Here is a 57,671-nt window from a genome sequence, read left to right on the forward strand (position 1 = left end):
GTTTCCTAAGGGGCTATTGAGCTCGTATGAACGTTCAAAATTAAATTCTGCTCTGCCTTTTACAGATGGATCGTGGTATTGATATTGAGATACGATCTTAGATTCGTTTGTTGGAGAATATTCAGTTACTTGTTCTAATTGCACATAATCATAGACACCACTTGCCATAGCTGTTGCACTGTAGTGGATGCGTTTTAACAACTCACTTTTGGTACTGTCAGCATATACTTCTACATCAGAGATGCTGCTATAGGGACCATTTTTCTTTAATAAAATGAACCGCCCTACTGTATCGGTAATTTCAATATCGGCAGTGGACCTATTCGGGATAAAATACGTAATTCGATCCCCTTGTGGGTTTGTTTTGGTGATGGTTGTTCCGTCATCTGAAGCGCGACTATACCTGTATTGATAGGTAATTCCGTTCTTTGTCAGTTTTGCACTTGAGCCGTCGTAAGCGTATTGAAAATGAATTCCTCTATAGGCGTAGTTTTTCCAATTATCCAATGAGTGATATTGTGTCTCGAGAGAACTACCATCGTCTAATTTGACAAACCATTTGTATTGGCCGCTATTTAAGTCATCTCCTTCCTTTGAGTATCTTTCCATGCTAGGAAAGCTTTCTAGTTTGGTTGTCAGATCATAGTTCGAATACGTAAAGCTCGGGATATTAAATTCCCATCCCGCAGCAAATGGAATATCATCGTTTGAAAAAATATCTTCATACACGACGTTATTACTTTCTCCATACCCTGGAAAAGAAACCTTACTATTCATAGAGGAGTATGTTCTCACTAATACCAGGTCCATCCCGTGTTTACCCGGCAGTACAAGATCTTGTTCCACAACATTGGATGATTGATACAAATCATCTACCGGATTGCTTACATTTCGATTTTCATAGTTCCACTTTTGATCCTTCTGCGTGTATTTGACACCATCTGGCAAACTTGCTGCTGGATTCGCAGAGTTGGTACTTTTCAGGCTCTTTTCTTCCCTGAATTGGTTATATATCGATCCGATAGTCGGTGTATAGGTGAAAAGAAAGGTCATTTGATCCTGCGGAAGCTTACTGATCTTGTTGATGACGTCCTCATCATCCCAATCGTAGGTTTCTCTCACTTCTTCATAAGACAATAGTCTTTCTAGGTTACTGTAAAAATAGGCAGCTATTTGCAGCGTTTCGCGGTCATATAGATAATGTATATTTTTCACATCTTCGAGGGATAGCTGGTCCCATGTCATCTCAGAGATTTTGCGTTCAGTGAGATTCGGAATGTCACTTGGATCGAATTTCTTCGATCGTTTCCCCTCCAATTCATCTGCAATCCACTCGATCGTTGATTCAGCTTTTTTATTCCTCTTCTTTTCGGATTTCGCAGGAACTTCATCTGAATCTTCCAGATACTCTTCTGCGAAAGCTACTTGATTAGGAATGAAATTCCCTAACAAAAGTGAAAATAGAATGAAAACGATCATACTTTTCTTTAACATATTTTTCCTCCAACCATTATCATTCGTACCCGTTATCTTTTTGTTCTGCTTATTAGATTACCATTCGCGTCATACGTAAATTCGTAGAGTGTCGAACTCCCCTTTTTTATCTTAACCAGACGATTTAAATCATCGTATTCGTAAGTATAAGCACCGCCTGCGTCGTTAAAATCAAATTTTATTGGACCCGAGGTTACGTCTGCTGTTGCACCTTCTATTTTGTTCTGAAGGATTTTTACCGCAGCATTCGTCACGTCATCTTGATTCGTATGGTTAGTAGCCCTTCCTGTGAAACTGATGGTTAGTTGCGTGTCACTATTTCTCAAAATCGTCGTTGATAAACCAGACGGCAAATTTGTAATCGTTACGCCTGATGAAAGATCAGCGACAAATTTACCATTCTGTAATGTCACGTTTAATACATCCGTGATAGAACCATCATTTCTAGCTGATTCACGTAACACCTCTGGAGTAACCGTTAAAGTAGGTGTTAGATCCATAAAATCAAATGTAAACGACCCAGATGTTACAGGCGAAGTTGCTCCACTTATTTTGGCGGCAGCAATACTGACGGACGCATTGGTAACGTCATGTTGATTTGCATGATTGGTCGCCTTGCCTGTAAATGAAATCGTAATCTGTGTGCTATTATCCCTTGTCACTGAAATAGACAGTCCAGGAGGCAGGTTATTTACAGTTACTCCACTAGACATATCCGTTGCAAATGTGGAGCCGGATAAGATCACTATTTGTTTTTCTATAAAAGAACCATTGTTTTCTGGGGCTTCCGTTATTTTTGACTTACCTAGCGTTAAGGAAAGCAGTGGTTGATTGGTTGTAATAGTAACCGTATTACTGCCTGTTGAATTTCCTGCAGCATCTTTTGACCTTACCTGAAAACTGTACGAGGTGCCAGGCAACAAGTTTTGCACATTAAAAGCAGTATTCGTTGTTGTAGCATTGTAAGCACCGTTTACATACACATCGTAACCCACTACCCCGACGTTATCCGTTGATGCGGTCCAAGATAACGACACAGATTTATCTGTTTTGCTCGGAGCTGATAGAACAGGTGCAGTCGGTGGCTGTGTATCTACTGGTGCTGGATTTGTTTTGACCCCATGATTGCTGCTCTTTCTAGAATTTCCTTCAGCATCATACGCTGTCACCACAAAATAGTAATATCGATCTGAAAGCAAGTTGCGAATGGTATGGGTAGTTTCCGTTGGCGCAGCCCAATATTCATAGACATCACCCGTGGTTGTCATATTAATTTGATACTTAACTACTCCTACATTATCAGTAGCCGAATACGACAGGGTCACGGAGTTATGCGTTTTTGACAGGGTAGTAACGGTAGGTATAGATGGCGGAATAGTATCTCGTCCAGTTGTCTTAACAGTTAATGTATTACTGGTCGATATATTACCAGCCAAGTCAACAGCCTTTACAAATAAGCTGTATTCAGTAGAAGGGGTGAGCATACTATACGTATAAGATGTTGTACTGGTTGGAAAAGTGTAAAGCAGTGTGTTGTTTCGAAATACTTGATACTCCTTTAACCCAACGTTATCCGTTGATGGAGTCCACTTTACGGCAATACTGGTGTCAGTAATACTAGTTGTGGAAAGCACGGGAGCAGTTGGTGGTTGATTGTCTACTGGTGCGATGACTTTAAACGTTTGCCTAGCAGATGGATTATACCCCTCATCATCACCATCATAGTAATATCCAGCAACTTGAGCATACACAGTTGTACCCGGTGACAGGTTAAACGTATTAAAACTGTATTGAGTCGATTTCTTCACTGATTTCTGCAAGATATCCCATTGCTTGGTTCCACTCGTTCCTGTACCCAGCCAAACTTCAAAAAAGGTGTATCTAGAATGGTCATTCCAGTTCAATACAACATCCTTTCCCTTTTCTACAGAAGTAGGAGATAAGGTGAGAATTGGCTTTGGTGGTGCAGAAAAAATAATGATTGAGGATGAAGTCTCATTCCCGAATTGATCCACTGCTCTGGTCGTTATAGTAGATTGCCCATCTTCCTTATCACTATCAAGGAGTAGAATGATTTCACTTGTATATACTCGCCACTCTCCATCATCGATTTTGTACCATCTTTCCACGGCATTATCTGGGTATTCGATTTCAATCATTTTTTCGATGATGTTGCCCCGAATCACTTCCCTGACTTCTCTAAAGGTAGGTTTTTTTAGTTTTAAGCTATTTACAAAAAATTTAAACTGTTCTTTCGAAGAAACCCGATCCTCTTGATCCAATACCCAGACTGTCAGTGTATGTTCTCCCTCTGGAAATTCGCTTACATCAAGCTCATAGTTGCTAAATCTTTGTTTCGATCCATCTGCCTCTATGTTGTCAATTTCAATAGCCTTATCGTCGTTTATCTGAGCGAATATGGACAATTGATCTCCCTCGCTCACTCCAGTCACAGATCCCGAAATGTTTAGGATATTAGATCCTTTTGCATGAGAAAATTGATTTTCCTTCAGCTTTTTTACTTCTATCACTGGAGCTGTCTCAGTAGAGATACTCTCCTCTTCGTCGGGATTATCCGATAAATTCACTTCCAAAATTCGGGAATTCCCCTCCGCCTTCACTTGGTAAAATGGATAACTTGGGATGTTTAACAATAGTAGAAATGTCATTAAGAAACTTAGTAACCACTTACTTTTCTTACTCAATGAAATTCACTCTCCTAGCTTTTTTCTAGAGTCAATCTTTTTTACAGATTCTTATGTAACCGCCTCCTCTAATCGCTATATTTGTAAATTAATTACTTTAACTTGCATATTTTTACACAATACTACATTTTTTTATATTATTGTAGGTTTTTGCAAAATAATCAGTTATATATATTACTATTTTCCTATTTGATGAATAGTAGAACGGAGTAGATTATGATAAAAGCATTAAAATGAAACTGCGGAGAAATCACGAAGAAAAAAGGAGGCATGCTTCATGAGCCAGCTAAACACATTATTCCGCAAAAGAATTAACATACCCGAAGACGAGCCAATCACCTTCGATTCACTGGAAAGCATCCTGGAAAAAACCGCACACAGCATCCCTTTTGAAAATTTATGCATACTCGCGAATAAAACCAAGCCAATCACACAAGAAAACCTCTTCAACAAAATACTCGTGAATCATGAAGGCGGGCTTTGCTATGAACTGAATTCGATCCTCTATCTCTTCCTGATCGAAAATGGTTTTGACGCGGTTTTAGCTCGTGGGGTTGTGTACAACGGCGCGATTCAAGATTATCTGCCGATTGGCAGAACGCATGTCACGATACTGGTCACGCACAACGATCAAACGTATGTCATCGATACAGGCTTTGGTGCGAATCTGCCCTTAAAACCCGTTCCTCTGTCCGGGGAGACGGTCATCTCCAGCAATGGGGAATTTCGGATCAAAAAAGCGGCGAACAGACACGGGGACTATGTGCTTGAGCTGAAGCTGAAGCATAAGGATACGGACTGGAGAATCGGTTATTGCTTTGATTCCACAAAGCCTATTACCGATGTGTCGGAATTGGATGAGGTCCAAACGATTATTGTAGAACACGAGGAGTCCCCCTTTAACAAAAATCGGCTGGTCACGCGACTGACCGCCGATGGAAATGATACGTTAACCGACACGTCCTTCACACAATGGGCGGATGGAAACGTGACAAAAGAGGAGATTGACTTCGAGCGGTACAAGAATCTATTGAAGCAGCATTTCGAGATGTAAATCACGGACAATGTCATTGCTTCAACAGACCAAAAAGCGCGTAGAACAGGCTAATCAAACCTGTCTACGCGCTTATCTGTTTTCACAAGACTAGACGACTATTCCTTGTTTCCCACCAACGCTTCCAGCTCGGAAGGTTGGAAGCCTTTCACCGCTTTATCTCCCAGTACGGTCACGGGAACACCCATAAAGCCAAATCGCTCGACCTCTTCCTGGTAGGCGCGGCTGGTCATGACGTCGCGCACTTCGAAGCTTACACCTTTGGCGGTCAGCCATTGCTTCACCAGGTTGCAATCGATGCAGTTTTTCGTGGAGTAGACGATCACGTCCGCACTGTCTTTGGCATCTGCCAGCATCTTGCTCACGATGGCAAAGGAACGCTGGGAAGCCAGCTTGGTGAATTCTACAAAATTGACGTGCGCGGAGCCGTCTGCCTTGTCGGACATGGAGCGGACGACGACGAACGGAATGCTGTTCATCGCGCAGACCTGTGCGACAGCGGCTCCCTCCATTTCGGTGCAGTGTGCGCCAAACTGTTCGTAGAGTGCGGCCACCTTCTCACGGCTCGCTACGAATTGATCTCCGGACAAAATGCGTCCTGTAACAACCTGGACTCCTGCTTCCAGCTCCTTGCCTGCCTCGACAGCCTTTTCCATGAGCGTTTGGTCCGCTTTCCAGACCCACTGCTCCGTGTAAGGAATCTGTCCAGGCGCAAAACCGAGCGGAGTAACATCCATATCGTGCTGAATACAATCCGTGGAGACGACAATATCACCAATATTCAATTCAGGATGAACGGCACCTGCAACGCCTGTGAAAATGACGCGCTCCACCTGAAATTGATCGATCAGGATCTGCGTAGTGACAGCTGCATTGACCTTGCCAACCCCCGACTTGCAGAGTACCACGTCATTTTCTTCCAGCCTTCCGCTGTAGTACGTGATCCCGGCCTTTACGTTGGTGGTTGTTTGACTCATTGCTTCCATATATAAGGCGATTTCCTCGTCCATCGCCCCGATGATTCCGATCCGCATTCGTACACCCTCCTCTAGCTAGCCCATTCCATGTCGTGTGGTTATGCCTGATCCGGTTTGGTACTTTCCCGATACTCGATTCGATGTGGCAGCAAGACGACATGCTCTTCCACATGCTCGTTGTTCATGTATTTAGTCAGCAGGCGCATCGCCACTGCTCCGATATCATACATCGGCTGCACGACAGAGGTGAGACGGGGACGAACCATTTCCGTCAGACGGATGTTGTCATGTCCGATCACTTCGACATCGTTTGGCACGTGAAGTCCGGAGTCTTGCACGGCATGGATAGCACCAATCGCCATCTCGTCATTGGCTGCAAAAATCGCTGTCGGCGGTTCCTTCAGCTGCAGGAATTCCTTGGTATGAGACAAGCCGGATTCATAGAACAGATTGCCCCCCGCCACCAGAGCTTCATCCAGGCTGATTCCTGCATCCTTTAGTGCCTGCTTGTATCCCTCAAAACGCATCAACCCGCCGAGTGGATCGCTCATCGGTCCGGTAATCATCCCGATCCGCTTGTGACCTCTCTGGATCAATGCCTCGGTAGCATCATAGGCTGCCTGGTAGTGATCGATGGTGACAGAAGGCAATTTGTTATCAGCATCACGTGTCGCGGCAAGCACCGTCGGCACCTGTGTGCTGGTCAACGCCTGCAGGTGGTCTTCCTTGATCTCCGCCCCCATGAACAGAAGCCCGTCCACCTGCTTTTCCAGAAGCGTATTGATGAGCTGCAGCTCTTTTTCCAGACGCTGGTCGGAGTTGCACAAAATGATGTTGTACTTGTACATCGTCGCGATATCTTCAATTCCCCGCGCTAATTCTGAAAAGAACAAACTGGAGATATCCGGGATGATGACACCGACTGTAGTCGTTTTTTTACTGGCTAGTCCGCGTGCAACAGCATTTGGTCGATAGCCCAAGCGCTCGATAGCCCCCAACACCTTTTTACGGGTCATCGGTTTTACGTTCGGGTTCCCGTTCACTACGCGTGAAACTGTAGCCATCGATACTCCCGCTTCTCTTGCCACATCGTAAATGGTAACCGGCATCATACACCCTCGCTTTCCCTATAAAATGGTTTTCATAATTATTTTCAAAAATATATGCACCTATGATACGACAAGCTGTGCCTGGTTGCAATCGTTTTACCCAGCAAACCTGTCGCTTTATTTCATTAATTTGTTCATAGTCTTTAAAAGCTCATCAATCACTTCATTATCCCCTTGCTGGATGCGATCCATGACGCAGCTTTTCATGTGTCCCTCGAGCAAAATCTTGCCTACCGCGTTCAATGCCGACTGTACTGCTGCGATTTGATTGAGAATGTCGTCACAATAGACGTCCTTCTCTACCATTCCACGAATACCGCGAATTTGTCCTTCGACCCGGTTCAGCCGTGAAACCAGATTGGACTTGGTCTTGTCCGTACGCTCCGTCGCCCGGCCCGATGAACAGCAATGGTCTTGCTCACTCATACCTACTCATCCTCCCTCATGCCATTTACGCTATGTACCTCTAGCTTACCTTGGTTTTCCCGGCTTCGTCAAATAAGGAGAGGCCCCTCCTGCACTTCCAGGAAAGGGCCTCCAAGACCAGCCAACACCGTGGCTTCCTTATCCTCTCGCTACCACTACCTCGCCTTTGTACAGGCCAGAAGCGAGCAGTTCATCCACAAAGTTGTTGAAATCCGGGATGTTCAGCTGTTGTTTGGCATCCGACAGCGCTACGTCTGGATCCGGGTGAACCTCTACCATGATTCCATCGGAACCAACGGCAATTCCTGCCTTCGCAGTAGGCAACAGCAGGTCACGACGCCCTGTGGAGTGAGTCACGTCAACGAATACAGGCAAGTGCGTCTCTTGTTTCAGAAGTGGTACAGCCGAGATATCGAGGGTGTTGCGGGTCGCTTTTTCGTAGGTGCGTATACCGCGCTCGCAAAGCATGACTTGCGAGTTGCCTTCTGCCAGGATGTACTCAGCCGCGTAGATGAACTCTTCAATCGTAGCGGAGAGACCGCGTTTCAGCAGAACCGGGTGGTTGAGGCGACCTGCAGCTTTCAGCAGCTCGAAGTTTTGCATGTTGCGCGCACCGATTTGAATCACGTCGATATATTGAGCAGCCAGCTCCAGGTCTGCAGGCGTCACAATTTCACTGATGGTGACGAGATTGTATTCATCCCCGATGCGCTTGAGAATTTTCAGACCTTCTTCACCCAAGCCTTGGAAATCGTATGGAGATGTGCGCGGTTTGTATGCTCCGCCACGCAGGGTGCGCAAGCCGCGTTTTACGTGATTTTCGGCAACAGCTTTTACTTGCTCATAGCTCTCAACCGAGCAAGGTCCAGCGATCAGAATCGGGCTGCTGCCGCCAAATTCTACGCCTTTTACGTTGATGATCGTATCTTCTGCCTTCTTCTTGCGGCTGACGAGGAGCACTTTTTTCTTGTCGTCATTTTGTAGGTCAAGCGACACTTGGAAGATTTGTTTGAACAAATGACGTACTGTGCTGTCATTGAAAGGACCTTTGTTGTGTTCGACCAGCTGGTTGAGCATTTGACGCTCGCGCTCCGGGTCAAAGCGGTTGCTGCCCAGCTTTTCCTTTGCCTTGCCCACTTCCTGAACAAGGGCTGCACGCTGATTAATCAGCTCGAGAATCTGAAGGTTGATCTGGTCGATCTGTTTACGCATGGTTTCGATTTGATCGTGTGCCATGTTTCTCCACTCTCCTCTTTTTCTAAGTAGTTAGGTCTCGTCGATAAATTAGGGTTATTATAATCGATTCAAAGTCCCTTGTCAGCAGTTTAGCGCTAAAAAGCGCGAAAGTAAATTGGTAATCGAAAACATCTCAAAATTCGACAGGATTCTTTTCCCATGTAGTCGAATTATACAATAACGTTTTACTAAGGTTTTATGCTTGTATACGAGGAGTGACCTACCCTTGCTAGAGGTTGAACAAACAGCAAAAGATGATCTGATTTTTGCTTTAGATATCGGAACTCGCAGTGTCGTGGGACTCATCGTTGAGGCGAGCGGTGAGCAATTTCGCGTCATCGATTGTGCGATACGCGAGCATGATGAGCGCTCTATGCTCGATGGACAGATTCACGATGTTATCGCAGTCGCCAAAGTTATTCACCAAATAAAGGAAGAGCTGGAACAAAGAAACGGCCCTCTGACCAAAGTAGCAGTAGCTGCGGCGGGACGATCCCTGCGTACAAAACGGGTCCGGATGGATATGCCGCTCGCCCGGCATGCCTTTATCACCCGAGAGGACGTCCTGACGATGGAATTCGCAGCCGTCCAGGAAGCGCAAACGCAGCTGGCTTTGGAGCTGAATGAGCAGGACGTGACCCGTTATTACTGCGTCGGCTACAGCGTGGTCAACTACCAGCTCGACGGTGAACTGATCGGCAGTCTGATTGACCAGCGCGGGGATGTGGCCAGCGCGGATGTGATCGCTACCTTCCTGCCCCGGGTCGTCGTGGATTCCCTGATCGCAGCCTTGAAGCGTTGCGATCTGGACATGCAAGCCCTGACCCTGGAGCCGATCGCGGCTATTAACGTCCTGATTCCGGTCACCATGCGCCGCTTGAATATCGCACTGGTAGATATTGGTGCGGGTACCTCTGACGTGGCTTTGACAGAAGAAGGAGCGATTACCGCCTACGGGATGGTGCCAGTCGCGGGCGACGAGATTACAGATGCATTGATGAATGCCTTCTTGCTCGATTTTCCGATGGCAGAAGAAGCAAAGCGTGTTCTTTCCCAGCATGACTCGGTATCCTTCACCGATATTCTGGGGCTGGAACACAACCTGACGACGGCTGAGGTAATCGCCGCTATTCAATCCGATATTGAACAGCTCGCCGAAAAAATTGCCTTTAAAATCATTGAGCTAAATGGAAAGGCTCCGCAAGCTGTCATGCTGATTGGCGGTGGAAGCCTGACGCCTGGCCTGACTGAAAAAGTGGCGCAAGTGTTGAAAATTCCTGCGGCACGAGTGGCGGTACGCGGTGCCGATGCAATCAAGCAATTTATTGGTGACGAGAACTCGATCCTGAGCGGGCCGGAGTTCGTGACGCCGGTTGGGATCGCAGTCGCAGCCCGCCGCCACCCGCTTCGTTATGTGACGATTACGGTCAATGAACAGGCTATACGCATTTTTGATCTGCGCAAAATGACGCTGGGTGATTGTCTGATTGCAGCAGGGCTTGATATCCGTCGATTGTACGGTAGACCCGGACTGGCCAAGAGTGTAACCGTTAACGGACGGATGAAAATCATTCCAGGGGGACATGGCACACCACCCATCATCGAACGAAACGGGGAAGCTGTGGGGCTGGATGCTGCAATTGGGGACGGCGATGTGATCAAAGTCGTGGCTGGTACTGACGGCGAGGATGCACAAGTCCAAATCAAAGACTTGCTGGATCGCGTGGAGACACTCGACATCCTCTGCAACGATCGCCCTCTTTCGCTTGGTCCTGTCGCGATCATGAACGGTGAGCCCCAGCCTCTGGATGCCTGGGTGACAGACCGCAGCAATCTGGAGTTTCGACTCGCTCGTACCGTAGAAGAAGCCCTACTGGAAGCTGGGATTGAACTGGACAGCCAGGAGCAGCTACCTCCCCTGCAATTCAGTGTAAATGGCCATAGCTACAGCGTGCCGTCCCGTCAGGAAGTGCTCACGTTAAATGGCAAACCATGCTCTCGCCAAGACTATGTACGCCAAGACGACGAGCTGGTCTATCAGCTGGAGGAGGTTCCGATTCCGATGATCCGGGATGTCATTCCTTTGGAGGAGTGGGTACAGGAATCGATTTCGGTCCACTTCAACGGCGAGCCAGTCACCCTGCCGATCGCGCAAGTCTCGATCATGAAAGACGGCTTTGAGGCACAGGCAGATGATATCGTCACGGACGGAGCTATCATATCTGTCAAATCCACGCCTGCCTCCACCCCCGTGTTCAGCGATGTTTTCCGCTACGTAGACGTGTCGTTTGAAAAACCGGATCGGGAATCCATCTCCGGCTTTGTTATGCTGGTAAACGGCGAGCCCGCCACTTTTCAGACCGAATTGAAAAGCGGAGACAAGCTGGAGCTGTTTTGGGATTAAAAGTAGAAAAAAGGGATGCTCCACACAAGATGTATACGAACCTTGTGGGACATCCCTTTCTATTGTTCTTAAGCCTTTAGCGCTTCCTCAATCGCATCCTTCGTAATTTTCCAATGGGAAGTATGCCATTTGACCTCGCCATTTTCGAACAGGAAAATCTGAGGTGATTCGTGCTTGATTCCAAAGCGCTCTGCTACTTCATTGGATACTGGACGATCCTCGCGAACGAGAATCACGGCAGCTGGCACATCATTTCCCTGCAAATAGGATTGAAATTCCTCATAAGCAGACGTGCTGATCGGGCAGATCGTGCTGTGCTTGAACAACAGACGTTTTCCCGCACCAGCGACGAATTCATTCAGTTCTTCGGTGGAATGAAGCTGTTTTTGTGACATGGTTATGCTCTCCCTTCTGCTCAAACACTGTGGTTTTAGTATACGAAAATCGACACCGGAAAGTCTATGCGCCGGGTGTAAAAGAAAAAAACCACCCTTTCTGGGGTGGCTAATGGACATTTATACCATGATTTTGGTTAAGCGATGGCGCAGCTCCAGCATCCATTTTTCGTCTCCTAAGGATTGGGCCAGCAAGAACAGATCCAGCAGTTCGTTGACGCGTTCTCCCAGCGCTTCACTAACTGTGGAATCCCCTTCATTGGCAATCAATACCAATAAATGGGACAACTCTGACATTTCCTCAAACTCGATGGCCTGACGCGCTGGATCCTGTCCCAGCTCCTCCATCAATGATTTCAGATCTTCTTTGACAACATCCACTACCTGTGAATGGGCGCATTCATCGTCCACGCAGACGTGTACAGGTACATTTAAAATTCGAACCCGTTTCCGATACACGACGTTGCGCAGCACGACTTCCATGTCACTGCCGCAGCGGCTGCATTTCTTCTGCATGTGTTCACCTCTATCCTAATCCACGTATGTATGCATGCTTCTCATAACTATTCGCGAAACCTTCCTTCAATCCTGCTAAACAACAGCTGGTACATGGTGGATAGAGTGGCAGACAAAGCAAAAACGATGTCGTCATCACAACATCGTTTTTCATAAACGGATTCATGGGACAGTCCTGTTTAAGCGTAAATGGCGTTTACTTTCTCGCAGTGCGGACAAACCGCTACCTTGCCGGTGTGTCCCGCTTCATCCTCCACTCGATACCCTGTGATCTGCTCAGAGAAACAAAACAGACATTCCGTATTGAAGTCCATATCGTACTGTGCCTTCCAGACAATGGATTTAAAATCTTCTCCTACATTGATTGTAATCGGTAACAGATCGTGCCCCAGGCTGTTCAATGATCGTTGCATCGCAATGCCATCCTTTCGTACTTGCAAAGTCTTTTCGTATCCTCTAGCTTTTCCTGATTTTCAGAATAATAAACTTCGGTGATCAAAAGATTCTTGGTAAAAATGGGCATTTGCCCGTATCGGCTCTGTGCGAAAACCCATATGTTATGGATGTAAGCACAAGCGACTTAACACAAAAGGAGGATTTGATCGCATGAGCAGCATCTTTAACGGCGGTGGATTTTTCGACGATTTCGTTCTGGTGTTGATTCTGTTTATCCTGTTGGTAATCGTTGGTTGTGGCTGCGACGATTAACATATGACTTTGGATACAGCACGATCCGGCAGGTAGTTGCATATACTTGAACACCGGATCCTGTAAAGCGCGTATCATTCGCTGGCTACCCATCACCACGGGTAGCTTTTTTCTATTTATTTTGTGTACAATACAATCGAATCGATATGATATGGAATGGAAAGTGAGGAATATCCTTCTATGAAAGATCCACGCATTGACAAATTGGCCGATGTCCTGGTCAACTATTCTACCCGTGTTCAGTCAGGTGAAAACGTACTTATTTACGCCATCGGCCAGGTGCATGAGCTGGTGCGCGCCGTGATCGCAAAAGTGTACGAAGCAGGCGGCAATCCTTATGTTCAGTTGATCGACCAAACGATTCAGCGTGAACTGCTCCTCGGCGTCAACGAAACACAGCTTGGCGTGATGCGCGAGGCAGATGTGGAATTCATGAAAAAAATGGATTGCTACATCGGCATCCGTGGTGGCGACAACATCAGTGAACTGGCTGACGTGCCAGGAGACAAGATGCAGCTTTATTCCCGACTCTTCACCCGTCCCGTGCTTGACGTGCGCGTGCCGGACACTCGCTGGGTGGTTCTGCGCTATCCAAACGCCTCGATGGCTCAATTGGCCAATATGAGTACAGCAGGCTTTGAAGATTTCTACTTCAAAGTGTGCACCCTCGATTACGGCAAAATGGATGAAGCCATGGACAGCCTCGTGGAACTGATGGAAAAGACCGACAAAGTGCGCATCACCGGTCCTGGTACGGATTTGACCTTCTCCATCAAAGGAATACCTGCTATCAAATGTGCCGGAGAAGCCAATATTCCAGACGGGGAAGTCTTTACTGCGCCTGTACGTGATTCCGTGAATGGTACGATTTCGTACAATACGCCATCGCCTTACCAGGGCTACACCTACGACAACATCAAGCTGACCTTCAAGGATGGCAAAATTATCGAAGCGACAGCCAATGATACGGAGAAAATCAATGAAGTGTTTGATACGGATGAAGGAGCTCGCTATATCGGGGAGTTCGCCATTGGCGTCAATCCGTACATCCAAAATCCGATGAAGGATATTTTGTTCGATGAAAAAATCGACGGCAGCTTCCACTTCACACCGGGTCAAGCCTACGACGATGCCTTTAATGGAAACAAATCCTCCATTCACTGGGATCTGGTCATGATTCAACGCCCAGAATGGGGCGGCGGTGAAATCTGGTTCGACGATCGCCTGATTCGTAAGGACGGCCGTTTTGTCATACCTGAACTGGAGTGCCTCAATCCGGAAAACCTGAAATAGAACATGATAAAAGCGAAAGGACACATGCTACTGGCTTGGTCCTTTCGCTTCTTCATCTAGCCTATAGGCTATAAGCAGGTTCTTTAATTAAGGAAGGCGCTTTTAGTTCCAAAAACGTGATCGTGGTTTCCAGATGGTGAATCGTATACTCCCAACAGAATTGCTGGTACTCATCGAAGCCGTTTTTCAGCTTCTGGTACGTCACTTTGCTTTGGGCAAGCATCTGCCGTTGCGTGGACAAACAGTTATTCACCAATTCACGTTGTTCCTCGATGGTGCGACCTTTGCCAAAGAAAATCTTAACCAGCATATCGGAGCGCAAGACAGGGGGCAGGATTGGAGTTTGAATTTCCTGTTGGAAAGACTGCTCGCCCGCTTTCGTAATTTTGTACAAAATTTTGTTTGGTTTGCCTGATTGAATAACTTCCTGCTTCGTCACCAGGCCTTCTTCTTCTAATTTGCGAAGCGCTGGATAAATGGCTCCGAAACTTGCGTCATAAAAGAAACCGATGCTGTTGCTAAACGCTTGCTTAATGTCGTACCCGCTCATCTCACCGTAACTAAGAAAGCCAAGAATTATCGTTTTTACGTCCATCTCTTCGCATCCTCCAATTCCATTCCAGTCTTCTCTCTCTGTAGGTCTGAACTCATGCCGTTCAGCCTTTATGTTCAAAATATTCTTTAACTAAACTATATTATAAGTCCATTCGCATAAATATACCAATGCTATTTCTTTATTATATCAATCAAAAATAATGATACAATCAAAACGGTACTCACTGCTTTCACCCGCCACCTTACCCTAACTACTTCTCCATCCGAATCGCATGTATCTCTTTCTCCGGCTCATGAATGATCATTTTTTCTGCTGTACCCGTTGAGTCTGGTACAAATTCCACTTCAACGGAAATCATTCGCGGGCCGGATCCATGTGTACAGCTTTTCGCTTGACAGGACTCTTCGGTATTTCAAAAGGCTCATCAAACATTATTTGCTGCACAGCCTCTAAAATGCGTTGATCAAACTCGTATTCCTGTTCCTTATTGCTCATATAAATCAGGGTTTTACCGGCATCGATAAACCGAATCATAAGGGTTGCATACCCTGGCCATCCCCCACTGTGGCTGACACTCTTGCCTCTTTTCTCACTCTTTTCCAATATCCATCCAAAACCGTAATCAAAGGTTTCACCGTTGTTTAACCGGACAGGCGCAAAGGCTTGCTGCAATGATTGTTCATTCACCAGCTTTTCTGTATATAAAGCCTGATCAAATAAAAGTAAGTCCCCGACTGTCGAGTTCACAGTGCCGTCACCCTGTATGCCGTCCAGATAGACGACATACTCTGTCTCCGCAAGCTCGTCTGGAAGCACGAATTCACCCGACCATACATCGTAAACAACCCCATATGCGTAATCATCGATTTTCTCATTCGAGTATCTTCTGTTGTATACACGCGTTTTTCCCATTCCCAGAGGATGAAAAAGATGCGTTTCCATATATTCAGCAAAGCCCAGCCCTGAAATCCGCTCGACAAGCAATGCGAGCAAGACGTAAATCGGGCAGTCCGGAGGTGTGGGTTAGCAGATGTCGAACCGTTATCCCTGGATAAGGAAAATTCGGCAGCCACCTGTCGATGAAATCGTCATACGCGAGCTGTCCCTGCTCTTCCAGCAGGACGATCGCCGAAGCGGTAAATGGCTTGGATAACGAAGCCAGCTCAAATACGGAGTCCGGCGTCAGTTTTCTTTTGCTCTTCAGATCGCCATATCCAAATACAGCCTGGTACAAAATTTCCCCCTGTTCGGCAACACATACTGCTCCCTTGATTTGTCCTTTCTCATGCAACGCTTGAAAAAGTGCCTCCAATTGCTGTTGTCTCATCTTCATTTCACAATCCTCCCCCAGTTTTTTAAATTAGTTGAATAAATTATTAAGGCATCTAACATATTGTTCAAAAAAAATTAGGTGCGGCTTAATTCCTGTTCGACGATTTTCTTTAATTTCAGTGTCAGTGCACGGAGCTGCTGCACTTCTTCCAACTCCATTTTCGCGTAAAAGCGTGTGATAATATCCCGCTCTACCTCTTCTTGCTTGGTGAAATAGGCGAATCCCTGGGTGCCCATCTGTACAATGATTTCACGCCGATTCTGGAGATTGATTTCCCGCTTCACGTACCCCATTTTCTCAAGCTTGCCCACGATCTGGCTCACTGCGCTGGAGGATACCTCCATCTGCTCAGCAATTTCCTTGACAGTCATCCGCTGATGCTTATGAATCAGCTCCAGAAGCAATGCCTGCTTGGTTGTAATCTCATCATCCAGCAATGCTCGATATTCTCGCAGCAACAGCGTATTGATCAGATACTCCGCTTCATTCATTTCTTTCACACACTCGACAAGCTCTTTATCTGCATGACCCATCTTTACTTGTAAACCACCTTTATTATTAAGGTACCTAAACAATATATTACTGAATGTTATTCGAAATAGCAAGAGCTCTTACCATGCCGCATCCCTGAGCAAAATGGGCGTCCCTTCCCCCTTGACCTGCCATAGGATGATACATACCTATCTGCTGTGGGGGGAGAGATCAGTGAAAAGTAAAAAGTGGTCCCAATATACACGCGTAAAGTACCCTGTGAGCAGCAGCAGTTTACACCCCTTCAACTTCTTCGTTCCCATTGTGGAACGCGTACAGGAGGGCGTAGTCTCAATTGTCACCGAAGATGTGACTCAAGCCAAAGACGTGGATACACTCATTCGCAGCCTGATTTCGGAAGATGAACCTCCGATGCCTTCAGAGCGCAGTTTTGGCTCTGGCTTCCTCTTCCATCCAAAAGGGTACATCCTGACCAGCGAGCATGTCATTGGAAAATCAAAAAATATCTACGTCAAGCTGTTTAATGGGCGAGTCTTTGAAGCCAAACGAATTCTGGCCGATCGTGTACGCGATTATGCCGTCATCAAAATCGACGCAGACTGCAAGCTCTTTCCGCTCCCATTGGGGAATTCCTCGCATACCAAGGTAGGCGAATGGGTGATCAGCATCGGTTCCCCACCTGTCGCCATAGAGCCAAAAGAAAACAAGCCTCACCTGAGTAGCTGCAGCGCAAACTGGACCGGTCTTGCAATCGCCCTTTCATACGTATCCATATCGCCGATCTCACGGAAAACCTCACGTCCGGGCTTGGGATTCACTTCGATCAGCCAGGGGCGCCCATCGACATCTACACCAATATCCAGTCCAAATTCCATCATTCTTCCAAACCTCTCCTCCAGCGTAACCGCCGTCTGATGCGCCAGCTGCACCACTTCGCTGGTGATGGTGCGCGCACGCTCTTTTCCAAAGACAGCCGCCAGAAAGGGCTGAAAAGGTACTGCCTTGCCTCCTCCGTGCAGGTTGGAGGTAGAACTGCCTTTCTCCCCCACACGAACACCGCAGCCGGTCACGCTCCAGTCGCCCTGTTCATCCTTCTGGATCAAGACCCGCACATCCGCGACACGATTGGGCAGTACCCCCAGGTCGACCCCCTGCTGTACAAGAAAATTGCCGTCTCTCAGCTGCTGTTCCTTGACCCAGCGTTTCACCCACTTTTCCACACCTTCTGCTGTCTTCAGCGTTGCCTGATGAAGCGCTGATAGCCTGTCGCGTCCTGATAGTACGTACTGTCTCCCTGCAGCCATTACTTTCAGGATACTGCGCCCGCCTGTACCATTGCCTGGCTTGATGTAAACGATCGGAAACCGCTTCAGCATGGCTTTTACTTTGCCTGGCGCATAGACGCTGGATTCCGGTATCCAATGGCTTACCCGTTCATCCTTGGCCAGCATCAGCGTGACTCTCCACTTTTTACTGAATGGACTGTTGGCAAACGTAAACAGCTTGCTATGCCGTAACCGCATGTACTGTGGGACTCTGCGGCGATAGCGATCGATAACCACATCGGGCCACGCATACCATTTACTTGACCAGCCTCCCGCTTTTGTAGGTGTAAATCCACGAATCTTTCGCTCTGCCACATTCACATCCTGATGCGAAAAAAGGTATACCTTTGCACCCAACTTTTGCCCGGCTACTACCAGACGGCGCAAATAGTCAGGCTCGGAAAATCGTTCCCCCTTTCGCCAGGTCAGGATTCCAACCACGTCTTGATGTGCCATCCCATCACCTCGCAGTATCTCATCATTGCCTAGTCTATGTGCGCTGGCCTAAGTGTGAAACGATCAGGCTACAATCAGGCTTTTCCTAGCAGGACACATTTTTTCATGCATATGCGATCGTGGAAAAAGCCAAAATCATGGAGGAGCACATGCGTTAAACTTCTGTTACTTACTTAATTCCAGCAACTGTGGTAGAATAAAGTTACATTCAAAGAAGATGTATAGAGGTGAAGTCCTCATGAGCCAAGAATCTGCCGGCGAACAAATTTGTCCGAAATACGAATGTGCGATGAATATCTTGGGTAAACGCTGGACGGGATTAATTCTCCACGTCCTGCTGCGCGGTGCGGTCCGCTTCAAAGACATTCGTGAGATGGTTCCACATATGAGCGATAAAATGCTGTCCGAACGATTAAAGGAGCTGGAGGAGCTGGAAATCCTGGAACGCAAGGTATTTCCTGAAATCCCAGTCCGAATCGAGTATGAGCTAACGACAAAAGGAAAAGATTTGCGTCCCGTCATTGAATCTATCCACGAATGGGGCGAAAAGTGGATGTGACGCAAGCTCCCGCCTTCTTTCATAGGTGGGTTTTTTTTGTGTCCAGGCATAACACCTCCCGTCCTGCTGTAGACTCTAGCAACCTGCAATAACGGGAGGATTCGGCATGCGAACAGCTGTTTACATCCGCGTCAGTACCGAGGATCAGGCCCGAGAAGGGTTTTCCATCGCAGCCCAACGCGATCGATTGCTTGCCTATATTCATTCCCAGAACTGGGTGCTGACTGACATGTACGTCGATGAAGGAGTCAGCGCCAAGGATCTCAATCGCCCGGAGCTTGGCAGACTTTTGGCAGATGTCGCACAAAAGAAAATGGACGTGGTCCTTGTCTACAGGCTGGACCGACTCACTCGCTCTGTGCTCGATCTGTACCAGCTCCTTCAGGAATTCGAGATTTACGGTGTTCACTTCAAAAGCAGTACAGAAGTATACGATACGACGACCGCCATCGGCCGTTTGTTCATCACCTTGGTCGCAGCCTTGGCCCAATGGGAACGGGAAAATCTTGCCGAACGCGTCAAAATGGGCATGGGCCAAATGGTACGCGAGCGAAAAAGACCGGGCGGCCCCGCCCCCTATGGCTACGATTTATGCAATGGCCAGCTCCAGCTCCGGCCCAAAGAAGCTGACATCGTCCGCCACATGTTCGAGCGTTATGTAAATGGCAAATCCCCACGACAGATTGCAGACGAAGCTAATGCACAAGGATCGCGAGGCAAAAATGGCGCCTGCTGGAGTTCTAGCGCTGTCCTGCGACTGTTAAAAAACCCGGTCTATTACGGAGCCTTGCGCTGGAATTATACTCACACTCTCCCACGTACCAAACAAACGAATGACTATTTCCTCGAGCCTGCGGTACATCCGGCCATTATCGATGAAGCTACCTTTGTGCGTGCGCAGGAGCGGATGAAGCTGCGCGGCTCCCAGCATCCGCGCGTTTTGGCTTCCTCCTTCCTCTTTTCTGGAATCCTCTACTGCTCCATCTGCCAAGCGGAGATGCGCGGCAAGTACACGCATTCGCAGGGAAAAAACGGAACAGCCTATACTCACACCTACTACACCTGCAGCGGCAAATCATCCGGGAAATGCCGGGCTGCCTCTATTCGCGAAGACCGGTTGGAGCAAGCGGTAGTCAGACTTCTGCAATCGTATCGGGTTCAAGCTTCAGTGGTATTGCAGGAATGTTTCGGCAGCAGCCAGCAAAAGAAGGCAATGCAAATACAGTCGGGCTTAGACACGAAATGGGAAGAACGAAAAAAACGGTGGGAGGATGCCTACGAGGCCGGGGTCCTTTCCTTGACAGATCTTCGGGTTAAGCTCTTGGAGCTGGATCAAAGACAGCGTCAAGCTTCCTTGGCACAATCACTACAGACCAGTACAGCTGACGAACAGAATGTGGAGATCTTATTAGACTGGGAAAAGATCTGGTCGCATGCTACCCGTGAACAGCGAAGGCAGCTTGCGACCAGTCTGATCCAGCGTATGGAAGCCGAGGCCTGCAGGGATTCTCCGGCAGGTATCAAACGCTTCGTTTATGTGAGCCATGTTCTTTTCCACTAGCTCGTATTTTGATTTTTATTTTTTGCCTCTATGCGGGCAAGTGGTTCCCCACTCGGTTTGGAAAATTCCATCACGGCAGGAATCATCAGCGCGAAGAATCGTCGCTTGCAGGTCGCCAAGCGTATGTACGAGGAGATCTTTCAGACAGATGCCGCCATAAATCCCGGTAACAGTGGAGGACCGCTCATCAATTTGAACGGAGAAGTCATCGGTCTCAATGCCTTTATCATCCAGTCCAGCCAGTGCCTCGGCTTTGCCATTGGCATTGACGCCTTGAAGCAGCAGCTGGAGCAATACGTTTTCAAATGAGAAGTAAGCAAGGGAACAGGAAGAGAAAAACCCCGTCTATTGGGACGGGGCTTGCTTCTCAAATGCAATCAGGTAAACGCTTTTGCCATCCTGATTCAATTTTTCTTCGGTTTGTTGGACTTGCTGCAACTGGTCAGTCGTCAGTTGAGCGAGAGGTAATTCGCCAAGGCGCTCTTGATTCACAGGGCACTCCTCCGTTGTAGGATTCGTAAGTACGCGTCTAGTTTGCCCTGCCACTTCTGTATGTATTTAAGCGGTCATGTGAAAAGCTTTGGCAATAGCCGAACAAGAACGTTTGCAGAAAAGAATCGGCAGCTCACGGTCTTTGGCCTGGCTCTTTACGGTTTTGGCCAGGTTGTGATTCACGAAGTCTGTCAAAACCAGAATCATATGGACACCAGTCGGAATTTTAACGCCTGTTTGGGAGCTTTTTCTTCCTGTCACGTGATGAATTTCCTGAAAGCCTTGACCTTGCAACAGTTCAATAATATTACCGAGGCGATCTCCGCCAATGACAAGAATGGATGACATGTTCTTAGAACCTCCTTGAATGTGTGGTGTACATGTATGTTTTCGTGCGACTTTAGCTAAGAAGTGTTGAGTGAAAATGTGAGGTGCGCATTCAATTGATAATGAATATCACTCTTATTGATAAATATTATCATTCCCAATTAGGTTTGACAATACTCTCCATGAGAAGTTTTTTGGAAAAATCGAAAACTAGGGATAACAAGTGAACTGCATACATATTTCTTGCCGGGGTTATTTTCACAAAGGTATAATGAGGAAATAGATTATTTGCGAGGAGGTGGCGTACGTGCAAGAGCTTTCTCAACTACACGCCATTTTTGATCGTACCAAGGGGTATATCCATCGATTCATGGGCCTGATTCAGCCAATCATTGACGCTGCTCAGGATGAACACACACGCTTGTACTACCACCACATCCTAGAAGAGGAAGAACAACGGATGGATCGCCTGCAGGAGCTGATTCCTTACCTCCAGACCCTCTCTGCTGAGAAAGCCGATCAGCTGAGCGACCGCGAGCTGTCCCGTTTGTTATCCGATATTAACCTGGAACGTTTTGGTCTGCACAACTTCCGTGAACATCTGGAGCTGGCTCTCTACGAGTTCCGTGACGACGAGACTCGACTGGACCTGGATGGGATGCGGGCAACCACTCATGAGGACTACCTGAGGGTAAAAGAAATCATGGCTACACTCAGCGAGCGATTTTCAGACGTGTCTCATCCCTCTCTGACTGATCACGACGAGGGACATGACATCCATCAGGTCGATCATCTCAAAGCGTCTGCTACTCTGCCTCAAGGTGTCGCATCTGTCATCAAACATGCCCCAAGCCCAACCCCTGCTAAAAAGGGACTTACAGTGGGCAGTTTGAAAGGCAAATAAAAAAGCCTCTATTGAGGCCGGTTCAAAGAGCAGCGACTGCGTTTAAGCGAAGGTTTTTATGGGTTCCATAAAGTTTAAGCAAAGTTACTCTGACATGGCGAAGCACTTAAACTTTCTTACACGTTAACACAACAGATAGAAAATCCTGTATGACTTGGAGGTAACACTATGGACAAGCTCCGGAAATACCCAGACTCTCCCTTGACTCAAGATGAGTGGAAGCAACTGGACGAAACCGTCATCGACATGGCTCGCCGCCAATTGGTAGGACGCCGTTTTATCGATATTTATGGCCCGCTGGGTGAAGGCATTCAGACGATTACCAATGACGTCTATGAGGAATCGCGTTTTGGCGGGCTCAGCCTGCGCGGCGAATCATTGGAAATGACTCAGCCAAGCAAGCGTGTGAGCATGACCATCCCGATTTTGTACAAGGATTTCATGCTGTACTGGCGCGATGTCGCACAGGCTCGTACATTGGGCATGCCGCTCGACATGAGTGCTGCTGCCAACGCTGCTGCGGGCGGAGCTTTGATGGAAGACGATTTGATTTTCAATGGCGCTGCTGAATTTGACCTGCCTGGCCTGATGAACGTCAAAGGCCGTCTCACCCATCTGAAAAGCGACTGGATGGAATCCGGCAACGCTTTCGCCGACATCGTGGAAGCTCGCAATAAACTGCTGAAAATGGGCCACAGCGGTCCTTATGCGCTGGTCGTCTCTCCTGAGCTGTATGCCCTCTTGCATCGCGTACACAAGGGCACCAACGTGCTGGAGATCGATCACGTGCGCAATCTGGTAACAGACGGTGTGTATCAGTCCCCGACTATCAAAGGCCGTTCTGGTGTACTGGTAGCGACAGGCCGTCACAACCTGGACCTGGCTGTCGCAGAGGATTTCGATACTTCATTCCTCGGTGACGAGCAAATGAACAGCTTGTTCCGCGTCTACGAGTGTGTGGTTCTGCGCATCAAGCGCCCAAGCGCGATTTGCACGCTGGAAGAAACAGAAGCGTAATGATTCAAGGCATACCCCACTGAGTTTCGGCTCATGGGGTATGCTTTTTTTATTTGACGATTTTTAACGTAAAAGGGCTCGATCATGTACGGGACTAGCACTCAATCACATTTCTCCCTTTTTCCGCGAGTCAAAGCGGTTCGGAAGCTGCTCCCACAGCCACATGTGGCGGTTGCATTCGGATTTTGAATCGTAAAACCACCCATCATGCCTGTCTCCTTGTAATCGATCTCGACACCATCGACGTAGGGGTAGCTTTCGGCATTCACGACCAGCTTCACTCCCGCGATCTCCATGATGCTGTCGCCCTCCTGCCCTGAATCGTCAAATCCGAGTCCATAGTTCATGCCGGAGCAACCGCCATTTTGAACTCCAAAACGAATGTAAACGGACAGAATGCGTAGCTATAGGCGGGACGAAATGCGTCTATCCGACAGGCCACTTCTTAATGGATACACCAAACAAGCATATGTTAGCAAAAAAGCAGCCTTATGCAGGCTGCCTCTTTACTTCCGTCCGTATCCTTGTTCTGCTGTTACACTGTAACCTTGCTGTACTTCTCCAATGCTGCTCCGAGTCTCGTAATGGCCAGCTCGGTATCTTCGCGGTTGAGCAAGGTGTAGTTCAAACGCATGGTATTCTTTTTCGTATCTGCCGCATAGAAGGCTTCACCTGGAACGAAAGCTACGCCCTCCTCCACTGCGATCTTCAAAAGATCTGCAGATACAAAATGTTCAGGCAACGTCATCCAAAGGAACATGCCTCCACGAGGCTTTTGCCAGGTGACTCCCTCCCACTGCTGGCGGGTCAGCAGCTCGTTCATCCATTCCATCCGTTCTTTGTAGGAAGCGCGGATTTTATCAATGTGACTTACCAAGTCAAAGTTGGACAACAATTGATGCAGGGCAATCTGGTCAATCGTACTGGATTGCAAATCCACCGCTTGCTTCGCTTTGATCATCATCTGGATCACGCGTTCGTCACCTAGTGCCCAGCCTGTTCGCAAGCCTGGCGCTACGATCTTGGAGAAGGTGCTGGTATAAACGACACTCGAGTTTTTCGGGTGCTCATCCAGTGAGAAGATGGATCGATATGGCGCCTCTCCATCAAACTGAATCTCTCCGTATGGATCGTCCTCAAGAATCAAAATGTTGTTTTCTTTACACTGCTGGAGCAGACCTTGACGGCGTTCCATACTCCACACTTTTCCAGTTGGATTGGCGAATGTAGGAATGACATAGGCCATTTTAGGCTTGTATTGCGCAATTTTTCTGGACAAATCCTCCAGATTCATGCCCTCTTCGTCCGCGTCCACCGGAATGACGCGGATTCCTTTAAATTGGAACAATTGTATAGCTGCCAGGTAAGTCGGATTTTCTACCAGCACGACGTCGCCTTCGTCCAGATAGACACGGCTGAGCAAGTCGACGGCCTGCTGGGAGCCGGTGGTGAGCAACATATTGTCCACGCCAACATTCATGTATTTTGCCTTCATTCGCTCGGCGACCCATTCGCGAAGGGGAAGATAACCATCTGTCAAACCATATTGGAGCGCTGTTGCGCCTAAGTCAAAAGCACGATTGAAAGCTTCTCGCATTTCTTGGATTGGAAATGAATCCGCTGCTGGCAGTCCACCAGCCAAGGACAACACCCGACTTCCTTGGGTCAGCTTCAAGATTTCCCGGACAACCGAAGAAGTCAAAGCTTCAGTAGATTTTGAAAATGAGTACTCCATGTTCCGTTCCCCCTTGATTTTGCTTAATCTTGTTTTATCACTGTCATGTTGTAAAGTCCAATCCTCGCTAGCTATCGGGGGATAGGTTTTAGCTATGTCGAAGGAAATCAACGAGAACGCAAAAAGGCGCCATCCAATAGGACAATGCCTTTTTACGGTACAAGCTAACCTTTTTGCAATCGCTTGATGCGTACATCCTCGTAGCGATCCTGCTCGGCTGTCGAGCAAGAATAAGCAAGCTGATTCGACAGATCGACCAGTGTCAGTCGGACACCGTGTTTCGCTCCGGTATCAATGCCGATCCTGTCAGGCTGGCACCAAATCTCCCCGCGAGCAGCTCCCAGCTTGTAGGTAGGCGTGTGGCCAAAAACGACCGTGGATTCAAACACGTAGTCGCTTCCCCAAAAATCCTCGCGTATCGTGGCCAAATCTGATTTTTCCTGATCCTCCAGACGGATTCCTGGTCGAAGTCCAGCGTGCACAAATACGTATTCTTCGTGCTGTATCATGTACGGCAGCTCATGGATAAAGGCGATGCTTTCCTCAAGCGAACCGGTAATCTCCTGATCGCGAAGCTTCTCGACCAGCCAGAGCTCTGTATTGCCCACCAGCGCGCGAGCTCCCCGGTACATCATCGCGCGTATCGTGTCGAGCGCCCCCCATGTTTCCGGCGTCTTGCTGATAAAATCCCCCAGCAAAAAGAGCTGATCCTTCTCAGGCGCATACTCTGCCAGCATCAGCAGCAATTCCAAGCCCTCGACATGCCCGTGAATATCGGATATGACCAATGTGCGTGACATCACAATCTACCTTTCTTTTTCCAGTTGGAACAAATACGCCGCCTCAGATGGAAGGAATATCCACCCGATTATACCACTTTCCAGTCTCTCTGAATGAAAAAAGGTAAAGCTCTGACTGTCTTTCGTCTCGGCCAAGATGCGCCAGCGTTTGAATTTTTCCAGTATATGTAAATCATCGATGACCTACATGCAATCGGTTCATATAAAAAACCCCCTTTCGCAATGAAAGGGGGAATACAGTCGTTTCATATCACTAGGCGATCCGCACCACACGTGTTTTTTCCTGTTGAGGCAAGAAGGAAAGGTCTACATGAGCACGTGCCACGTCCAGACCAATATCTTGTGCCAGAAGAGTCGCTTCTTCCTGGAAGGTCAGCGTACAGCTTCCTTCGTTTAGCTCGCATAGGCGCTTCAGACGCTTCAAACGCTCAGCCGTCTTTTCTTCTCTCATCGTATCATTGGTCAACTCGCGAACATCCACATGGCGAGCATCTGCGATCATGCTGATATCGTCCACATGGACAATCAGCCTTTTGCCTTCCTCTGTCACAAAGCCGATGGAACAAAAATGCGTACCGGACATTTCCATACGAGTGAGAACCGCATTGGCAAACACTTCGCCGCTACGCAGACGAATCGAGCCAGCTTCAATGGCTCCGCCTATCTTTCGCTCGTTGGCGATCACTGTATACATATCGGTGTAACCGTTTATCTGATAGCGCATGGCACCCTCCAGCTATGTAAGGATTGGCTTTGATACTCATTATCAATTACCTCAAAGACATCGTATAATGAAAATCATTATCTGTCAACGGTGAGAATGATTTTTATTGTCTCCTTTTCCGCCCGTTTTTATAGTAGGGAAATTTATACTCCCCTTTACCCTCAATCCATCAGCCCGGAATTAGCAACGATGCTTGAGGAGGAAGGAAATTGCTATCTGTATGAAAAAATGGGCTTCTCCAAAACTGGAGTTCGCCAAAAATCAAATGATAAAGCAACACTTATCTACTTTAAACAAAAATGCTTACAATTCCGCTCAAGTAGGCCGCTAGTCGCTAGTTCATTCCTAACACCTTTTTTGATAGCGCCTACAAACAGATCCACTCCAGAGTATTCCGAATGGATCTTTGCCCATATATGATTATTCAGAATGCTTCAACAAGGTTCCTTGAAAAATTTCCTGTTCTGCTCACAAAGCATCTCATGCAGCTCGGATACATACTAGAAATAGCCCACAGCAATCTTCACTGTGGGCATTAAAAATCTTACTATGCTTTTGCCAGAATCACAAAGCGATGCTGCTCGCAATCAAAGAACCCTTTGGTCTCGATCATTTGATGAATCCGATAGAAGACTTCGATCTGTTCTTCCATGTTTAAGCCAGGTACCTGCCAAGGAATGGCGCGCAAATAATAGGCGAACGCCCCGACATCGTAAAAACGTTGAACGGGAAACTCCTCTTTGGCTTCTACCACTTGAAATCGATTACTCTCCAATTGCTGGATCGTCTTCTCCAGATTCCATTCCTTGGCGCTCTGTTCGAGAGATACGCCAAAAGCCTCATTGATTTGCATACAATCCAGACCCCCGACCTGCTGGGTAAGGAAAACTCCTCGATCCGAAATAATTCTTCTCACTTCATGGGGTACGAAAGACTCGTGCTTGTTTAGAATCAAATCAAATTGCGCATCCAGAAATGGAAGGCATTCATCATTGTCCACCTCGACCACTTTTACTCCCAAAGGCTCCAGCCGCTCTCTAGCAATTGGCAGATTAGGCGAGTACCCCTCGGTAGCGACTACCGTCCTCGGGAAGGGTCTCAGCTTGGACAAGAGCTCCCCTCCACCCGTCCCCATATCGAGCAATGCTTTTGATTTTTGAATCAAAGGAATAGCCATGCTCCCATATGACCAGGAAAGCAGCTCGCTGCTCATTCGACCCGTACCTGTAATCCAGGAAAAATCCCAGCCTTGAAAGGTTTGATTTGCACCACGCAAAAAGGCAATAAACTTCTCGTCATTCATCAAGGATTCCCAACCTCCGTCATCATCGTTTTCGAAAATTCAAAACAATTTTCACGGATGGCGGTCCTCTGCTCTTTACAAAAGGTTGTTATGTTTCATGCTCTATCGATTGCATAAACCTCTCTCCGTTTCTCTTTTTAGCTCATACAACTGGAGCCATTATTTTGTCCTATTTAAGTAAGACACCCTGTCTGTTCAAGGCCTTGTTCGGAACGATAATGGCTCCGTCCATTTGCCAACACCCTCCCTTCCATTATAAGGGATGGCGAAGGAAAACACACAGAAAAGCACCGAATTCCTCCAGTCCTCCTGCTTCCTTCTCTTCCTTATTTCACTTTGGAAAACAAACCCAAACGCTCAATGCGCTGCACGGCTTCCGCCAGTCGCTTCTCATCCGACAGCAAGGCAGCGCGGACATAGCCTTCACCGGTAGGTCCAAAACCGTTCCCTGGAGCTACGACAACATGTGCTTTTTCGAGCAAAAGATCCGAGAAGCCTTCCGATGTATATCCGCTTGGTACTGGCAGCCAGGCAAAAAACGAGCCTTGCGACGGCTGGGCTTGCCAACCAATACGATGAAGATTGGAGTAGAGGGCATTGCGGCGCCCCTCGTAGACTGCTACCAGATCGCGAACGCATTGCTGAGAGTCCGTCATAGCGCGCGCTGCCGCCATCTGGACGGCTCCAAACAGGCTGACAAAGTAGTGATCCTGGATCAGATTGATCAGACGGACCAGCTCGCGGTTGCCCACCATTGCCCCGACTCGCCAGCCAGCCATATTATAGGTTTTGGACAGCGTGTAGAACTCCACTCCCACTTCTTTTGCACCTGGCAGCTGCATGAAGCTGACCGGCTTTTTACCATCATAGCTGATCGCACCGTAAGCGAAATCGTGGCAGACGACAATCTCATGCTTTTTGGCAAAACGGATCGTCTCTTCGTAGAATTCCATAGGCGCATTGACTGCTGTCGGGTTGTTCGGGTAGTTCAGGAACATCAGCTTGGCGCGATCCAAATCCTCCTGCTTCAGCTTTCCGTAGTCAGGCAAAAACTGATTTTCTTCCCTTAATGGCATCATCACCATACGACCATCGACAACGGCCACGCCAGACCAGTAATCAGGGTAGCCCGGATCGGGAACCAATGCGACATCTCCGGCGTTCATCAGCACCTGGCAGATTTCCACCAGCCCGGTCTTGGAGCCGAACAGGATCGCTACCTCTTCCTCTGGGTCCAGATCGACGTCGAATTCGTTTTTGTACCATTGCGCCACTGCCTGCTTCAGCTCCAGGCGTCCTTGGAAGGGTGGATACTTGTGATGCAGGGGGTTCAAAGCATGTGCTTGCAGCTCTTCAATAATATGTGGCGGGGTAGGCAAATCAGGATTTCCCTGTCCCAGGTTGATCACGTCATGACCGGCAGCAATGACTTTATTCACTTTAGCTACGAGTGTGGCAAAAAATTGAGTCGGCAACCGGTCGATCATGTCAGCGGGTTGGATGCGCATCGTTCTTCAGATCCTTTCTGTATCGGGTCTTACACTTACATGAAAAAAGGAAACCCCTCTTTCCATTTTAGAAAAAGGGGTGTAACACTGCATGACAAGAATAGGCACAGCTCAAGTTGCTGTGGGGCTTCTTCGGGTCAGGCCCTCCACCACTTTATGGTAGGAAAACCTCTATCGAGGCTTATTCAAGATGAGCGACCGCGTTTTAGCGGAAAGTTTTACCGAAGTAATGCCGGGAGCGGACGCTGAGGCACCTTGCCATGCGCTCCGGAATTCATAAGCTTGACGCTTATTAATTCCTATACGTTAAGTAAAACGCACGGAATATAATGTTTTGAATCTTCTCCATACTACTTGAGGTGTTGTTGCGTGTCAAGAATTAGCTCGTTCCCGTTCTTTACATTTTTCCAGCCACAGGTTTAGGAGTAAGAGGCTTGTTGCTCCGTTTGACGAACTGGTGGTGCAGGGCAAAGAATCCAACTGAAACCAAGGCAAGACCGGTCATGATGTAAAGCAGTCCTTGAGCGCTGTACTCCTGAAACAGCACAGCTCCTAACAACGGCCCCAGCATACGACCTGCGGAGCCTGTGCCAGTCACCAGCCCTTGGATAAATCCTTCCTGACCTGCCGGAGTGAACTGTGCAGCGACTGTTGGCACGGCTGGCCACACCAGCATTTCACCCAGCGTCATGATGAACATCGCCGCGAAGAAGCCAGCATACGCTGTTGTCTGCGTCAAAATCAGCATGGATAGCGCAAACACGTAAGAACCGAGCAGCATTTGCGATATGAGCGTCTTGGCAAAACGTCGAATCACCCAGGAGATCAACGGTTGACCAAATAGAATCAGAGCACCATTCAGAGTCCACAAAAGACTGTACTGCTTGAGTGAAATACCGAGCGACTGCATGTAGCTGGACAGGACTGTCGTCCACTGCACATATACGATCCAGCTAATCAAGAGCCCTGCGCACAGTAACAGCAAGGCAATCCATACCGTTTGTCGAGAGACCTGCAGCCTTCCAATTGCCGCCTCCCCTGACGTCGACTGCTGCTCTTCTGCCACTGTCTGCTGCATCGCACTGTGATTCAAATAACGAGGCAGGATCAGAACGAAGAGAATCAGCGCAACACTTTGCGTAATGGCGTTACCAAAGAAGGTCCAAGCAAAGGAAACGCTAGCCAATAAGCCCCCCAGCGCCGCTCCTGCTGCCACACCCGCATTTTGTGCTACGTATATCATATTGAGACCCTTGCGACCACCCTGTGGCCACAAAACAACAGCAAGGGCATTGATCACCGGCGACAGCATGCCGTAGAAGAGTCCGTTTAACAGCAAGAGTATCGTATACATCGTAAAATCTTGGGTTAATCCCAGCGCTACTGAAATACCGATAATTCCGCTTGATGCAATGACGAGTGTTCGCAGTTTGCCCCATCGGTCAAACATCATACCGCCGATCACACTGCCGACCAGAAAAGCTCCCTGATTCAGCATCAGTAAAAATCCGGCCACCGTCAGCGGCTTTCCCAGGTGGTCGTGGATATAGATCGTGACCAACGGCCAGATACAGGCCATCCCTGTGGAAGAAATAACAGCAGCAATCGCCATAAGACGAATGCTGCCTGGATAGGATCTCCATTTCTCCATCATGTTTTATCGGTCTCCCCGTTTAAAATCCCCGCTTTTACCGCCTGTTTTGCTCAGGAGACTAGTCGATTCAATGCTCATCGCTTTATCCATTGCCTTGCACATATCGTATACCGTAAGTGCCGCAACACTGGCTGCTGTCAGTGCTTCCATCTCAACGCCTGTTTTACCTGTCGTTTTGACTGTCGCCTCGATCTCCAGCGTTTGCTCGTCTGCAAAAGAAAAACAGATATCGATTCCCGTCAAAGGAAGGGGGTGACACATCGGGATGATTTCCCACGTCTTTTTGGCAGCCATGACACCCGCTACCTGCGCGACAGCAAGCACATCTCCTTTGGCTACCCGTCCTTCGCGGATACGTGCCAAGGTTTCCGGCTCCATGACAATGCGACTGTAAGCTACCGCTTCACGCTTGGTTACGTCCTTTTCCGAAACGTCCACCATTCTCGCACGGTTTTGTTCATTAAAATGCGTCAATTGATCGTTCATTCAGCCCTCCAGATATGCTGCAAAAATGTCCTCGTTCGCACATGATTCCTTCACTCCTTACCTTACTCCTGACGCTGAAGAAATGCAATCAGGAAAGTGGTGGGGTGACCAATAAAAAAAGACCCGTTTGTAGCGAAACAGGTCTTTCGGTAAATGGAAGGATTGTATTATTTCACAACACTTTTTGAAACAAACCCAACGAGGACATCGCCATTGCCATCTACTGTAGAACCATAATAAAACCCGTTTGCTTCTCCCACAACGTGTACGATTGTACCTTTATTGGCACTCCCGCGGGCTTTACTCGTTGAATCTGGAATTGAAAAAAAGTACCCTTTATCTGTCGCGATGGTCACAGTTGATGGTTTACTGACGACATACTCGACTAGAAGCGTTTTCGCAAGATAGCCCTGATCTATATTTACATAGCCATCTGTTGCCCCACTCAGATCGCTTACTCCGTATCCGTACCATAAAGTTGCAGCGACTTGTGATGCTTCATTTGGTGAATAGCGAACTGGAGCCTGATCAACAGCAACGATTACTTTTTTCTGAACCACTTGTTCAGTTACCGTTTTATTTGTCGGTGCATCTGGTGCTCCTTTACTTTGTGTTGAACCCGAGGATGTGCTTCCATTGTTATGATAATGATATTGTCCATACGAAAGACCCCATTTTTCACAATTCGTCCGACAAGTATGTCCTCCATTTGAATCTGTCCTGCCAGGATGTGCTTGTACTGATGTACCAAATAGTCCCAACGCACATTTCAAAAAAACAAGCTAACGCTCTTTAATCATGATGGTTAGCTCGTTTTTCCCCCTCACTCTCCCTCAACCGCATACAGTCCAAACCCGACTGGATCGCTTTCATGCACGCTGAGGTGGTGCCAGAGGTAGTATTCATCGCGCTTTTTCGTTAATGTCGCAAACTTGGCATTCATGCCGCTCCAGCCCTCCGCACCGTCATTGGGATACGTGCCTGCTGCATACAACTGGGCGTTTTCCTTGCTGCTCCACAGGGTGATCGTGCTTCCTTTCACGTCTGGCAGCTGGTTGAGAATGCGCTGAATATACAATTTCTGCAAGTCTGTGTTTCGGGGTACATCTTCCTTATAGCCTGGTGAATAAACAACCGTTTCCTCTTCATCATCTGCGATGATCTCAACCGCATAATCTTCCCCATCGCCGTGCAGAACTTCAGATACAACCCGCTGGTATTCAAGCAAATGCTTTTCTGTTTCTTCTATCTCTTGATGCAGGCTGTTTCGTTTTCCTTCATTGGCTTTGATGGTCATGTTCAAAGTGGTTACCTGCTGCTGGAGCTGTTGATTTTCCTTTTCCAAATCGATCGTCTGTTGACTCAGCGCCTCCTTTTCGGGCGATAAGCTGAACCAAACAGCTCCTACCGTTACCAAACACCCCACACTCAAACCCAGAAGAAAATTCTTCAATCCATTGTCCCCCTTCATACACACCTGAAGCTATTACTCTATTCCTTATGACGTATAAAACCCGCGAGAGGATTCCAAAAAAAGGAGATTTCTCGCAATTTCTTTTCCGACCTGCCCACTCATTGGCATCTCCCACTAAGTGTGGTATCTTCAAGCCATAGAGTACGGATAAATCTATCTACGGGAAGTGAGGAGTTACCTTGACCATTACGATTTTGTTGTTTGCCGGACTGGCCGAGCGAGCCAATCAGCGGGAGATTCAACTGACCTTGCCCGAACAGGCAACTGTACGCGACTTGTTGCAGGCAGTGGCCGAACAGCATCCCGCGCTCTCCCCTCTTCTGAACAGCTGTTTTGTCTCTATTAATCACGAATATGCGGCTCCGGATCATATCATTTCTGCAAATGATGAGATTGCGCTCCTGCCCCCTGTGAGCGGAGGGGAGGAACCGCGTTTTGCCATAACCACAGAACCACTGAGCGCAGACAAGCTGGTTTCATTGGTCAGCAACCCGCATGCAGGCGCTATTCTTACCTTTGTCGGAACCGTGCGCGAATTCACGCATGGACAGCGAACGGTCTACCTTTCCTACGAGGCGTACGCGCCGATGGCCGTAGAAAAGATGAAGCAGGTCGCTGCTGAAATCGAAGAACGCTGGCCGGGTGCACAAGTTGCGATGCAGCACCGGATCGGAGATTTGAAGATCGAAGAAATCGCTGTGATCGTAGCGGTGGCCACCCCCCATCGCAACGAATCCTTCGAGGCAGGCCGCTATGCAATCGAAAGACTGAAGCAGATCGTTCCCATCTGGAAAAAAGAGATGTGGGAGGATGGCAGTGAGTGGAAGGGTCATCAGCAAGGACCTTGGAATCCACTCGCGACGTATGACGGAAAGGTGGACTAACCTGTGAACACACGATATTCCCGTCAGATTCTGTTCGCCCCGATTGGGCGGGCAGGACAGGAAAAGCTGCGTCAAAGCCGGGTAGCCATCGTCGGGATGGGCGCTCTGGGTACCGTCTTGTCCAACCACATGGTCCGTGCTGGAGTCGGCTTTGTACGGCTGATTGACCGCGATTTCGTCGAACCGAGCAATCTGCAGCGCCAAATGCTCTATGATGAAGCTGACGCTGCCGAGCACCTCCCGAAGTCGATCGCCGCACACGCCAAGCTGTCGCGCATCAATTCCGAAGTCGAAATCGAGCCGATCGTCGCTGACTTGACCGCGTTCAATGCTGAGCAATGGCTGACAGATGTAGATTTGGTACTGGATGCCACAGACAACTTTCAAGTCCGATACTTGGTCAATGACGTCTGTGTCAAGCACGGCATTCCTTGGGTTTACGGCGGAGCGGTCAGCGCTACCGGTACCTTTACCGCGATTCGCCCAGGGGTAACCCCCTGCCTGCGCTGTCTGTTCCCGGAAGCTCCCAATCCGGGCGAAATGGCTACCTGCGATACGGCAGGTGTGATTGGTCCGATCATTCACATCGTCGCGTCCTACCAAGCTACAGAGGCCTTCAAAATCCTGGTCGGAGCAGAAGATGCTTTCAATCCCAACCTCGAGACTTTTGACATCTGGAACAACCAGCATCAACAGATCAAGGTTGCCAACGCGCGCCGCTCCGACTGTCCTTGCTGCGGGCAGCGGGAATTCTCCTTTTTGGAGCCGGATACCCAGGATGGACAAGCCGTTTCCCTCTGCGGACGCGATACTGTACAAATCTCACCTGCTGCGGGACAAGGCGGATTGGATCTCGCTGCGCTAGAGGAACGACTCACTCCGCTCGGACAGGTAGAACGAAACCGCTTCTTGCTCCGGCTTCACGTTGATCCGCACACGCTTGTCGTTTTTCCGGACGGACGGGTACTCGTGCAAGGCACGGATGACATCTCACTTGCGCGCACCTTGCACGCCAAATACATCGGTGCATGATGAAGCTTCCTTTTATATAAGAAACGATTCAAAACAAATGGAGTGTCGGCTTGAAGCAATGTGCCGCACTCCATTTTCGCTGTCGATTCATTCTCTATCTGTTGACCCTTTATTGAGTCCTAGCAGCAGGATTGGCAAAGTAAAATGCTGCCCAATGAGTGCTTTGCTTAAGTATGGACGTTCCAGGAGTACGAAAGGTAATCCACAAGATCGATTTTTCCTGCATGTGATGGATTCCCGTTCGAGATAATAGATGAAGAACAGGAATCCTCCTCCATTCTGCCCAGAACATATGGCGTTGTTTTTCCCCGCACGATTTTGTATAGAAATGATGAATTTGGGGTAGAAGACCGGTAACAAATCGAGTATAATAAGTTCGTAATCTATAACGAAACTTAGTTTCATCAGATGAAACCCCAAGTTATCCAAGGGAGGTTGTATACATTGTCTAACAAAGATGCTTACAAAGTGAAATCTTCCCTACAAGTAGGCGACAAGTCTTTTGCTTACTATCGCCTGCAAGGGTTGGAAGAACAAGGTCTTGGTGAAATCTCCAAGCTGCCGTTCTCCATCAAAGTACTGCTCGAGGCAGCTGTACGTCAGTTCGATGGTCGTGCCATCACCAAAGAACACGTACAACAACTGGCGACCTGGACCAGAGGCCGCGACGAAAACCAAGAAGTACCGCTCGCTCCAGCTCGTATCGTTCTACAAGACTTCACCGGTGTTCCGGCTGTAGTTGACCTCGCAGCGATGCGGATCGCGATGAAGCGTGCAGGTGGAGATCCAAAACGAATCAATCCATTGGTCCCTGTAGACCTGGTTATTGACCACTCTGTCATGGTTGACGATTTCGGTAACCCAGATGCGCTGCAAAACAACATGAAGCTCGAATTCGAACGCAACCAAGAGCGCTACCGCTTCCTGCGTTGGGCACAAACTGCTTTCGACAACTTCCGTGCTGTTCCTCCTGCTACTGGTATCGTTCACCAAGTAAACCTGGAATATCTGGCTAGTGTCGTAGCTACTCGTGAAGTAGACGGCGAACTCGTTGCTTTCCCTGATTCCCTCGTAGGTACGGACTCCCATACAACCATGATCAACGGTCTTGGCGTTGTTGGTTGGGGTGTAGGTGGTATCGAGGCGGAAGCAGGAATGCTCGGACAACCACTCTACTTCGTAACACCAGAAGTGGTTGGTTTCAAATTGACTGGTACGTTGAGCCCTGGTGCAACAGCTACTGACCTGGCTCTGACTGTTACCCAAATGCTGCGTAAAAAAGGCGTAGTAGGTAAATTCGTTGAGTTCTATGGTTCCGGCCTGTCCAACATCTCGCTGGCTGACCGTGCAACTGTTGCCAACATGGCACCTGAGTACGGCGCGACTATGGGCTTCTTCCCAGTAGACGCTGAAACACTCAACTACCTGCGTCAAACAGGCCGCGAAGAAGACCTGATTGCCCTGGTAGAACAATACACCCAAGCACAAGGTCTGTTCCGTACAGATGACACACCAGACCCCGTATTCTCCGAAACACTGGAACTGGATCTGTCCACGGTCGTACCTAGCTTGGCTGGTCCAAAACGTCCACAAGACCGCGTAGAGCTGACTGCGATGAAGCAATCCTTCAACGAAAGTCTCGTGACACCGATCGAAAAAGGCGGTTTTGGTCTTTCCGAAGAGAAAATTGCAGCTGAAGCTCCAGTCGTATATCCAAACGGCGAAGAAGCTACGCTGAAAACCGGTTCTGTTGTAATCGCAGCGATTACTTCCTGTACCAATACATCGAACCCAAGCGTTATGCTCGGTGCTGGTATCCTGGCGAAAAAAGCAGTCGAAAAAGGACTGAAAAAGCCAGCATTCGTGAAAAGCTCCCTGGCTCCAGGTTCCCGCGTAGTTACCCAATATCTGATCGACGCAGGTCTGATCGATTCCTTGAACACAATCGGCTTCAACGTAGTCGGCTATGGTTGCACCACTTGCATCGGTAACTCCGGTCCATTGCCTGAGACTACCAGCAAAGCAATCGCTGACGAAGACCTGACTGTAGCAGCTGTACTGTCCGGTAACCGTAACTTCGAAGGCCGTATCCATGCACAGGTAAAAGCGAACTACCTCGCTTCTCCTCCATTGGTTATCGCTTACGCATTGGCGGGTACTGTAAACATCGACCTGACTACAGAACCGATCGGGACTGGCAAAGACGGTCAACCTGTATACCTGAAAGACATCTGGCCAACTCCAGAAGAAATTGCTGGTGCTATGGACAAAGCGATGAACCCTGCTCTGTTCCGTGCTGAGTACGGTCAAGTCTTCACCCAAAACGAAGAGTGGAACAAAATTGAAGTACCAACTGGCGACCTGTACGAGTGGGATGAAAACTCCACCTACATCCAAGAGCCCCCATTCTTCCAAAACCTGCAAGGTGATGTAGGTCACATCAGCGACATCAAAACAGCTAGCCCAATCGCACTGTTTGGTGATTCCGTAACAACTGACCACATCTCTCCAGCAGGTAACATCGCGCCTACCAGCCCTGCAGGTCTCTATCTGCAAAGCAAAGGCGTGGAGCGCAAAGACTTCAACTCCTACGGCGCTCGTCGTGGTAGCCATGATGTCATGATGCGCGGTACATTTGCCAACATCCGTATCCGCAACCAAGTGGCTCCTGGCACTGAGGGCGGCGTAACCAAATACCTGCCATCCGGCGAAGTTATGTCTATCTACGACGCTTCCATGAAGTATCAAGCTGACGGTACTCCACTGGTTGTTTTGGCTGGTAAAGAGTACGGTACTGGTTCTTCCCGTGACTGGGCAGCAAAAGGTACTTTCCTCTTGGGCATCAAAGCGGTTATCGCAGAAAGCTTCGAGCGTATTCACCGTTCCAACCTGGTTGGTATGGGCGTACTGCCGCTGCAATTTGCAGATGGTCAAGGCTGGAAATCCCTGGGTATCGACGGAACAGAATCCTTCAGCATCGAAGGTCTATCTGACGATGTAAAACCAGGACAACGCGTCACTGTAACAGCTACTCGCAACGACGGCAGCAGCTTCCAATTCGACGTAATTGTTCGCCTCGACTCTTTGGTAGATGTAGACTACTACCGCAACGGTGGTATCCTGCAAACCGTTCTGCGCCAATTGCTGGATGAAGGTAAAAAAGTAAACGCGTAAGACTTTGATTGACAAATAAGTTCGATACAGCACCCACCCAACTTAAAGCAAAGGCCCCGTATTTATGAGACGGGGCCTTTTTCTTTCTTTCAGCTATTATGGGTTTTCGTAGTTTTTTAAAGGGCATGCCTACATATTCACGGAAGGAGCGGATTCGACCCGCCTCGAACTCAAAAACGACTGTAAGCTCATTGAGATAAGGCAGACCATTCAGGTCTCCTTCTGCACGAAATACCACCATTCCGAAACGCTCATTTTCAAGCTCAACGAGCGGAGTCAATTGCACCTGCAATAAGGAGCGTTCAAATGCAATCAATTCCTCGAACCTTTCTTTGCCTTGCTGCTCGTGATTCCACCCCTCCAAGGGGAGCGGAACTAGGAAGTGGAAATCTTAGCGAAGCGTATGTACCCACCAATAAACCATATGACCGACATTCCAGCGAATGGTATTAGGAAAGCCTTCTGGCTGTATAAACTCTGTATAACCCAGTCGAATCTGAGTCAGCAGATCAAGTTTTTGGAGAACGAGCTTGAACTCCCTCTATTCGATCGAATTGGAAAGCGGATCACGTTAACGGACGCAGGCAAAATCCTGCTTGAACAAAGCCATGTCATCTTTGAACACGTTGACTATGCAAAAAGAGCGGTTTCGGATCTTAAGAGGATGGAAGGCGGCAGACTCGATATTGGCATTTTACCGGGAGACGGGGATTTGCTGTTTGATGCTTTACTAATCGATTTCCATAAAACTTATCCCAAATTATCGATAAGCGTTACGGAAACCACGGATGTCTACGAACAGGTCCTTAACGGCACAAGAGATCTTGGGGTTACCACGGTTCCTCTCAAACCTGATGAGAGTATTTCGATTATTCCCTTGTTTCACGAAGAATTTGCTTTGGCCATCCGATCAGATCATCCTCTGGCGAAGTCAAAGACGATTCCTTTCGATCAACTCCAGCAGAAGTTATTTATTACAGAATTGCAGTCGTACCTTCAAACCGTCATGAGTCATGCCAGTCGCTCGTTAGGATAGTAATCTCAGACGCTGTTTCCTTTCATAAGAGTCAGAATTTGCCCTTTTTTCTACATGTTCATTTATCGTTCAACGAAAAAAAGCAGGACACGCTGATGCGCTGACCTGCCTCTTTGTTTTTTCTCATGCTATATTTCTACTCCTTTGTTCTGCTTGCCCTTCCATTGACCTCTGACTATACCAGAAGCAACCGTAACTCCCAGGAAGACGAGCAGACCTCCCCAGATCTGCGGCTGGGTAAGGCTCTCACCGAGTAGCACACTGATGATCGCGGTAAATACCGGAATCAGGTTGAGGGTGATGCCTGCCTTGTTGGCTCCCAGCGCACGAACCGATATATTCCAGAAGACAAAGGAGAAGATCGAAGGAAACAGGACAATATAGAGAAATCCTGTGATAGCAAGCGGATTCATCGCTGTCAAATCAACACCCTGCACGATGGCAAAAGGCAGCATCATGACGACCGAAAGCAGCGTCGAAGCGGCGGTAGCCGTGATCGGAGTCACGCCTTTTATCCGTTTGCCGATGATCGAGTAGAACGTCCATACCAGAAGCGCCCCGATCGCCAGCAAATCCCCGCGATTATACTCCGTATCCAGGATCTGTCCGAGATTGCCTCTTGTCAATATGACAAGAACGCCGAAAAGCGAAATCACAAAGCCCATTCCTTGCATACGGGTAATCTTTTCCCCCAGCAAAAAGAAGGAAAACAACACGATGACTCCCGGATTTAGCGCTGCAACCAAGGCCGCATTGGTCGCAGATGTATGCTCCAGAGCAGAATAGAGAAACAGATTGTACCCGATCACACCCATCAACCCCATCATGGACAGAGGCAGCCACTGTCTGGCTACTTTCCTCCAGTCCGGCTTCTCCATGAAGATAGCGAGCGGGATCAATACAATCAAGGCCAATACCCACCTGGAAAACGTAAGCCACAATGGGCTCATCACGGTCACGACATATTTTCCAAACACAAAATTGCCCGCCCAAAACAGGTTGCAGAAGAATAGCAACCACCATGCGCGATACTTCCCCATCCGCGACTCTCACTCCTTCGCCGCTTCGAAAAGTGGCTCTTTCTATTCTCTGGTCTACCTACACCATGCAATAAGTTTCTTTAATATTCCAACTTTACTTGATGTGCATGTCTACTGTAAAGAGAAGACAAGTTAATGAAGAGGAGGGATTGTCATGCAGGACGAGAGCTCGATTATGTATCGGCCTTACAAGAAGCAAAGGCCGGAAAGCTGGCTCATGTCGACGTCTTTCACAAATACGGACGGGATATTTTGCGCAGCGAGCCAGATGGCATCAAAGAAAACAACCTGGACAACCTGCCTGATTTCTAATGCGCTCAGCTGGCTTTAAGGCATCTTGCCGCTTACTGGGGAGGACTGGGAACAGCTGGCTCGTTCTCTCCACCCAGTCTTCTTCTCGCTGTCTCTCGCTTGCCTACAGCCGGTACATGCTCCCCAGCCTGAGCCAGCCCCCATACGGGCATGTTGCCGTAAAGACACTCGTACTTCCCCTCTTCCACGAGATAGGTCTCATGAAAAATACCGACCGTACCATCCGTCCCTATGGCCTTATTGAATTTTCGCCACGCCGTCAAATGATTGTGGCTATGTCGCGCATAGTTCTCCAGATGCTCGTAGGAGCGCCAATACTGAATTGTGGTCAGCTCTCGCATGTTCCAGTGCGAAGTGGTGCCCAAAAAACCAAGTTCCGGGTTTTGATACAGCTCCTTCAGCATCCCTCCCATCGCACTTGCTACAGGAACCCATTTGTGCAAAGCGAGCCTATTGTTGATTCTCATTCCGATGATAAAGACTACGAAGGAGCCTTCCATCTTTGCCGTAAAGCGTCCAGGTACTACTTTTCCCACTAAAAACACCTACCTCATCAATGGTTTCAAATGCATGTCATAAAAAGCCATGTACTCGGAGGACTGACAAAGGTGAGCGGATAAATACGATCCGTAAAAAGTCGTGAACAACAAAGCGACTGCCTCTTCTTCAGTAAGGCGCTCAGACAGCTCCCCATCCTCTCTCGCTTCCTTTACGCATCTGCGGAAAAGAGTATCTAAGGTACTTGCTGCGATTGCGGAGAAATCCTCCCTGTTCGGAAACAAGAGCTGCAGCTCGGAATCGGAAAGGATCGGAATCCACGGATGCATCTTCTGCTCAGATAAAAAACTGATCAAGCTAAGCATGATGCCAGGTTGACTCTTCGCCTGATCGGCTACTTTGGCGAATATATGTCGCACTGCAGCCCAGCCCCGCTTGGGTGTTTCCTCCAGCTCCACGTAACACTCCGCCTGCCAGACACTCATAAAGTAGATCAGCATGTCTTCCTTTTGCGGAAAGAATTTAAAAAACGTAACCTTGGATACCTCGGCCTGCTGGCAAATATCCTCCACGAATACATTGCGGAACGTGCCTTCCCCAATCAGATTCAAGCCAGCCTGTAGCAGGTTCAGTTTGGTTCTGGCTTTCTTCCGATCCCGCAGGGAAATCTTTTCTGTCATGACAAACTCCTTTTCGACTGTTTGTTGAGTTTATAATAGTACAAAAATTAACTCGAGTAAAGTTTTTTATTCAAGTTAACTATCTTTCTTTTTTCACCCCTTCGCCCTTTCACCCATACCATAGTGGAGAGCCCTGCGAAGGAGAGAGTCCCGTGAGAATTTGTTTTTATTGTCCACTTCATGAGTTCAAGCCCAAAGGTAACGTGTTGCAATTTTTTATCATGCTGCGTGCCCTTGATCGTAAAATAGACAACCTACCTGCTTCCGAGCAGAAAAAGTATACCTTCGACTGCGTCCTCCCTTTTTCGTTTCGAAATGGAACAGGGGGCTTTCGCTTTCACCATGTCCAATTTATTCATGCCGATGACCCAACCACCAAAATCATTTCGCTCGATCAGAAGAAGGCGTACGATTTCGTCCTGGTGCGCGGACGCAATGATGCCCACAAATTGCTTCAGTATAAAGATTCACTGTCCAAAAAGCTCTTATATTTAGCGACTCAGTACAACTTGCAGGACCCGTACATCATGAGCAGAACGGATTACCTCTTCCGCAACTCGCGCATGATCTTTTTTCAGACGGAACCCAATGCTGAACGCTATCGGCAATACCAGTTGAATAAAGGGAGCTATTCGACACAAGAGCTGGATCGAAAAATAAAGGTCTTGCCACAGTTCGTCGAGCATTCCAAAGAGGAGATTCAGAAGCGTAACGAAGATGATCCTCTCCATTTGATCATGGCGGGTGTGATCCGTCCTCGCTATGGCCTATCCGTTGCAGTCAAAGCCATCCAACTCATCCGCAAACAGCATCCCAGAGCCAGACTGCGCGTCCTCTATCCTTCCATCGTCGGCAAATACCGCAAACGTGCGGTACAATTGCTCCGTACTCCTGGCGTATCGGACAACGGACAAAAATCCATGTGGAAAACCAAGAAAATGATCGTGAACAGCGGAATTGGCTTGGCACTTCTCTTTGATAAAACGAGCGACCAGAATCCCTCTCACTCTTATTTGTCCCGAATCCTCGAATATATGGCTCTAGGGGTCCCTGTGTTGACGACGAAAACGATCGGCAACGTCGCCTTGCTCGGTGAGCAGTATCCGCTGTTCGTCATCAATGCCTATGACATACAACACCAATACCAGCGTCTGTGCGACCTCGATTTTTATCAGGAAATGAGTGATTACGTCAAAGAGCGCGGCAGCCGTTTCCTCGCCGACAACGCTGTAGAGCCATTTTGGGCTGCCTTGCACACGGAATACAGACTGGGCAAGAAGAAAAAATAAAAAAAAGCCTTCACTGGCACAGCTTTTGTCAGTGTTGGCTTTTTTCTTATTTCATCATTTTGCCCATTCGATAAGCTGCCTCCATAATATATGGTGCATATTGCTTCATTTTTTCCTGGGTCAGTCGATTGGATGGACCAGAAGCCGCAATGGCCGCGATCAATTGCCCATTCCGATTGAAGATTGGGGCAGCTACAGCAGCCGTTCCCAGCTCCCTTTCCTCCACACTGGTAGCGTACCCTTGCTGGCGAATGGGCTCCAGCTGCTCGATATACGTATCTCGATCCACATACTCCGGCCATTCCAGACCTTCCAGAATCTCATGCATGTCATGTGGCTCCGCATGGGCGACTAAAACTTTACTGGAAGCTCCTACTGTAAGCGGCATGCGTGCCCCTACAGGCGCTACCCTGCGAATCGGCTGCTTGCTTTGTACAGCCTGAATGCGAATCCGCTCGTAACCATCTCGTACATACAAACTGATCGTCTCTTCTACCAGGTCGCGGAGGCGCTCCATCTCCGGCAAAAGCATAGTTGCTGGATCGTCATTATGGCTTAAATTGGCAGAGAGTTCCCATACCCGAAAACCTAAACGATATTTTTCCGTCTGTACATCACGGATTAAAAAGCCCTTGTTTTCTAATGTTGCCAGCAAACGATGCACGGTGCTCTTGTGCAAGGAGAGGCGGTTAGAAATCTCGCTCAGCCCCAAATCTGTAGAGTCCGTAAAGCAAAGCAGGATCTCCAATGCCCGCTCAACGGCACGCACGTTTGCTTTTGGTTCTTCCATCTGTTACACCTGCTTCCTAAATGTTTCCGCTAAGTTTCACCTAATGAAACGAATGACTACTTTTCAGTATACGAAATTTTACTCAGGAGTAAAGAAAAGATTGTAAGCTGAACAGGCTAGTATCTTTTTTTTTCCAGCAAGGACACCCCTCCAAGCGTTCTATCTGTCCAGACATAGACTAGTGAGATCAGGATTGAACTTGAGATGGGGGGATTGGAGTTTTTGGCTAAAAAAAGCGAGTCCAAGCTGACCAAACACAGGATATTACGATCAAGTGCTGAACTGCGTAACGTTTTACCGCATACACGCTCTTTTTCCCGACGAAATTTTGTTGCCTTTATTGGGCGATATTCCAAAGTGATTGCCAAGCCGGTTTCTGGAAGCGGCGGAGCAGGTGTCCTGATGATCACCCAGGTGAAAAAGGAAACCTATCAAGTGCATCGCGGCGCCAAGCGGAAAACCATTCGCGGTAAAAAAGGAGCCTATCGCTACGTCCGACGCAAGCTAGGTACCCGCTATTTGCTTCAACGGAGAATCTCCCTGGCACAAGTCGGTGGACGTCCCTTCGATGTGCGTGTCATGGTGCAGAGAAGGCCAGGATCGTCCTGGGTCGTGACAGGTATGCTGGCCAAAGTGGCGGGAAGAGGGTATATCATCACCAACATCAAACGGAGCGGGGGATACGTTCTTCCTCTCTCCACTGCGATTCAGCGCTCCAATATTCGCGCCTCCTCTCCTTCCGTGCTAGCTCGTCTTCGCCGCATTGCCCTGCTTGCCGCCAGAAGGCTGTCCGGATACTATTCATCTCAACTCGTCTTTGGGTTCGACATGGGCATCGATGCAAAAGGCAAGGTCTGGATCATCGAAGCCAATCTTCGTCCGGACATTACCCTTTTTGCCAAGCTGCGCGACAAGCAGATGTACCGTACCATTCTCACCTATCGCAGATAGCCGCAAAAAAGCAGTCTCCCGCCATGAGAGACTGCTCTTTCGTCATGCTTCTAGAAATTAAAGTTATCAGGATCTGGACCAAAACGCTTGTTTTCATTGAGCGCAGTGATCTTCTCCAGGTCATCTGCCTCCAGCGAAAAATCGAAAACATCAGCGTTTTGACGGATGCGCTCAGGCGTAATCAATTTGGGAATGGTCACGACCTTTTGATCCAAATCCCAGCGAAGCACGATTTGTGCCGGAGATTTCCCGTACTTTTCAGCCAGCTCCAGAAGCAATGGATGTTGGAGATTCCCCTGCATCAGCGGGCTCCACGCTTCCATCTGAATCTGATGTTCACGGCAATAGCCTAGCAGATCTCTTTGATTTAACAGCGGATGAAATTCTACCTGGTTAACTGCGGGTACAATCTCGCTTACCGCCCGCAGCTCTTCCAGATGGTGCGCATGAAAATTGCTGACGCCAATCGCCCGTACATAGCCGTCCCGGTACAGCTTCTCCAGCGCTTTCCATGTCTCCGTGTATTTGTCTTTGACCGGCCAGTGGATCAGGTAGAGGTCCAATGTATCCACACCGAGCTTTTTGATGCTTTCGTTAAAAGCTTGAAGCGTCGTTTCATAGCCTTGGTCCGCATTCCACACCTTGGTGGTCAAAAAAAGCTTGTCGCGCGCTATTCCCGACTCGCGAATCGCTTCGCCCACGCCCACTTCGTTACCGTATACAGCAGCTGTATCGATGCTCTCGTACCCGGTCTCAATCGCCGATCGAACAGACAGCTTTACCTCTTCGCCATCCTTCACTCGCCAAACCCCAAGGCCCAGCCACGGCATTGCAACACCGTTGTTTAATACCGTACGATCTGTGATCTGTGTAGCCATTCGATTTCCTCCATCCAGCGTAGAATTGGGACAATATCGTATGTCAGTTTAGCATAATCCAGTTTTTTGGAAAAGTCTTGCGGCACATTACACTAATACAAACGGTTTTTGTAGCTGTCCGCAAGCCCCTCTGCCACTTCCTTCACAGACATACCTGGCAGCTTGATGTGGTCAGCCAATATTTGCGCTGCATCAGGCACCCTATCTTTTTCCGGCCATGTCTCTGGCTTCCACAGCCCCGAGCGCATGAATGACTTCGCGCAATGGATGAAACATTCTTCTACTTGAACCCCTATACCAATCGTCGGAGCCTTCCCGTTCACCGCCATGTTTTCCAGCACGTCCGCGTCGCGAATGACGCAGGCTCGACCGTTGATACGCAGCGTCTCTTGCAGCGTCGGAATCATGAAAATCAGACCGATATGCGGATTGTCCAAAATATTGCGCAGTGTGTCCATTCGTTTGTTGCCTGGCCGCTCCGGAACTACCAGATGACGATCATCGACGATATGGACAAAACCCGGCGCATCTCCACGCGGTGAAGCGTCACAATTCCCATTTTCATCTGCTGTTGCAATGATCAAAAACGGAGATCTGGCGATAAAATTGCGGCAGTGCTCATCCAATTGGGTGATGCTTTTGTTCTGAACCACTTTACTTGGCTCGCCAAACAACTCCCTCAGTTCTTCTTGCGCCGTCACCACTTCACGAAAGATTCCGAATCCCTCCACAGCAAACACCTCGTCTTCTTTTTATGGCGTGTCTCGTTTCATCATAGCATATTTGGGTGGGTGGCTAAGCACAATCGCTGCCCATTGCCATTTTCGATTCTTCCAATTGTGTATTTTATGGTAAAATTTAGGATATATCACTCAAACCGGGAGGCATCTATGAAATCCAAGAAACTAGAGTACGTTTTGTTAACGCTTTTTTACTCTGTTATCCTGTTTGGAATCGTTACGAGCCTGTTTAATGAGTCTTCAATCGCTTTTTTGCTCGCCATCATTGCGACGGCACTCTTGATTCGTCCCTTTTACGAATTTGATAAAAAAGATCCACCTGAAGAGTAACTATCAGCAGCAACCGGTTATACTACGACGGGTGATACAATGAAAAAAGTCGTAATAGCGCTCTTGGCCCTGTTCTTGCTTGTGATGCCTGTTTCATCTGCAGCTCCACCGGAGAGCAGAGAGCAATTGCTTGAAGGAGCATTGATCAATCGATATCTGGACCTGGTTGGCAGTACCCTGCAAAAGCCCTTTGGCTGTGAAAAAATCAGTGAGATCAAGCGCGTAGGCGACCCTAGAATACCTGCCTTTGAGTTTAAACTTGAAGTGGTGACCTACGGCGGCAGATATGGAGAACCTCCAATACCAGAAACGCTGTTGGTGGTTCAAACGTTGAGGGTGATTCTATTCCTTTTCTCTGCACAAGGAAACGGCAGCTAAACAAACTCGTTATGCTACCGCCTTTGGTTGCTTGCGTCTTATGAACAAGAAGCCATCTCCTATTGCGTCACATGAGCATCAGGAGCCTTGTCCGACACAACATTCAAGGAGATGCCATGCTCAAGCAGCGCTTTTAGTGCACAAAGCACCATCGTGTAGCCTCCCATCGAGTCGAGGGCTTGATTGACGATGTCTTCTGTACTTCCGGTAAAGCCTGTGTTGGTAATCGTTATAAAAGCTTCCTGCTCCGCTCTGGAAGTAAAGCTCCATTCTGTCTGAGTGCCGTCCGACGATTCGATCCGAATCCGCTTGTTTGGCTCGATTTCCAATACGTGAATCTCATCCGAGACCCCGTACATCTCCCAATCCCAGCTAATGCGTCTGCCCGCTTCTAATCTCCCGCTGCTTTTGGTAAACCAGAATTTCGTCGTGATTTCCGGGTCGATAAAGGCTTCAAACACCTCTTCAACCGGTCTGCGAATCAGCATTTCAGCTTGTACAACTGGTTTGATTTCTGTCATTGTACTTGCTCCTTTCCTTGCGCTTTGTTCCTTTCATCTTAGCAAAATGCGTCGGCTGAGATTACTTATGTATTGCTTTGTTCATGACCTTTTTACTGCACACACTTCTATCATTTTCAGCAAGCGAAAAGGATTTCAATCCATGACGAGGTGTTAATTTTGGACATTTGTTATATAGTAGATGATCAATCACTCTCCGTTTAAGCGTTTCTTTCACTGGCTCAAGATGTTTGGCCCGGTAACTACAACGCAGGACAGACGGGTATGGCTTTAAATAATACTATCAATATTTCTGCTTTTGACGGTAACACATTGGTTGGGTGTCTGAGAATTCTGTCCGATGGCTATTACTTCAGTACCATTACAGAGATTTTGGTCAGAAGCTCCTATCAAGGTAAAGGAATCGGTAAAAAACTAATGGAGCTTGCTTGGGATGCAAGCCCAACCTCCCTGTTTTTTGGAGCACAACCAGGCAACGAAGTGTTTTTTGAAAAACTAGGCTACCAAAAATCGATGCAATCTTTTGAGAAGAAGAAGGCTAGACCCAATTGATTTCCTTCCTTATTTCCAGACTAAAATGAATTTTTTATACAAAGGAGCTTTGGTATGAATTGTTTGGGTTGCCGTCTAGCGACTGGGCTTGATCCTGCCTATATCGTGTATGAAGACGATGTGGTTTGTTGCTTTCTAGACATCGATCCGTTTCACGAAGGGCATACTTTGATTCTTCCGAAAAATCATGTTGTGGAGTTGGAAGAGCTTGATAAGAAAACCTTGATGGCCGTTATGGATGCAGCGAAAATGTTGGCTTCTGTATTGAAACAGATTTATAAGGTGGATGGAATCAGCATTTGTCAAAATGGCGGATCATGTAATGACCTCAATCATTTTCATTTGCATGTCATTCCCCGCTTTGACGGCGATGGCTTTTCTTGGGAGGAATCCTTACGGCGCCAAAATGCCGACAAACGCTTAGATGAAGTACAATCAACTATCAGAGCTTTCATTCTGAAATCAACCTAGTTTTAATACTAAGCTTTCATACATACACCAGGGAGGCGAGTTATATGGAAGGAGGGTATGTAGTAGGTTGGGGAACTTTGGCTCTGATCAATGCAGGTCTAGCGCAAAGCAAAAATGAAAGTGGTCTTTTCTGGTTTTTGCTATCTCTTTTACTCGGCCCTATCGCTACATTCATGATCGTCATATGGGTAAAGTTTCCGAAAAAGAACGTATAAGGGGTTATTCGCTTCATGCATTGTGCATCGTGCGGATATGAATATGATTGATTTCCTGATTCCGAACGTAACCTATTAAAGGTAAGACCCGAAAAGCCAAACAGGACATCAAAAACGCAATGAATTGGATCTACGATGAAAAGGATGATTGTTTCATCTGTCCGAATAACCAGACGGTTACATTCAGACCTTTCCTTATACATAAAAATGGAGCCAAATAATGGCTCCTTGGATGGTTATCGAGCTGATTCAAATAGTACAGGTTCTTTGTATGTCCATCCTTTCTTGGAATCAAACTGGATTGGGAAGGATAATGTTTCTCCACTCTCCCTAGTAAAGGAGAAGGTGCCTTCGTGTAAATCTTCGTCCAGAAGTATGATCGGTATTTGATCCCCTATTTGTGCGTGTTTTCTCATGATCGCTGATTGAACATCAATAAAGGTCCCAACGAAATCCACTTCGTAGTAATTTTCCAAGTCATCAATGAAAGGGGTTATATCGGTATATTCAATATAAACCCATTTTTTACCTTTTACATCAGTAATAACATTTTTGTCTTTTACTGAATGTGTAGATTTTATTGCATCTGTGTCTACTTCGATACCCAAAACTTCGAGTGTGCTTTGGTTGTTTAATTTTTCAATCATGTAAGGTTCATTCGCACTAAGCTGATTAGTGATAAAAAAGGTGCTACCAGCGCAAAGCAGGGCAAGACCTAAAGCAGCCATTCTATTCTTTTTCATGTGTTGAAACCTCCTTTTTTATCTTTAATATGAATCCTGAGAAGTCTTTCTCTTATACTCGTTTACTTTATTGTACACATATTGGTTTGAAGTAACTTTGAGTGAGTTTATTCTCGTAGCTTTCGCATCATAGTCTAAATCAATATAAGTGACTCTGTTGGCTCCGGTACTTTTTACCAGTGAACCATTCATGTAAAAATCGGACTCTACCCGAACCTTATTTCTATCTGCTCCTTCTCCTTCAGTATATGCCCATAAATATGCAGTTGTGGCTGTTCTATCATGAATATATGATCCATATCCTGAAAAGTTATAATCTTCACCTGTTCCAAGGATATCGTTTGCGTAAGCGCTTGATGATAACAAAGCAATTGATAGGGAAGCTGATATAACTGCTAATTTAGCTAGTTTCTTCATAAAGTCCTACTTATTTATTTTTTTGATATAATTTACATTTTAGTATATTTATATATTTATAAATTACAAAAAAGTTACAATTCGGAAAATAGTACTTTATTTTGAGTAGCAGGTAGTATTCACATTTTCACTTAACATTTAACACATCGCTCTTGCGTATTCTTAACTATTTGGTGGGCTGATACCGGTTTAACCTCCTCATAAATAGAGTCGTTCTCCCTTATTCTCGCATTTTCATATGATTCTTTTTCTTAAACGGCTTGTGATTGTGGGACGGGAAAAATCTATCGATAGAGCGTACGCTTGACTCTCCAGACTTTTCCCGTCCTGCTAGACAGTTAGGTTTAAGAATGTTTTTGAGTGCTTCATTGCCTCGCAATACTGTCACGATAAAACGGTTTTTTATGTTGCAGTGCAAAAGCCTTGCCGAATTCTACTGGTGATATGTCATACAAACTGCACTTCTTGATAGCTCTGAATTTCATTTCGTTGCAAACATTCTGTCCCCAAAAAACTGTGAAATGACTCAATACGAGCATTTTTATGCACATAGGCAAAAGTAGCCCTTGAATGTAAGGACAAAGCCACTTTCTATAAGCGACAAAAGGTGGAAGTAGAAAGTGCATTCGGTCACATCAAGGGCAATCGGTCGTTTCCGCCGCTTTTCCTTGCGTGGGCTCGACAAAATATATCGAGTTCGAAATTGTGGCAATAGCACATAACTTAATGAAAATCGCGGGCAACCGCCCAGCCATTTTCTTTGAACCAATAGGGACAAAAAAGAAGCTGGAGGGAAATGAAACGATTTTCTCCAGCTTCTTTATTTTTTTAGACAGTCTCTTGTGAATACTAAAACTCCTCTATCAATCTCCCACCTGATACAACCACCTCTCCTCTTTTGATCACGGTATGAACATGATTCACTCCGTATTGATACTGCAGGGTCATATAGTCGGGCACGTCAAAAATGGTGATGTCCGCCTGCTTGCCAGACTCGATGCTGCCGATCTGATCCGCGCAGCGGATGGCGTGTGCCGCATTGATGGTCGCTGCGGTCAGGACCTCCGCCGGGGTCATGCCCATTTTCAGGCAGCCCAGATTCATGATGAGCGGCATGGAGACGGTAGGCGAAGAACCCGGGTTGCAATCCGTGGAGATCGCGACTGCGACTCCGGCATCGATCATCTTGCGCCCACTCGCTGACTCTGCCATCAGGAAAAAGGCGGTTCCAGGCAACAGAACAGCTATGACGCCAGACTGTGCCATTCGCTCAATGCCGTGTTCCGATGCACGCAGCAGGTGATCAGTATCAAGCTCCGAGCTCATTAGCTTTATTTCTGGTACAGCCTCACCTGCTATCCTTGTCAACTAAAGCTAGTTCGCAGCGAAAATTGCGTTCATAAAATTACAAAATTAGTTGTTATTAGTTCTTGGGTAATGAGTGGTGAGCCTTTCGGCATTTTTCGTGACAATATTCTTGATGACATCATTCCCATATCCTAATAAAAATGCATTTTCGTCTATCCAATAACCAATTATAACTTTAGAGTCATCATTTAGATGAACCCTTAAGAAATATTTGTTACTGTTAATTGGAATGCCTTTAAAAATTTCATTGAACGGGACATAATCTTGTTGTAAGTATTCATCGATGAACTGTATCGTCTCTTCCATTGAAAAATCTACTGAAGGAGAGTTTTCAATCGGGTATTCTATTGAAATCTTCATAACTTTTCCTGTTATGTCATAAAAGTCACCTATTTTTTTTGCGTCCGGAATTTCAGATACTTCAAACAGTTCATCTCCCAATAAAAGCCTGAATTTCTCTGAGTATCCCTTTATTTTGTATATCGGGGTTCCAATCGGTGCCCAGGTTGCGTCACCATTTTCCATTCGATATCCAAGGCAAACATTTCCATTTACTTTGAACTGAACCTCACCGATCTTTTCTCCTCGCTCCAATAATTTTGTATCCGACTCATAGTTTTTTTTGTACCTGAGGTTATTCCACTTCAAGGCAGGATTATATTCATCTATCTTAAAGTCACAGTCACCAGTAAACTGAGCATTGGTGTGAAGTTCACTCTCTTCTTTGATGGTATCGATGGGGGGATAAGAAGATGTGATGTCCAATAACAGGAGAAATGTCAGGGGAATTATCGTGAATTTCATAATAACACCTCTTATTGATTTTTTATTAGACAAAAATTGCTGATAATTTGTTTCAAAAACTGTTATTTTCCATTCAAATTAATCCGAAACCCAAAATACGAAGGTTAACCGATTTTATTTTCTTCTCCTAATTTCTTACCTTCATAAAAATAAATCAAAAGATCAAGGAAAAAAAAATCCGTTTGGGGAATATACCCATTCGGATTTAAATTTTTTAATCAGACAATACTTCATATTTCTCTACAACTTTCTCTTTTAACCTCTTAAAATGGTCAATATTTTCACCGAAGTAATCGACTTCACTCAAAGCCTCATAGTCTAAACTCCTTGTCACGTTTTTTCCATTTTTCTGAATGTTATTATTATATTTCCCCTGATACATTCCAGAAATTGCATAGCCTTCTTTATTTTTTACTGGTTTTAACAATAGAGTATATGTCCCGTTTTCGTCCATCAGCTTGTAACCATCGATCGTTACATAATTATTGTCTTCGTCTATTATCGCTGGTTCATAAACTATAATTTTGTCCTGATTTTCAAGGTCACCTTTAAAAACATTGTGAATTTCAACGAGAGAATCTGACCGGAACAGTTTACCTTCTGTTATATTGGGATATACAGTTTCACGTTCGCCAGTAAACGATGCCTGCACGATTATCGGAGAATCTTTTTCAAGTTCTCTTAGATCATCATAAGGTATTACATGGCCAGGGTAGGAAATTATTTTTTCCTCATTATTAGCTTTTGCTGTAATTAAATTTGCGGTAAAAAACATTAAACCTAAGGATAAAACTAGAATGGTTGCATTGATAGAGAATCTATTCTTGACCATGCTATCAACACTCCTTAATATTTCCATTTTAAGTTACTAATATCTAGAGAGGTTGGGCTTGTAATAGTTAACTTTCCTGGTACCATTACTGAATTAACACCTTTAGGCTGATGTTCTAATGCATATGCATGGCCAATTTCATGTAAAACAGTCTTGTGCCTGTTAATAGAACTAAAATCTTCTCTCTCCATGTTATCTGGTAATAAAAATACTGCAGCCAATTCCCACCTTGAATTGTAACTCACTTTATTACAAGTAGAACCAGACCAATTACAAGGAATCATAATCCCAGGTAGTCCATCATAGGTTCCATCTTCGTCAGTGTCGACAATAAACAAGTCTGCATCTTCAAGCCAGGAAACTTCTTCAAATCCAAAGTTGACACCTGATATAGAGGAAAAATCAGAAAATGAATCATCGATATAATCACCGAATTGGTCCCATGTGTATGATGGTATATAATACTTCATGTTTTCTGTAACTGAAATATCCTTAAAACCACCATTGTAATAAAATGCATTAGCATCTTTCAACTCGCCCGCAGCAGAAGCTACACCACTTAATGCTAAAGTTAAAGAGAGAAACGAAATGATAGTAAAATATTTACTTTTTTTCATTTATATACCTCCTTTGCATTTAAACAAAATAATACATAAAAAACAAAAAATGTAAATACAATCTCGTTTTTTCACACCTAAATATTCTAAATAGAATCTTACCTTTGATAATAAAGGCAGCGAGTACTTAGTTCCTTATTCGTCGACCTCTTGACTTTCTCTAGTACTGGAACTAGTCATTTCTAAATGGTTTGTTACTTTGAACTAGCCACCTCCTTATTCCCAACAGCCTGTAAGAATTGTTTCTTTCTTCTACTCCCTATTCGTTAATGATTCACGTACCTTTCAGTCTCAAAAGTCATTTTTCAATCTTGAGTCCCCACTTTAACAACAAATTCATGCCAAACATAAGCATCCCGACCCACTTTCGATAGTGAATCGGGATGTTTTATCACTCTTTTTTGGGATTCAGTAAATCGAGATTAACCTTTTGTGACAGCCTCTTGTGAATACTAAAACTCCTCTATCAACCTGCCATCCGACACGACTACCGCTCCTCTTTTGATCACGGTATGAACATGATTCACTCCGTATCGATACTGCAGGGTCATGTAGTCGGGCACTTCAAAAATGGTGATATCCGCCTGCTTGCCAGTCTCGATGCTGCCGATCCGATCCGCGCAACGGATGGCGTGTGCCGCATTGATGGTCGCTGCGGTCAGGACCTCCGCTGGGGTCATACCCATTTTCAGGCAGCCCAGATTCATGATGAGCGGCATGGAGACGGTAGGCGAAGAACCAGGGTTGCAATCCGTGGAGATCGCGACTGCGACTCCGGCATCGATCATCTTGCGGCCGTTCGCTGACTCTGCCATCAGGAAAAAGGCGGTTCCAGGCAGCAGAACAGCGATGACGCCAGACTGTGCCATCCGTTCAATACCATGTTCCGATGCCCGCAGCAGGTGATCAGCAGATACGGCCCCGATCTCTGCGGCAAGCTCCGCTCCCTCGTATGGTTCGATTTCATCTGCATGTATTTTGGGCAGGAGTCCGTACTCCTTGCCAGCTTCCAGAATGCGTCTGGACTGCTCTGGTGTAAATACCCCGCGCTCGCAGAAAACATCGTTGAATACGGCAAGTCCGCGGCGCGCTACTTCCGGGATCATCTCCCTGATCAACAGCTCCACAAAATCGTCTGGATGATCCCGATACTCGCGAGGAACTGCATGTGCACCCATAAAGGTACTGACGATATCGACCGGATGCTCCTCGTGAAGCCGCTTTGCTACCTCCAGCTGCTTGAGTTCTACGTCTAGTGTCATTCCATAGCCGCTTTTGGCTTCCACCGTTGTAACCCCGTGCAGGAGGAACTGATCGAGCCGCTTTTTGCTTTCCGCAAACAGCTGATCGTGAGTAGCCACTCGGGTAGCCGAGGTCGTCGCGTGGATTCCACCACCGTTGTTCATGATCTCCATGTAAGTAGCGCCGTGGAGTCGCATGTTGAACTCATTCTGCCTGCTTCCGGCATGCACCAGATGCGTATGCGGATCGATCAAGCCGGGTGTGACCAGCTTGCCTGTAGCATCAATGATTCTTGCTTCATCCCGACGTGACCCGAATATCGCTTCGAGCTCCTCGTCTTTACCGACGTGAACGATCTTCCCGTCTTCCAGCCAGACACTGCCATTCTCGATGAAGGAGAGCTGATTCATTCCTGCACCCGTGACAGGTGCCTGTGAGGTTCCCGCCAAGGTGACGAGCTGGCTAGCGTGGCGAATCCATAACGGCTGATGCTTCATCGCGCGTCTACTCCTTTATCATGGGAATGTGGACACCTTTTTCCTTGGCAGTGCGTCTAGCCAGCTCGTAGCCAGCATCTGTATGACGGACGATACCCATGCCCGGATCAGTCGTCAGCACTCGTTCCAAACGGCGTGCCGCTTCTTCCGTACCGTCTGCTACGATGACCATCCCCGCGTGCAAGGAATACCCCATGCCGACTCCTCCACCGTGATGCACCGATACCCAGCTCGCTCCACCGACTGCATTGACCAGCGCGTTTAAGATTGGCCAGTCAGCCACCGCGTCGCTTCCGTCCATCATGGCTTCTGTCTCCCGATTAGGGGAAGCGACCGATCCGGAGTCCAGATGATCGCGTCCGATCACGATCGGGGCTTTCAGTTCGCCTCTGGCCACCATCTCATTGATGATGTGACCAAAGCGGGCGCGTTCACCGTATCCCAGCCAGCAGATGCGGGAAGGCAGACCTTGAAACTGAATGCGCTCCTGAGCCATGCGAATCCAGTTGCACAAATGGGTGTTCGTGGCGAATTCCCGCAAAATCACTTCATCGGTCTTGTAGATGTCTTCCGGATCACCCGATAACGCTACCCAGCGAAACGGTCCCTTGCCCTCGCAAAATTGCGGACGAATATAGGCAGGAACAAATCCCGGAAAGCGGAAGGCATCCTCTACCCCTTCATCCTTTGCCACCTGTCGAATGTTGTTCCCGTAGTCAAAGGTCACTGCTCCGCGCGCCTGCATCTCCAGCATGGCGAGAACGTGCTCGGCAATACTCGCTTTCGCTCGGACTTCATAGCTTTTCGGATCACGGAGACGAAGCTCCTGCGCGTCGGATAAAGACATGCCTGTCGGGATATAGCCATTTAATGGATCGTGAGCGGAGGTTTGGTCCGTCAGCACATCCGGGATAAAGCCGCGATTCAGCATCTCACGCAGCACTTCTGGTGCATTGCCCACCAGCCCGATCGAGACGCCTTTTTTGGCAAGCTTCATCTCCTGTGCAATGGTAAGAGCCTCATCCAGACTGCTCGTCATCACATCCAGGTACTTTGTATCCAATCTGCGCTGAATACGGGCCGGATCTACTTCAATATTGATGCTTACACCGCCGTTGAGCGAAACCGCCAAGGGTTGGGCGGCACCCATGCCTCCCAAGCCAGCCGTCACGGTAATCGTCCCAGCCAACGTTCCTTCAAAATGCTGCCGCGCACACTCGGCGAAGGTTTCATACGTGCCTTGCACAATGCCCTGGCTGCCGATATAGATCCAGCTTCCCGCTGTCATCTGTCCGTACATCATCAGCCCTTTTTTGTCCAGCTCGTGGAAATGCTCCCAGTTTGCCCATGCCGGTACCAGATTGGAGTTGGCTAACAGAATGCGTGGAGCATCTGTATGCGTCCGAAAAACAGCGACTGGCTTGCCCGATTGGATCAGCAGCGTCTCGTCGCTATCCAGCTGCTTCAATGTCTCCACAATCGCCTCAAAGCATTCCCAGTTGCGAGCTGCTTTGCCGATCCCGCCATAGACGACCAGATCTTCTGTCCGTTCCGCTACCTGCGGGTTCAGGTTGTTCAGCAGCATCCGCAAAGCTGCTTCCTGTACCCAACCCTTGGTATGGAGCTGTGCACCCGAATATTGCTGAATCAACTGTTCAATCGTCTGCGTAGTCGCCATTATTTCCCACCTGCTTTTCTTCAAGGTTCTTTTGTTCAGTATAAAAATGGGTGGAAAACAAAAAAAGGCACCAGGCTTTTGATTTGGTGCCCCTACTATCGGTTTGTTTTTGCCTATTCGCTGGGAAAAGCTACAAATAGGTATTTTTTTTCGATTCTACTCCTTTCTTTTGATTGCGATACATCCGCGGGGTTGTTCCCAGCTTTTCCTTGAACACTTTGCTGAAGTAGTTGGCATTGGCAAAGCCGCTTCGCTCCGCTACCTCATGAATACTCAAAGACGTTTCGGCAATCAGTTGCTCTGCTTCCTTCAGTCGCATGTTCGTCAGCAGCTGCCGAAACGTAATGCCCAGACTGCTGCTGACCAGTGTGCTGAAATAGGCGGGACTCCGATCCACATAGCCTGCGACATCCTCCAGACGTAGGGAGGAATCTGAGAATCTCCCCTCCATAAAGCGAAGAGCCAGCTCGATCACGTCGATTCCTGCTGCTCCTCGCTGCCTTTGCACGACATCCATGAGCTTGTAGATGAACAACAGCAGCTCCTGAATAATGCGATAAAGAATAGGCGCGTACAGGATGATCTCGAAGACCCGGTGGTAGCCATCCTCCACATTCGTTCCGTCCAAGCCATGCGACTTCATATAACGTCTGACCTGTGCCAAGATGCTGGTCAGCCG

57 protein-coding genes and 6 pseudogenes (1 of these 63 running past the window's edge) are annotated in these 57,671 nt (G+C 47.5%); 22 read left to right on the plus strand and 41 right to left on the minus strand.

All coding sequences use genetic code 11. The features are described 5' to 3' along the window. On the minus strand, positions 1–1,494 hold a 1,494-nt coding region (locus EDM52_RS08490; protein WP_148038735.1), incomplete at its 3' end, for a hypothetical protein. A 32-nt stretch (positions 1,495–1,526) separates the two neighbouring features. Beyond that, positions 1,527–4,199, minus strand: coding sequence for a fibronectin type III domain-containing protein (locus EDM52_RS08495; RefSeq protein WP_122908579.1), 2,673 nt, complete (start codon positions 4,197–4,199; stop codon positions 1,527–1,529). A gap of 277 nt (positions 4,200–4,476) precedes the next feature. On the opposite strand from EDM52_RS08495, the gene EDM52_RS08500 reads away from it, so the two are divergent. After that, a complete protein-coding gene (locus EDM52_RS08500) occupies positions 4,477–5,253 on the plus strand; it encodes an arylamine N-acetyltransferase family protein (protein ID WP_122908580.1) in 777 nt (258 codons plus the stop codon). Positions 5,254–5,351: 98 nt separating this feature from the next. On the opposite strand, the gene EDM52_RS08505 is transcribed toward EDM52_RS08500, so the two are convergent. From EDM52_RS08505 to EDM52_RS08520, 4 genes are all read right to left on the minus strand, one after another. Continuing rightward, a complete protein-coding gene (locus EDM52_RS08505) occupies positions 5,352–6,287 on the minus strand; it encodes a 5'-methylthioadenosine/adenosylhomocysteine nucleosidase (RefSeq protein WP_122908581.1) in 936 nt (311 codons plus the stop codon). A 41-nt stretch (positions 6,288–6,328) separates the two neighbouring features. Next, the gene (gene ccpA / locus EDM52_RS08510; protein ID WP_122908582.1) at positions 6,329–7,339 is read right to left on the minus strand and encodes a catabolite control protein A; all 1,011 of its coding nucleotides are present in this window, start codon (positions 7,337–7,339) and stop codon (positions 6,329–6,331) included. 117 nt (positions 7,340–7,456) lie between these two features. After that, positions 7,457–7,765 carry a metal-sensitive transcriptional regulator gene (locus EDM52_RS08515; RefSeq protein ID WP_122908583.1) on the minus strand — a complete coding sequence of 103 codons (309 nt, stop codon included), beginning with the start codon at positions 7,763–7,765 and terminating at the stop codon, positions 7,457–7,459. A gap of 138 nt (positions 7,766–7,903) precedes the next feature. After that, positions 7,904–9,001 carry a bifunctional 3-deoxy-7-phosphoheptulonate synthase/chorismate mutase gene (locus tag EDM52_RS08520; RefSeq protein WP_122908584.1) on the minus strand — a complete coding sequence of 366 codons (1,098 nt, stop codon included), beginning with the start codon at positions 8,999–9,001 and terminating at the stop codon, positions 7,904–7,906. A 226-nt stretch (positions 9,002–9,227) separates the two neighbouring features. On the opposite strand from EDM52_RS08520, the gene EDM52_RS08525 reads away from it, so the two are divergent. Beyond that, a complete protein-coding gene (locus EDM52_RS08525) occupies positions 9,228–11,405 on the plus strand; it encodes a cell division protein FtsA (RefSeq protein ID WP_122908585.1) in 2,178 nt (725 codons plus the stop codon). Positions 11,406–11,473: 68 nt separating this feature from the next. Here EDM52_RS08525 and ytxJ read toward each other — a convergent pair whose 3' ends face one another. From ytxJ to EDM52_RS08540, 3 genes are all read right to left on the minus strand, one after another. Further along, on the minus strand, positions 11,474–11,800 hold the full coding sequence (gene ytxJ, locus EDM52_RS08530; protein WP_122908586.1) for a bacillithiol system redox-active protein YtxJ: 327 nt from the start codon (positions 11,798–11,800) through the stop codon (positions 11,474–11,476). Positions 11,801–11,920: 120 nt separating this feature from the next. Next, positions 11,921–12,316 carry a hypothetical protein gene (locus tag EDM52_RS08535; RefSeq protein ID WP_122908587.1) on the minus strand — a complete coding sequence of 132 codons (396 nt, stop codon included), beginning with the start codon at positions 12,314–12,316 and terminating at the stop codon, positions 11,921–11,923. A gap of 179 nt (positions 12,317–12,495) precedes the next feature. Then, the gene (locus EDM52_RS08540; RefSeq protein ID WP_122908588.1) at positions 12,496–12,729 is read right to left on the minus strand and encodes a hypothetical protein; all 234 of its coding nucleotides are present in this window, start codon (positions 12,727–12,729) and stop codon (positions 12,496–12,498) included. Between the two features lie 193 nt (positions 12,730–12,922). Between EDM52_RS08540 and EDM52_RS08545 the strand changes: the two genes are divergently transcribed. Further along, entirely contained in the window at positions 12,923–13,024 is a 102-nt protein-coding gene (locus tag EDM52_RS08545) for a YjcZ family sporulation protein (RefSeq protein ID WP_122908589.1), read from the plus strand. Positions 13,025–13,204: 180 nt separating this feature from the next. After that, the gene (locus EDM52_RS08550) at positions 13,205–14,317 is read left to right on the plus strand and encodes an aminopeptidase (RefSeq protein WP_122908590.1); all 1,113 of its coding nucleotides are present in this window, start codon (positions 13,205–13,207) and stop codon (positions 14,315–14,317) included. Positions 14,318–14,378: 61 nt separating this feature from the next. Here the strand turns inward: EDM52_RS08550 and EDM52_RS08555 are convergent, their stop codons facing one another. The 3 genes and pseudogenes from EDM52_RS08555 to EDM52_RS08570 form a co-directional block, all read right to left on the minus strand. After that, positions 14,379–14,912, minus strand: a complete 534-nt coding sequence (locus EDM52_RS08555) for a PadR family transcriptional regulator (protein WP_122908591.1) — start codon at positions 14,910–14,912, stop codon at positions 14,379–14,381. A 315-nt stretch (positions 14,913–15,227) separates the two neighbouring features. Next, positions 15,228–16,206, minus strand: a pseudogene (locus tag EDM52_RS08565) (serine hydrolase domain-containing protein). 74 nt (positions 16,207–16,280) lie between these two features. Continuing rightward, positions 16,281–16,739, minus strand: coding sequence for a MarR family winged helix-turn-helix transcriptional regulator (locus EDM52_RS08570; protein ID WP_122908592.1), 459 nt, complete (start codon positions 16,737–16,739; stop codon positions 16,281–16,283). A gap of 370 nt (positions 16,740–17,109) precedes the next feature. On the opposite strand from EDM52_RS08570, the pseudogene EDM52_RS25140 reads away from it, so the two are divergent. Then, positions 17,110–17,334: pseudogene (locus EDM52_RS25140) on the plus strand (trypsin-like peptidase domain-containing protein); the annotation flags it as partial. 74 nt (positions 17,335–17,408) lie between these two features. Here EDM52_RS25140 and EDM52_RS08580 read toward each other — a convergent pair. Then, positions 17,409–18,479: a YheC/YheD family endospore coat-associated protein gene (locus EDM52_RS08580; protein ID WP_122908593.1), complete on the minus strand. Its 1,071-nt coding sequence runs from the start codon at positions 18,477–18,479 to the stop codon at positions 17,409–17,411. A 238-nt stretch (positions 18,480–18,717) separates the two neighbouring features. On the opposite strand from EDM52_RS08580, the gene EDM52_RS08585 reads away from it, so the two are divergent. The 3 genes from EDM52_RS08585 to EDM52_RS08595 all read left to right on the plus strand — a co-directional run bounded on the left by EDM52_RS08585 (position 18,718) and on the right by EDM52_RS08595 (position 20,908). Beyond that, positions 18,718–19,038, plus strand: a complete 321-nt coding sequence (locus tag EDM52_RS08585; RefSeq protein WP_122908594.1) for a winged helix-turn-helix transcriptional regulator — start codon at positions 18,718–18,720, stop codon at positions 19,036–19,038. Between the two features lie 106 nt (positions 19,039–19,144). Then, positions 19,145–20,599 (plus strand): recombinase family protein, encoded by a 1,455-nt coding sequence (locus EDM52_RS08590; RefSeq protein ID WP_122908595.1) that lies wholly within the window; start codon positions 19,145–19,147, stop codon positions 20,597–20,599. A gap of 30 nt (positions 20,600–20,629) precedes the next feature. After that, on the plus strand, positions 20,630–20,908 hold the full coding sequence (locus EDM52_RS08595; RefSeq protein ID WP_122908596.1) for a S1C family serine protease: 279 nt from the start codon (positions 20,630–20,632) through the stop codon (positions 20,906–20,908). A gap of 36 nt (positions 20,909–20,944) precedes the next feature. Here EDM52_RS08595 and EDM52_RS24565 read toward each other — a convergent pair whose 3' ends face one another. Further along, on the minus strand, positions 20,945–21,091 hold the full coding sequence (locus tag EDM52_RS24565) for a hypothetical protein (RefSeq protein WP_183184918.1): 147 nt from the start codon (positions 21,089–21,091) through the stop codon (positions 20,945–20,947). Between the two features lie 66 nt (positions 21,092–21,157). Further along, on the minus strand, positions 21,158–21,439 hold the full coding sequence (locus EDM52_RS08600; RefSeq protein ID WP_122908597.1) for a DUF2325 domain-containing protein: 282 nt from the start codon (positions 21,437–21,439) through the stop codon (positions 21,158–21,160). 286 nt (positions 21,440–21,725) lie between these two features. Between EDM52_RS08600 and EDM52_RS08605 the strand changes: the two genes are divergently transcribed. Together EDM52_RS08605 and EDM52_RS08610 are read left to right on the plus strand one after the other, a co-directional pair. Then, positions 21,726–22,322 (plus strand): IMEF encapsulin system ferritin-like cargo protein, encoded by a 597-nt coding sequence (locus tag EDM52_RS08605; protein WP_122908598.1) that lies wholly within the window; start codon positions 21,726–21,728, stop codon positions 22,320–22,322. 168 nt (positions 22,323–22,490) lie between these two features. After that, positions 22,491–23,339, plus strand: coding sequence for a family 1 encapsulin nanocompartment shell protein (locus EDM52_RS08610; protein ID WP_122908599.1), 849 nt, complete (start codon positions 22,491–22,493; stop codon positions 23,337–23,339). 101 nt (positions 23,340–23,440) lie between these two features. Here EDM52_RS08610 and EDM52_RS08615 read toward each other — a convergent pair. The 10 genes and pseudogenes from EDM52_RS08615 to EDM52_RS08660 form a co-directional block, all read right to left on the minus strand. Continuing rightward, a pseudogene (locus EDM52_RS08615) lies at positions 23,441–23,728 on the minus strand (HesB/IscA family protein); the annotation flags it as partial. Positions 23,729–23,874: 146 nt separating this feature from the next. Further along, the gene (locus EDM52_RS08620; RefSeq protein WP_122908601.1) at positions 23,875–25,074 is read right to left on the minus strand and encodes an aminotransferase-like domain-containing protein; all 1,200 of its coding nucleotides are present in this window, start codon (positions 25,072–25,074) and stop codon (positions 23,875–23,877) included. A 164-nt stretch (positions 25,075–25,238) separates the two neighbouring features. Then, positions 25,239–25,874 (minus strand): metallophosphoesterase, encoded by a 636-nt coding sequence (locus tag EDM52_RS08625; protein ID WP_122908602.1) that lies wholly within the window; start codon positions 25,872–25,874, stop codon positions 25,239–25,241. A gap of 253 nt (positions 25,875–26,127) precedes the next feature. After that, positions 26,128–26,598 (minus strand): hypothetical protein, encoded by a 471-nt coding sequence (locus EDM52_RS08630; protein ID WP_122908603.1) that lies wholly within the window; start codon positions 26,596–26,598, stop codon positions 26,128–26,130. Between the two features lie 547 nt (positions 26,599–27,145). Further along, a complete protein-coding gene (locus EDM52_RS08635; protein WP_415783047.1) occupies positions 27,146–27,904 on the minus strand; it encodes a class I SAM-dependent methyltransferase in 759 nt (252 codons plus the stop codon). A gap of 323 nt (positions 27,905–28,227) precedes the next feature. Continuing rightward, on the minus strand, positions 28,228–29,409 hold the full coding sequence (locus tag EDM52_RS08640) for a pyridoxal phosphate-dependent aminotransferase (protein ID WP_122908605.1): 1,182 nt from the start codon (positions 29,407–29,409) through the stop codon (positions 28,228–28,230). A 397-nt stretch (positions 29,410–29,806) separates the two neighbouring features. Next, entirely contained in the window at positions 29,807–31,063 is a 1,257-nt protein-coding gene (locus EDM52_RS08645) for an MFS transporter (RefSeq protein WP_122908606.1), read from the minus strand. A gap of 3 nt (positions 31,064–31,066) precedes the next feature. Next, the gene (gene moaC, locus EDM52_RS08650; protein WP_122908607.1) at positions 31,067–31,549 is read right to left on the minus strand and encodes a cyclic pyranopterin monophosphate synthase MoaC; all 483 of its coding nucleotides are present in this window, start codon (positions 31,547–31,549) and stop codon (positions 31,067–31,069) included. A 167-nt stretch (positions 31,550–31,716) separates the two neighbouring features. Next, positions 31,717–32,322 (minus strand): YHYH domain-containing protein, encoded by a 606-nt coding sequence (locus EDM52_RS08655; RefSeq protein WP_122908608.1) that lies wholly within the window; start codon positions 32,320–32,322, stop codon positions 31,717–31,719. Between the two features lie 50 nt (positions 32,323–32,372). Beyond that, positions 32,373–33,002, minus strand: a complete 630-nt coding sequence (locus tag EDM52_RS08660; RefSeq protein WP_122908609.1) for a hypothetical protein — start codon at positions 33,000–33,002, stop codon at positions 32,373–32,375. Positions 33,003–33,202: 200 nt separating this feature from the next. Between EDM52_RS08660 and moaD the strand changes: the two genes are divergently transcribed. The 4 genes and pseudogenes from moaD to EDM52_RS08690 form a co-directional block, all read left to right on the plus strand. Beyond that, complete coding sequence (moaD, locus tag EDM52_RS08665; protein WP_122908610.1) at positions 33,203–33,907, plus strand: molybdopterin converting factor subunit 1; 705 nt, start codon at positions 33,203–33,205, stop codon at positions 33,905–33,907. Between the two features lie 3 nt (positions 33,908–33,910). Beyond that, positions 33,911–34,939 (plus strand): ThiF family adenylyltransferase, encoded by a 1,029-nt coding sequence (locus EDM52_RS08670; protein WP_122908611.1) that lies wholly within the window; start codon positions 33,911–33,913, stop codon positions 34,937–34,939. 444 nt (positions 34,940–35,383) lie between these two features. Continuing rightward, positions 35,384–38,113 carry an aconitate hydratase AcnA gene (acnA, locus tag EDM52_RS08680; protein WP_122908613.1) on the plus strand — a complete coding sequence of 910 codons (2,730 nt, stop codon included), beginning with the start codon at positions 35,384–35,386 and terminating at the stop codon, positions 38,111–38,113. Between the two features lie 475 nt (positions 38,114–38,588). Beyond that, positions 38,589–39,149, plus strand: a pseudogene (locus EDM52_RS08690) (LysR family transcriptional regulator); the annotation flags it as partial. Between the two features lie 128 nt (positions 39,150–39,277). Here EDM52_RS08690 and EDM52_RS08695 read toward each other — a convergent pair. Beyond that, the gene (locus tag EDM52_RS08695; RefSeq protein ID WP_122908614.1) at positions 39,278–40,189 is read right to left on the minus strand and encodes a DMT family transporter; all 912 of its coding nucleotides are present in this window, start codon (positions 40,187–40,189) and stop codon (positions 39,278–39,280) included. A gap of 156 nt (positions 40,190–40,345) precedes the next feature. Here EDM52_RS08695 and EDM52_RS08700 point away from each other — a divergent pair. After that, positions 40,346–40,501: pseudogene (locus EDM52_RS08700) on the plus strand (DUF3892 domain-containing protein); the annotation flags it as partial. Between the two features lie 32 nt (positions 40,502–40,533). Here EDM52_RS08700 and EDM52_RS08705 read toward each other — a convergent pair. Together EDM52_RS08705 and EDM52_RS08710 are read right to left on the minus strand one after the other, a co-directional pair. Next, positions 40,534–41,037, minus strand: a complete 504-nt coding sequence (locus EDM52_RS08705) for a DUF4188 domain-containing protein (protein ID WP_122908615.1) — start codon at positions 41,035–41,037, stop codon at positions 40,534–40,536. A gap of 9 nt (positions 41,038–41,046) precedes the next feature. After that, positions 41,047–41,679 carry a TetR/AcrR family transcriptional regulator gene (locus EDM52_RS08710; RefSeq protein WP_122908616.1) on the minus strand — a complete coding sequence of 211 codons (633 nt, stop codon included), beginning with the start codon at positions 41,677–41,679 and terminating at the stop codon, positions 41,047–41,049. A 152-nt stretch (positions 41,680–41,831) separates the two neighbouring features. Here EDM52_RS08710 and EDM52_RS08715 point away from each other — a divergent pair, with 152 nt between their 5' ends. Continuing rightward, on the plus strand, positions 41,832–42,968 hold the full coding sequence (locus EDM52_RS08715; protein WP_122908617.1) for a glycosyltransferase family protein: 1,137 nt from the start codon (positions 41,832–41,834) through the stop codon (positions 42,966–42,968). Positions 42,969–43,014: 46 nt separating this feature from the next. Here EDM52_RS08715 and EDM52_RS08720 read toward each other — a convergent pair whose 3' ends face one another. Continuing rightward, entirely contained in the window at positions 43,015–43,758 is a 744-nt protein-coding gene (locus EDM52_RS08720; protein ID WP_122908618.1) for an IclR family transcriptional regulator, read from the minus strand. A gap of 222 nt (positions 43,759–43,980) precedes the next feature. On the opposite strand from EDM52_RS08720, the gene EDM52_RS08725 reads away from it, so the two are divergent. Then, entirely contained in the window at positions 43,981–44,709 is a 729-nt protein-coding gene (locus tag EDM52_RS08725) for a YheC/YheD family protein (RefSeq protein WP_122908788.1), read from the plus strand. A gap of 50 nt (positions 44,710–44,759) precedes the next feature. On the opposite strand, the gene EDM52_RS08730 is transcribed toward EDM52_RS08725, so the two are convergent. Next, positions 44,760–45,587: an aldo/keto reductase gene (locus EDM52_RS08730; protein WP_122908619.1), complete on the minus strand. Its 828-nt coding sequence runs from the start codon at positions 45,585–45,587 to the stop codon at positions 44,760–44,762. 92 nt (positions 45,588–45,679) lie between these two features. Further along, complete coding sequence (locus EDM52_RS08735) at positions 45,680–46,318, minus strand: pyridoxamine 5'-phosphate oxidase family protein (RefSeq protein WP_122908620.1); 639 nt, start codon at positions 46,316–46,318, stop codon at positions 45,680–45,682. A gap of 159 nt (positions 46,319–46,477) precedes the next feature. Here EDM52_RS08735 and EDM52_RS08740 point away from each other — a divergent pair, with 159 nt between their 5' ends. Further along, positions 46,478–46,657 carry a hypothetical protein gene (locus EDM52_RS08740; RefSeq protein WP_122908621.1) on the plus strand — a complete coding sequence of 60 codons (180 nt, stop codon included), beginning with the start codon at positions 46,478–46,480 and terminating at the stop codon, positions 46,655–46,657. A gap of 39 nt (positions 46,658–46,696) precedes the next feature. After that, positions 46,697–47,035, plus strand: a complete 339-nt coding sequence (locus EDM52_RS08745) for a hypothetical protein (protein WP_122908622.1) — start codon at positions 46,697–46,699, stop codon at positions 47,033–47,035. A gap of 59 nt (positions 47,036–47,094) precedes the next feature. Here the strand turns inward: EDM52_RS08745 and EDM52_RS08750 are convergent, their stop codons facing one another. After that, positions 47,095–47,556 (minus strand): SRPBCC family protein, encoded by a 462-nt coding sequence (locus EDM52_RS08750; RefSeq protein ID WP_122908623.1) that lies wholly within the window; start codon positions 47,554–47,556, stop codon positions 47,095–47,097. Positions 47,557–47,820: 264 nt separating this feature from the next. Here EDM52_RS08750 and EDM52_RS08755 point away from each other — a divergent pair, with 264 nt between their 5' ends. From EDM52_RS08755 to EDM52_RS24570, 3 genes are read left to right on the plus strand one after another with little or no spacing between them, the layout of a single operon-like run. Beyond that, positions 47,821–48,108 carry a GNAT family N-acetyltransferase gene (locus EDM52_RS08755; RefSeq protein ID WP_183184920.1) on the plus strand — a complete coding sequence of 96 codons (288 nt, stop codon included), beginning with the start codon at positions 47,821–47,823 and terminating at the stop codon, positions 48,106–48,108. Positions 48,109–48,162: 54 nt separating this feature from the next. After that, a complete protein-coding gene (locus tag EDM52_RS08760; RefSeq protein WP_122908624.1) occupies positions 48,163–48,579 on the plus strand; it encodes an HIT family protein in 417 nt (138 codons plus the stop codon). Between the two features lie 44 nt (positions 48,580–48,623). Further along, the gene (locus EDM52_RS24570) at positions 48,624–48,794 is read left to right on the plus strand and encodes a hypothetical protein (protein ID WP_183184922.1); all 171 of its coding nucleotides are present in this window, start codon (positions 48,624–48,626) and stop codon (positions 48,792–48,794) included. Positions 48,795–49,030: 236 nt separating this feature from the next. On the opposite strand, the gene EDM52_RS08765 is transcribed toward EDM52_RS24570, so the two are convergent. The 9 genes and pseudogenes from EDM52_RS08765 to EDM52_RS08800 all read right to left on the minus strand — a co-directional run. Next, positions 49,031–49,537: a hypothetical protein gene (locus tag EDM52_RS08765; RefSeq protein ID WP_122908625.1), complete on the minus strand. Its 507-nt coding sequence runs from the start codon at positions 49,535–49,537 to the stop codon at positions 49,031–49,033. A gap of 24 nt (positions 49,538–49,561) precedes the next feature. Next, positions 49,562–49,954, minus strand: a complete 393-nt coding sequence (locus EDM52_RS24335; RefSeq protein ID WP_148038736.1) for a hypothetical protein — start codon at positions 49,952–49,954, stop codon at positions 49,562–49,564. An 849-nt stretch (positions 49,955–50,803) separates the two neighbouring features. Then, a pseudogene (locus tag EDM52_RS08770) lies at positions 50,804–51,262 on the minus strand (amidohydrolase family protein); the annotation flags it as partial. Between the two features lie 105 nt (positions 51,263–51,367). Next, positions 51,368–52,126, minus strand: coding sequence for a hypothetical protein (locus EDM52_RS08775; protein ID WP_122908626.1), 759 nt, complete (start codon positions 52,124–52,126; stop codon positions 51,368–51,370). Positions 52,127–52,340: 214 nt separating this feature from the next. After that, positions 52,341–52,958 carry a hypothetical protein gene (locus tag EDM52_RS08780; protein WP_122908627.1) on the minus strand — a complete coding sequence of 206 codons (618 nt, stop codon included), beginning with the start codon at positions 52,956–52,958 and terminating at the stop codon, positions 52,341–52,343. 14 nt (positions 52,959–52,972) lie between these two features. Next, complete coding sequence (locus EDM52_RS08785; RefSeq protein ID WP_122908628.1) at positions 52,973–53,575, minus strand: hypothetical protein; 603 nt, start codon at positions 53,573–53,575, stop codon at positions 52,973–52,975. A gap of 452 nt (positions 53,576–54,027) precedes the next feature. Next, positions 54,028–55,314 (minus strand): imidazolonepropionase, encoded by a 1,287-nt coding sequence (gene hutI, locus EDM52_RS08790; protein WP_122908629.1) that lies wholly within the window; start codon positions 55,312–55,314, stop codon positions 54,028–54,030. A gap of 7 nt (positions 55,315–55,321) precedes the next feature. Then, positions 55,322–56,992 carry a urocanate hydratase gene (gene hutU, locus EDM52_RS08795; RefSeq protein WP_122908630.1) on the minus strand — a complete coding sequence of 557 codons (1,671 nt, stop codon included), beginning with the start codon at positions 56,990–56,992 and terminating at the stop codon, positions 55,322–55,324. A gap of 130 nt (positions 56,993–57,122) precedes the next feature. Further along, on the minus strand, positions 57,123–57,671 hold the 3' end of the coding sequence (locus tag EDM52_RS08800) for a response regulator transcription factor (protein ID WP_122908631.1). The gene runs 984 nt beyond the window's last position; the window shows 549 of its 1,533 coding nt (coding positions 985–1,533); its start codon lies off the right edge, out of view — the gene reads right to left on this strand; it ends in the stop codon at positions 57,123–57,125.

The organism is Brevibacillus invocatus, from assembly GCF_003710915.1.
GTDB classification, from domain to species: Bacteria; Bacillota; Bacilli; order Brevibacillales; family Brevibacillaceae; genus Brevibacillus; species Brevibacillus invocatus.

Coding starts and splice junctions, on each gene's coding strand:
- EDM52_RS08500 (WP_122908580.1), top strand. CDS start 4,477: ATGAGCCAGCTAAACACATTATTCCGCAAAAGAATTAACATACCCGAA.
- EDM52_RS08505 (WP_122908581.1), bottom strand. CDS start 6,287: ATGCGGATCGGAATCATCGGGGCGATGGACGAGGAAATCGCCTTATAT.
- ccpA (WP_122908582.1), bottom strand. CDS start 7,339: ATGCCGGTTACCATTTACGATGTGGCAAGAGAAGCGGGAGTATCGATG.
- EDM52_RS08515 (WP_122908583.1), bottom strand. CDS start 7,765: ATGAGTGAGCAAGACCATTGCTGTTCATCGGGCCGGGCGACGGAGCGT.
- EDM52_RS08520 (WP_122908584.1), bottom strand. CDS start 9,001: ATGGCACACGATCAAATCGAAACCATGCGTAAACAGATCGACCAGATC.
- ytxJ (WP_122908586.1), bottom strand. CDS start 11,800: ATGTCACAAAAACAGCTTCATTCCACCGAAGAACTGAATGAATTCGTC.
- EDM52_RS08535 (WP_122908587.1), bottom strand. CDS start 12,316: ATGCAGAAGAAATGCAGCCGCTGCGGCAGTGACATGGAAGTCGTGCTG.
- EDM52_RS08540 (WP_122908588.1), bottom strand. CDS start 12,729: ATGCAACGATCATTGAACAGCCTGGGGCACGATCTGTTACCGATTACA.
- EDM52_RS08545 (WP_122908589.1), top strand. CDS start 12,923: ATGAGCAGCATCTTTAACGGCGGTGGATTTTTCGACGATTTCGTTCTG.
- EDM52_RS08550 (WP_122908590.1), top strand. CDS start 13,205: ATGAAAGATCCACGCATTGACAAATTGGCCGATGTCCTGGTCAACTAT.
- EDM52_RS08555 (WP_122908591.1), bottom strand. CDS start 14,912: ATGGACGTAAAAACGATAATTCTTGGCTTTCTTAGTTACGGTGAGATG.
- EDM52_RS08570 (WP_122908592.1), bottom strand. CDS start 16,739: ATGGGTCATGCAGATAAAGAGCTTGTCGAGTGTGTGAAAGAAATGAAT.
- EDM52_RS08580 (WP_122908593.1), bottom strand. CDS start 18,479: ATGGCACATCAAGACGTGGTTGGAATCCTGACCTGGCGAAAGGGGGAA.
- EDM52_RS08585 (WP_122908594.1), top strand. CDS start 18,718: ATGAGCCAAGAATCTGCCGGCGAACAAATTTGTCCGAAATACGAATGT.
- EDM52_RS08590 (WP_122908595.1), top strand. CDS start 19,145: ATGCGAACAGCTGTTTACATCCGCGTCAGTACCGAGGATCAGGCCCGA.
- EDM52_RS08595 (WP_122908596.1), top strand. CDS start 20,630: ATGCGGGCAAGTGGTTCCCCACTCGGTTTGGAAAATTCCATCACGGCA.
- EDM52_RS08600 (WP_122908597.1), bottom strand. CDS start 21,439: ATGTCATCCATTCTTGTCATTGGCGGAGATCGCCTCGGTAATATTATT.
- EDM52_RS08610 (WP_122908599.1), top strand. CDS start 22,491: ATGGACAAGCTCCGGAAATACCCAGACTCTCCCTTGACTCAAGATGAG.
- EDM52_RS08620 (WP_122908601.1), bottom strand. CDS start 25,074: ATGGAGTACTCATTTTCAAAATCTACTGAAGCTTTGACTTCTTCGGTT.
- EDM52_RS08625 (WP_122908602.1), bottom strand. CDS start 25,874: ATGTCACGCACATTGGTCATATCCGATATTCACGGGCATGTCGAGGGC.
- EDM52_RS08630 (WP_122908603.1), bottom strand. CDS start 26,598: ATGCGCTATCAGATAAACGGTTACACCGATATGTATACAGTGATCGCC.
- EDM52_RS08640 (WP_122908605.1), bottom strand. CDS start 29,409: ATGCGCATCCAACCCGCTGACATGATCGACCGGTTGCCGACTCAATTT.
- EDM52_RS08645 (WP_122908606.1), bottom strand. CDS start 31,063: ATGATGGAGAAATGGAGATCCTATCCAGGCAGCATTCGTCTTATGGCG.
- moaC (WP_122908607.1), bottom strand. CDS start 31,549: ATGAACGATCAATTGACGCATTTTAATGAACAAAACCGTGCGAGAATG.
- EDM52_RS08695 (WP_122908614.1), bottom strand. CDS start 40,189: ATGGGGAAGTATCGCGCATGGTGGTTGCTATTCTTCTGCAACCTGTTT.
- EDM52_RS08710 (WP_122908616.1), bottom strand. CDS start 41,679: ATGACAGAAAAGATTTCCCTGCGGGATCGGAAGAAAGCCAGAACCAAA.
- EDM52_RS08720 (WP_122908618.1), bottom strand. CDS start 43,758: ATGGAAGAACCAAAAGCAAACGTGCGTGCCGTTGAGCGGGCATTGGAG.
- EDM52_RS08730 (WP_122908619.1), bottom strand. CDS start 45,587: ATGGCTACACAGATCACAGATCGTACGGTATTAAACAACGGTGTTGCA.
- EDM52_RS08740 (WP_122908621.1), top strand. CDS start 46,478: ATGAAATCCAAGAAACTAGAGTACGTTTTGTTAACGCTTTTTTACTCT.
- EDM52_RS08745 (WP_122908622.1), top strand. CDS start 46,697: ATGAAAAAAGTCGTAATAGCGCTCTTGGCCCTGTTCTTGCTTGTGATG.
- EDM52_RS08750 (WP_122908623.1), bottom strand. CDS start 47,556: ATGACAGAAATCAAACCAGTTGTACAAGCTGAAATGCTGATTCGCAGA.
- EDM52_RS08755 (WP_183184920.1), top strand. CDS start 47,821: ATGGCTTTAAATAATACTATCAATATTTCTGCTTTTGACGGTAACACA.
- EDM52_RS08760 (WP_122908624.1), top strand. CDS start 48,163: ATGAATTGTTTGGGTTGCCGTCTAGCGACTGGGCTTGATCCTGCCTAT.
- EDM52_RS24570 (WP_183184922.1), top strand. CDS start 48,624: ATGGAAGGAGGGTATGTAGTAGGTTGGGGAACTTTGGCTCTGATCAAT.
- EDM52_RS08765 (WP_122908625.1), bottom strand. CDS start 49,537: ATGAAAAAGAATAGAATGGCTGCTTTAGGTCTTGCCCTGCTTTGCGCT.
- EDM52_RS24335 (WP_148038736.1), bottom strand. CDS start 49,954: ATGAAGAAACTAGCTAAATTAGCAGTTATATCAGCTTCCCTATCAATT.
- EDM52_RS08775 (WP_122908626.1), bottom strand. CDS start 52,126: ATGAAATTCACGATAATTCCCCTGACATTTCTCCTGTTATTGGACATC.
- EDM52_RS08780 (WP_122908627.1), bottom strand. CDS start 52,958: ATGGTCAAGAATAGATTCTCTATCAATGCAACCATTCTAGTTTTATCC.
- EDM52_RS08785 (WP_122908628.1), bottom strand. CDS start 53,575: ATGAAAAAAAGTAAATATTTTACTATCATTTCGTTTCTCTCTTTAACT.
- hutI (WP_122908629.1), bottom strand. CDS start 55,314: ATGAAGCATCAGCCGTTATGGATTCGCCACGCTAGCCAGCTCGTCACC.
- hutU (WP_122908630.1), bottom strand. CDS start 56,992: ATGGCGACTACGCAGACGATTGAACAGTTGATTCAGCAATATTCGGGT.